62 protein-coding genes and 2 pseudogenes are annotated in these 52,420 nt (G+C 32.4%); 53 read left to right on the top strand and 11 right to left on the bottom strand.

Features of this window, described 5'->3' with window-relative positions; translation table 11 throughout:
* Both H033_RS21910 and H033_RS20800 read left to right on the top strand, forming a co-directional pair.
* Positions 1-333: pseudogene (locus H033_RS21910) on the top strand (hypothetical protein); the annotation flags it as partial.
* 892 nt (positions 334-1,225) lie between these two features.
* Positions 1,226-2,377 carry a leucine-rich repeat domain-containing protein gene (locus H033_RS20800; RefSeq protein ID WP_051227749.1) on the top strand — a complete coding sequence of 384 codons (1,152 nt, stop codon included), beginning with the start codon at positions 1,226-1,228 and terminating at the stop codon, positions 2,375-2,377.
* Between the two features lie 128 nt (positions 2,378-2,505).
* Here the strand turns inward: H033_RS20800 and H033_RS0102680 are convergent, their stop codons facing one another.
* Both H033_RS0102680 and H033_RS0102685 read right to left on the bottom strand, forming a co-directional pair.
* Positions 2,506-3,513 carry a type II toxin-antitoxin system antitoxin SocA domain-containing protein gene (locus H033_RS0102680; protein ID WP_026836964.1) on the bottom strand — a complete coding sequence of 336 codons (1,008 nt, stop codon included), beginning with the start codon at positions 3,511-3,513 and terminating at the stop codon, positions 2,506-2,508.
* A gap of 5 nt (positions 3,514-3,518) precedes the next feature.
* Positions 3,519-3,872 carry a type II toxin-antitoxin system MqsR family toxin gene (locus tag H033_RS0102685; RefSeq protein WP_026836965.1) on the bottom strand — a complete coding sequence of 118 codons (354 nt, stop codon included), beginning with the start codon at positions 3,870-3,872 and terminating at the stop codon, positions 3,519-3,521.
* A 927-nt stretch (positions 3,873-4,799) separates the two neighbouring features.
* On the opposite strand from H033_RS0102685, the gene H033_RS0102695 reads away from it, so the two are divergent.
* The 24 genes from H033_RS0102695 (at position 4,800) to H033_RS0102810 (ending at position 25,543) form a co-directional block, all read left to right on the top strand.
* On the top strand, positions 4,800-5,357 hold the full coding sequence (locus tag H033_RS0102695; RefSeq protein ID WP_026836967.1) for a hypothetical protein: 558 nt from the start codon (positions 4,800-4,802) through the stop codon (positions 5,355-5,357).
* Positions 5,358-6,061: 704 nt separating this feature from the next.
* Positions 6,062-6,991, top strand: coding sequence for a M64 family metallopeptidase (locus H033_RS0102700; RefSeq protein WP_026836968.1), 930 nt, complete (start codon positions 6,062-6,064; stop codon positions 6,989-6,991).
* 252 nt (positions 6,992-7,243) lie between these two features.
* Positions 7,244-9,097 carry a MutS-related protein gene (locus H033_RS0102705; protein WP_026836969.1) on the top strand — a complete coding sequence of 618 codons (1,854 nt, stop codon included), beginning with the start codon at positions 7,244-7,246 and terminating at the stop codon, positions 9,095-9,097.
* 647 nt (positions 9,098-9,744) lie between these two features.
* Positions 9,745-9,927 (top strand): hypothetical protein, encoded by a 183-nt coding sequence (locus H033_RS0102710; RefSeq protein WP_026836970.1) that lies wholly within the window; start codon positions 9,745-9,747, stop codon positions 9,925-9,927.
* A gap of 170 nt (positions 9,928-10,097) precedes the next feature.
* Positions 10,098-11,009, top strand: coding sequence for a hypothetical protein (locus tag H033_RS0102715; protein WP_026836971.1), 912 nt, complete (start codon positions 10,098-10,100; stop codon positions 11,007-11,009).
* Between the two features lie 871 nt (positions 11,010-11,880).
* On the top strand, positions 11,881-12,117 hold the full coding sequence (locus H033_RS0102720; protein ID WP_026836972.1) for a hypothetical protein: 237 nt from the start codon (positions 11,881-11,883) through the stop codon (positions 12,115-12,117).
* A gap of 3 nt (positions 12,118-12,120) precedes the next feature.
* Positions 12,121-12,885, top strand: a complete 765-nt coding sequence (locus H033_RS0102725) for a hypothetical protein (protein WP_026836973.1) — start codon at positions 12,121-12,123, stop codon at positions 12,883-12,885.
* A 461-nt stretch (positions 12,886-13,346) separates the two neighbouring features.
* Positions 13,347-13,682 carry a hypothetical protein gene (locus H033_RS0102730; protein ID WP_026836974.1) on the top strand — a complete coding sequence of 112 codons (336 nt, stop codon included), beginning with the start codon at positions 13,347-13,349 and terminating at the stop codon, positions 13,680-13,682.
* Positions 13,669-13,986, top strand: a complete 318-nt coding sequence (locus H033_RS0102735) for a hypothetical protein (protein ID WP_026836975.1) — start codon at positions 13,669-13,671, stop codon at positions 13,984-13,986. The genes H033_RS0102730 and H033_RS0102735 overlap by 14 nt, the downstream gene beginning before the upstream one ends.
* Positions 13,987-14,029: 43 nt before the next feature.
* Complete coding sequence (locus H033_RS0102740) at positions 14,030-14,980, top strand: tetratricopeptide repeat protein (protein WP_231367532.1); 951 nt, start codon at positions 14,030-14,032, stop codon at positions 14,978-14,980.
* A 188-nt stretch (positions 14,981-15,168) separates the two neighbouring features.
* On the top strand, positions 15,169-15,570 hold the full coding sequence (locus tag H033_RS0102745) for a DUF4345 domain-containing protein (protein WP_034886060.1): 402 nt from the start codon (positions 15,169-15,171) through the stop codon (positions 15,568-15,570).
* 98 nt (positions 15,571-15,668) lie between these two features.
* A complete protein-coding gene (locus tag H033_RS0102750; RefSeq protein ID WP_026836978.1) occupies positions 15,669-16,085 on the top strand; it encodes a hypothetical protein in 417 nt (138 codons plus the stop codon).
* A gap of 216 nt (positions 16,086-16,301) precedes the next feature.
* On the top strand, positions 16,302-16,685 hold the full coding sequence (locus H033_RS19350; RefSeq protein WP_034886061.1) for a helix-turn-helix domain-containing protein: 384 nt from the start codon (positions 16,302-16,304) through the stop codon (positions 16,683-16,685).
* A gap of 23 nt (positions 16,686-16,708) precedes the next feature.
* On the top strand, positions 16,709-17,536 hold the full coding sequence (locus H033_RS0102760; RefSeq protein ID WP_026836979.1) for an IS3 family transposase: 828 nt from the start codon (positions 16,709-16,711) through the stop codon (positions 17,534-17,536).
* Positions 17,537-17,676: 140 nt separating this feature from the next.
* Positions 17,677-19,263, top strand: coding sequence for a hypothetical protein (locus H033_RS0102765; protein WP_026836980.1), 1,587 nt, complete (start codon positions 17,677-17,679; stop codon positions 19,261-19,263).
* A 207-nt stretch (positions 19,264-19,470) separates the two neighbouring features.
* Positions 19,471-19,647, top strand: coding sequence for a hypothetical protein (locus tag H033_RS21530; RefSeq protein ID WP_155827682.1), 177 nt, complete (start codon positions 19,471-19,473; stop codon positions 19,645-19,647).
* 144 nt (positions 19,648-19,791) lie between these two features.
* Positions 19,792-20,157 (top strand): hypothetical protein, encoded by a 366-nt coding sequence (locus tag H033_RS0102775; RefSeq protein WP_026836981.1) that lies wholly within the window; start codon positions 19,792-19,794, stop codon positions 20,155-20,157.
* A gap of 161 nt (positions 20,158-20,318) precedes the next feature.
* Positions 20,319-21,218, top strand: coding sequence for a hypothetical protein (locus H033_RS19355; RefSeq protein ID WP_051227753.1), 900 nt, complete (start codon positions 20,319-20,321; stop codon positions 21,216-21,218).
* 235 nt (positions 21,219-21,453) lie between these two features.
* Entirely contained in the window at positions 21,454-21,702 is a 249-nt protein-coding gene (locus tag H033_RS0102785) for a DUF6364 family protein (protein WP_026836982.1), read from the top strand.
* Positions 21,703-22,125, top strand: coding sequence for a type II toxin-antitoxin system VapC family toxin (locus H033_RS0102790; protein ID WP_026836983.1), 423 nt, complete (start codon positions 21,703-21,705; stop codon positions 22,123-22,125).
* Between the two features lie 216 nt (positions 22,126-22,341).
* Entirely contained in the window at positions 22,342-22,590 is a 249-nt protein-coding gene (locus H033_RS0102795) for a DUF6364 family protein (RefSeq protein ID WP_026836984.1), read from the top strand.
* Positions 22,591-23,013 (top strand): type II toxin-antitoxin system VapC family toxin, encoded by a 423-nt coding sequence (locus H033_RS0102800; protein ID WP_026836985.1) that lies wholly within the window; start codon positions 22,591-22,593, stop codon positions 23,011-23,013.
* A 152-nt stretch (positions 23,014-23,165) separates the two neighbouring features.
* Positions 23,166-24,686 (top strand): hypothetical protein, encoded by a 1,521-nt coding sequence (locus H033_RS0102805; protein ID WP_026836986.1) that lies wholly within the window; start codon positions 23,166-23,168, stop codon positions 24,684-24,686.
* Positions 24,687-24,859: 173 nt separating this feature from the next.
* The gene (locus tag H033_RS0102810; protein WP_026836987.1) at positions 24,860-25,543 is read left to right on the top strand and encodes a glycohydrolase toxin TNT-related protein; all 684 of its coding nucleotides are present in this window, start codon (positions 24,860-24,862) and stop codon (positions 25,541-25,543) included.
* 227 nt (positions 25,544-25,770) lie between these two features.
* On the opposite strand, the gene H033_RS0102815 is transcribed toward H033_RS0102810, so the two are convergent.
* Positions 25,771-26,658, bottom strand: coding sequence for an IS3 family transposase (locus H033_RS0102815; RefSeq protein WP_155827685.1), 888 nt, complete (start codon positions 26,656-26,658; stop codon positions 25,771-25,773).
* Between the two features lie 8 nt (positions 26,659-26,666).
* Positions 26,667-26,978: a transposase gene (locus H033_RS0102820; protein WP_026836989.1), complete on the bottom strand. Its 312-nt coding sequence runs from the start codon at positions 26,976-26,978 to the stop codon at positions 26,667-26,669.
* A 102-nt stretch (positions 26,979-27,080) separates the two neighbouring features.
* Between H033_RS0102820 and H033_RS0102825 the strand changes: the two genes are divergently transcribed.
* The 13 genes from H033_RS0102825 (at position 27,081) to H033_RS0102885 (ending at position 36,788) form a co-directional block, all read left to right on the top strand.
* Entirely contained in the window at positions 27,081-27,320 is a 240-nt protein-coding gene (locus H033_RS0102825; RefSeq protein WP_196809410.1) for a hypothetical protein, read from the top strand.
* Positions 27,321-27,546: 226 nt separating this feature from the next.
* Positions 27,547-27,930 carry a helix-turn-helix domain-containing protein gene (locus H033_RS19360; RefSeq protein ID WP_034886061.1) on the top strand — a complete coding sequence of 128 codons (384 nt, stop codon included), beginning with the start codon at positions 27,547-27,549 and terminating at the stop codon, positions 27,928-27,930.
* Positions 27,931-27,953: 23 nt separating this feature from the next.
* Complete coding sequence (locus H033_RS0102835) at positions 27,954-28,781, top strand: IS3 family transposase (RefSeq protein WP_026836979.1); 828 nt, start codon at positions 27,954-27,956, stop codon at positions 28,779-28,781.
* 140 nt (positions 28,782-28,921) lie between these two features.
* Entirely contained in the window at positions 28,922-30,508 is a 1,587-nt protein-coding gene (locus H033_RS0102840; RefSeq protein WP_026836980.1) for a hypothetical protein, read from the top strand.
* 207 nt (positions 30,509-30,715) lie between these two features.
* Complete coding sequence (locus H033_RS21535) at positions 30,716-30,892, top strand: hypothetical protein (RefSeq protein WP_155827682.1); 177 nt, start codon at positions 30,716-30,718, stop codon at positions 30,890-30,892.
* A gap of 144 nt (positions 30,893-31,036) precedes the next feature.
* A complete protein-coding gene (locus tag H033_RS0102850) occupies positions 31,037-31,402 on the top strand; it encodes a hypothetical protein (RefSeq protein ID WP_026836981.1) in 366 nt (121 codons plus the stop codon).
* A 161-nt stretch (positions 31,403-31,563) separates the two neighbouring features.
* The gene (locus H033_RS19365; protein WP_051227753.1) at positions 31,564-32,463 is read left to right on the top strand and encodes a hypothetical protein; all 900 of its coding nucleotides are present in this window, start codon (positions 31,564-31,566) and stop codon (positions 32,461-32,463) included.
* Positions 32,464-32,698: 235 nt separating this feature from the next.
* Positions 32,699-32,947: a DUF6364 family protein gene (locus tag H033_RS0102860; protein ID WP_026836982.1), complete on the top strand. Its 249-nt coding sequence runs from the start codon at positions 32,699-32,701 to the stop codon at positions 32,945-32,947.
* Positions 32,948-33,370 carry a type II toxin-antitoxin system VapC family toxin gene (locus H033_RS0102865; protein WP_026836983.1) on the top strand — a complete coding sequence of 141 codons (423 nt, stop codon included), beginning with the start codon at positions 32,948-32,950 and terminating at the stop codon, positions 33,368-33,370.
* A 216-nt stretch (positions 33,371-33,586) separates the two neighbouring features.
* Positions 33,587-33,835 (top strand): DUF6364 family protein, encoded by a 249-nt coding sequence (locus H033_RS0102870; RefSeq protein WP_026836984.1) that lies wholly within the window; start codon positions 33,587-33,589, stop codon positions 33,833-33,835.
* Complete coding sequence (locus tag H033_RS0102875; RefSeq protein ID WP_026836985.1) at positions 33,836-34,258, top strand: type II toxin-antitoxin system VapC family toxin; 423 nt, start codon at positions 33,836-33,838, stop codon at positions 34,256-34,258. It begins immediately after the preceding gene.
* A gap of 152 nt (positions 34,259-34,410) precedes the next feature.
* Positions 34,411-35,931 (top strand): hypothetical protein, encoded by a 1,521-nt coding sequence (locus H033_RS0102880; RefSeq protein ID WP_026836986.1) that lies wholly within the window; start codon positions 34,411-34,413, stop codon positions 35,929-35,931.
* Positions 35,932-36,104: 173 nt separating this feature from the next.
* Positions 36,105-36,788, top strand: coding sequence for a glycohydrolase toxin TNT-related protein (locus tag H033_RS0102885; RefSeq protein ID WP_026836987.1), 684 nt, complete (start codon positions 36,105-36,107; stop codon positions 36,786-36,788).
* Between the two features lie 227 nt (positions 36,789-37,015).
* Here H033_RS0102885 and H033_RS0102890 read toward each other — a convergent pair whose 3' ends face one another.
* Together H033_RS0102890 and H033_RS0102895 are read right to left on the bottom strand one after the other, a co-directional pair.
* Positions 37,016-37,903 carry an IS3 family transposase gene (locus tag H033_RS0102890; RefSeq protein WP_155827685.1) on the bottom strand — a complete coding sequence of 296 codons (888 nt, stop codon included), beginning with the start codon at positions 37,901-37,903 and terminating at the stop codon, positions 37,016-37,018.
* Between the two features lie 8 nt (positions 37,904-37,911).
* The gene (locus H033_RS0102895) at positions 37,912-38,223 is read right to left on the bottom strand and encodes a transposase (RefSeq protein WP_026836989.1); all 312 of its coding nucleotides are present in this window, start codon (positions 38,221-38,223) and stop codon (positions 37,912-37,914) included.
* Between the two features lie 102 nt (positions 38,224-38,325).
* Between H033_RS0102895 and H033_RS0102900 the strand changes: the two genes are divergently transcribed.
* The 4 genes from H033_RS0102900 (at position 38,326) to H033_RS0102915 (ending at position 40,754) form a co-directional block, all read left to right on the top strand.
* On the top strand, positions 38,326-38,565 hold the full coding sequence (locus H033_RS0102900; RefSeq protein ID WP_196809410.1) for a hypothetical protein: 240 nt from the start codon (positions 38,326-38,328) through the stop codon (positions 38,563-38,565).
* 226 nt (positions 38,566-38,791) lie between these two features.
* Positions 38,792-39,175, top strand: a complete 384-nt coding sequence (locus H033_RS19370) for a helix-turn-helix domain-containing protein (protein WP_034886061.1) — start codon at positions 38,792-38,794, stop codon at positions 39,173-39,175.
* A 23-nt stretch (positions 39,176-39,198) separates the two neighbouring features.
* Positions 39,199-40,026 carry an IS3 family transposase gene (locus H033_RS0102910; protein WP_026836979.1) on the top strand — a complete coding sequence of 276 codons (828 nt, stop codon included), beginning with the start codon at positions 39,199-39,201 and terminating at the stop codon, positions 40,024-40,026.
* Between the two features lie 203 nt (positions 40,027-40,229).
* Positions 40,230-40,754, top strand: a complete 525-nt coding sequence (locus H033_RS0102915) for a hypothetical protein (RefSeq protein WP_155827691.1) — start codon at positions 40,230-40,232, stop codon at positions 40,752-40,754.
* 304 nt (positions 40,755-41,058) lie between these two features.
* On the opposite strand, the gene H033_RS0102920 is transcribed toward H033_RS0102915, so the two are convergent.
* The 3 genes from H033_RS0102920 to H033_RS21915 are packed head-to-tail and all read right to left on the bottom strand — an operon-like array spanning position 41,059 to position 43,023.
* Positions 41,059-42,180 (bottom strand): IS91 family transposase, encoded by a 1,122-nt coding sequence (locus H033_RS0102920; protein WP_026836992.1) that lies wholly within the window; start codon positions 42,178-42,180, stop codon positions 41,059-41,061.
* Positions 42,180-42,785, bottom strand: coding sequence for a tyrosine-type recombinase/integrase (locus H033_RS19375; protein ID WP_231367533.1), 606 nt, complete (start codon positions 42,783-42,785; stop codon positions 42,180-42,182). The genes H033_RS0102920 and H033_RS19375 overlap by 1 nt, the downstream gene beginning before the upstream one ends.
* Complete coding sequence (locus H033_RS21915; RefSeq protein ID WP_231367534.1) at positions 42,739-43,023, bottom strand: phage integrase N-terminal SAM-like domain-containing protein; 285 nt, start codon at positions 43,021-43,023, stop codon at positions 42,739-42,741. The genes H033_RS19375 and H033_RS21915 overlap by 47 nt, the downstream gene beginning before the upstream one ends.
* Before the next feature lie 628 nt (positions 43,024-43,651).
* On the opposite strand from H033_RS21915, the gene H033_RS22435 reads away from it, so the two are divergent.
* The 7 genes and pseudogenes from H033_RS22435 to H033_RS19390 all read left to right on the top strand — a co-directional run bounded on the left by H033_RS22435 (position 43,652) and on the right by H033_RS19390 (position 48,337).
* Positions 43,652-43,918: a hypothetical protein gene (locus H033_RS22435; RefSeq protein WP_410503515.1), complete on the top strand. Its 267-nt coding sequence runs from the start codon at positions 43,652-43,654 to the stop codon at positions 43,916-43,918.
* 18 nt (positions 43,919-43,936) lie between these two features.
* Entirely contained in the window at positions 43,937-44,158 is a 222-nt protein-coding gene (locus H033_RS22350; protein WP_026836993.1) for a helix-turn-helix domain-containing protein, read from the top strand.
* Between the two features lie 196 nt (positions 44,159-44,354).
* The gene (gene fdhA / locus H033_RS0102940) at positions 44,355-45,545 is read left to right on the top strand and encodes a formaldehyde dehydrogenase, glutathione-independent (RefSeq protein WP_026836994.1); all 1,191 of its coding nucleotides are present in this window, start codon (positions 44,355-44,357) and stop codon (positions 45,543-45,545) included.
* 102 nt (positions 45,546-45,647) lie between these two features.
* On the top strand, positions 45,648-46,046 hold the full coding sequence (locus H033_RS0102945) for a GlcG/HbpS family heme-binding protein (RefSeq protein WP_026836995.1): 399 nt from the start codon (positions 45,648-45,650) through the stop codon (positions 46,044-46,046).
* Positions 46,047-46,248: 202 nt separating this feature from the next.
* Positions 46,249-46,756 (top strand): annotated as a pseudogene (locus H033_RS21750) (aquaporin).
* A 149-nt stretch (positions 46,757-46,905) separates the two neighbouring features.
* Entirely contained in the window at positions 46,906-47,343 is a 438-nt protein-coding gene (locus tag H033_RS0102955; RefSeq protein ID WP_155827694.1) for a DUF6624 domain-containing protein, read from the top strand.
* Positions 47,344-47,860: 517 nt separating this feature from the next.
* On the top strand, positions 47,861-48,337 hold the full coding sequence (locus H033_RS19390) for a hypothetical protein (protein ID WP_231367535.1): 477 nt from the start codon (positions 47,861-47,863) through the stop codon (positions 48,335-48,337).
* Here the strand turns inward: H033_RS19390 and H033_RS0102965 are convergent.
* Positions 48,323-49,333, bottom strand: a complete 1,011-nt coding sequence (locus tag H033_RS0102965; protein WP_026836997.1) for a DDE-type integrase/transposase/recombinase — start codon at positions 49,331-49,333, stop codon at positions 48,323-48,325. The two genes, H033_RS19390 and H033_RS0102965, sit on opposite strands and share 15 nt — an antisense overlap.
* Positions 49,334-49,527: 194 nt before the next feature.
* On the opposite strand from H033_RS0102965, the gene H033_RS21925 reads away from it, so the two are divergent.
* From H033_RS21925 to H033_RS0102980, 3 genes are all read left to right on the top strand, one after another.
* Positions 49,528-49,743, top strand: a complete 216-nt coding sequence (locus H033_RS21925) for a hypothetical protein (protein WP_231367536.1) — start codon at positions 49,528-49,530, stop codon at positions 49,741-49,743.
* A gap of 203 nt (positions 49,744-49,946) precedes the next feature.
* Entirely contained in the window at positions 49,947-50,171 is a 225-nt protein-coding gene (locus H033_RS21930; RefSeq protein WP_316928619.1) for an ATP-binding protein, read from the top strand.
* 332 nt (positions 50,172-50,503) lie between these two features.
* Positions 50,504-51,235, top strand: a complete 732-nt coding sequence (locus tag H033_RS0102980) for a carotenoid biosynthesis protein (protein WP_196809412.1) — start codon at positions 50,504-50,506, stop codon at positions 51,233-51,235.
* Positions 51,236-51,684: 449 nt separating this feature from the next.
* Here the strand turns inward: H033_RS0102980 and H033_RS0102985 are convergent.
* Positions 51,685-52,420 (bottom strand): IS4 family transposase (locus H033_RS0102985; RefSeq protein ID WP_026837001.1); only part of this gene is annotated, 736 nt, incomplete at its 5' end.

Here is a 52,420-nt window from a genome sequence, read left to right on the forward strand (position 1 = left end):
ACTTCTAAATATCAAAATCTTCTTACTCTTGCGGAATGGACAACAAATAGAATTTCTCATAATTCTGGATTTTTGATAAGAAAAAAGACCAGGACTGACTTTTTCCTATTTATGTTTTCAAAATCATTACAGAGATTAAAAGTTTCTGATCATTATATTTTGATATCTAAGACAAACAATTCCGAGCTAATCACTGAACTGATAAAAAAATTGACTCCTCTATTTAAATCTGGAGAAGTTTATAAAATTGAAAATAAAAACGATAAATTAACAATTGAACTTAGAACTGAAAAACATCATTTTGATCTATTCAATTCAATATCCGAACTATAAAAACTAAACATAACATCGGTTAAGCGCAAATAGCGGGCAATCGAGTAAAAAGTTATATTTTAGACACCAAGTAACAAACAACTAAGCCGACAAGAAAGCGTCCCTACTCCACGCTACTTGCCTTAACCAAGACCCTTACCTACTATAGCTCCACCGTCAAAAACTAAGAATATTTCAAAGAAAATAATTCCAGCTGACTCTCACTCGAACGGAATTAAATGAAAAATATCTTAAAGAACAAAAGCTATAAATGAGCAATTCAGAAATGAGAATAATTCGTTCTGATTCTTACTCGAACGGAATTAAATGAAAAATAGAAGTAAAGAACTAAAATAAAAATTTAAGAAATTAGAAAAGAAAATATCTCTCTAAAAATCTTACTCGAACGGAATTAGATGAAAATAAATCTAAAGAATAAATTCAGAAAATACTTACTCTCAATCAAATACAAAAGTTCTACTGAAAATTTTAGCAATAAAGAGAGGAATGCGGAATCGTTCGTTCTTACTCAAATCTGGTCGCTACAGTAGGTAACATCGGTTAAGCGCAAATAGCGGGTATTCGAACAAAAAGTTATATTTTAGACACCAAGAAACAATCAACAAAGCCGACAAGTTCGCGTCCTTATTCCACGCTACTTGCCTTAACCAAGACCGTTGGCAAAAATAAGTAAGAAAAATCCCGAGTGGTCGAACCGGCTCGGGATAGAATAACTAGTTATTTATTCGTGAGGATGCCGAAGCAAAAAAGTCTCCTGACCCATCTCGGTTGACTTCATCTTGAGAGCCACCCGAGTCATTAGCCTTTAGTTAATTTATTATTCCCTATACCTCCTAAGGGAATAGCAAACTTAACATTTAATTATTAAATTCGACCACTGAAAAATACACAAATGACTATTCCCAATAAAAACATTTCAAAACTAGATTTATCAAACAAAAACCTAGGAACAATTCCTAAAGAAATATTTGATCTGAAAAATCTTAGAAAATTAAATTTGAGCGGAAATAATATTAAAACGATTCCTAAGGAAATTGAAGAATTACAATTACTTGAAAATCTCGATATTTCCAATAATCGAATTTCTGATTTTTACGCGAAGCTTTGTCAGTTGTCATCTTTAAAAAAACTAAACTTAAATAATAATTCAATTCGCAGAATTCCTAAGCAAATTGGAAACCTGAAAAGTTTAAATACTTTATCAATTGCAAACAATAGAATCCATAAATTACCTAATGAATTTTCAGCTCTAGAGAAATTAACAAAACTAAATATTGCTAAAAATCCAATAGAGGCATTTCCTGAAGAAATTTTGAAAATTAAAACATTAAAACAATTATGGCTCAACAATTTAGATTTTAAGGACTTTCCTATTCAAGATATTTTAAAAAACTTAAACAGCTTAAATTCTATTTATTTCTATGGACAATTAGAAAGCAGGAATTCGATTGACAAAAATTATAAATATTTAAGCACCATTAAAGGAAATGCAATGGCATCCTTATTACGGTTAAAAAGCCAAATGGAAAGAATAGAAATTAAAAATAATGATTTTAAAAAATTAGAACCTAGAAAACAGAATAAAATTTTTATAAGCTATTCTCATCAAGATCCTCAATGGTTAAAAAAGGTGTTAACTAATTTAAAAGTTCTACAATTTGACCTGAATGAACCATTTGAAATTTGGGAGGACACACGTATCAAATCTGGAGAGAAATGGAAAGAAGAAATAAAAAATGCTTTAGATGATTGCTCGATAGCAATTTTAATAATATCTACAGATTTTTTAGCCTCAGAATTTATTCAAAATAACGAGTTACCAGTTCTCCTAGAAAATGCTCAGGAAAAAGGAACTAAAATTATACCATTGATTGTTGGACATAGTAGATTTGCAAAGAACGAAAATTTATCTCAATTTCAGGCAGCTAATGACCCTACCAAGCCTCTGAATTCATTGACAAATACTGAGATTGAAAAGATTCTTGTGAAATTAACAGATGATATTGAGAGCTATCTGGAACTTACTTTAGCCAACATCGGTTAAGCGCAAATAGCGGGTATTTCAGTAAAAAGTAATATTTTAGAGACCAAGAAACAAATAAATAAGCCGACAATAAGCCGTCCCTACTCCACGCCACTTGCCTTAACCAAGACCGTTAGGCATAATTATTTTTAAATATTTTTCAGTTCAAAACTATAATTATAATCTATTAAATTTTTAGAATCTTTATTTTCTAACCAAGCTTCCTCTTCGTGACTCATTTCCATTATTTGAGTAGCTTTCAAAGATTTAAATTTATTAAACACATGCTTTATAGATTCTAACTCAATTTCTGTAAACAAATCGAAATCAAAAGACTTCTTAGTTGGATAGAATGTTTCTCCTACGTATCCATAACCGTATTCCTCGGAAACAATTTTCACGAAATCCTTATGTGTTAAATAATCAAAAATACCATAATACCGATCTGGAACTGGGCCGTATTGTATAGCTACATATCTAGTGCCAGATATTGAAAAACCACACTTTTTAAAATTCAAGAAATCTGAATAAAACAACAATTTATTCATCATTGTTTTAGATGGTTTCAGTTTTTCAGTAAAATAAACTATCATTTCTGAGAGCTTATTCATATTAGGTTTTATATAGCCAGAAAAATTATCAGGTAAAAGATTGTGATTAAATAAGTTTTTTACAAATTCAGCATCACTATATGATCTTTTTTCCTCTTCTAAAAGATTATCAATTTTTAAAAAAATCTTTTCCTTTTCATCTAATGAGATTTCATCATTTGATTTAACTAAATTTTTGAACTGATTAACATCATTAATAACAAGTTTAATTAAATTTCCATTTGCCAAACTTGGAACTTCACCTTTCTCGTAATTACGAAAACTGTTAGCCCCAAAACCTAATATTTGAGACATTTTAGATGCTGGAATATCTAATTTCTCTCTAAAATATTTGATCTCGTCTAGGAATGGCAAATTATGCTTATCGCGATACTGATTATAAACTTGATTAATATTTAATTCATCTAATTCCGTAGTGGAAAAGTTCTCCCCACTATCCTCACATAAATAATTAAAATGTAAGTAATTAAACTCTTCTTTTCTGAATGTGATTATTTCTTCCTTTTTCTGTAAAGACATTTCCTTGCCTGTAATTGGACTTTTCATGATAATCAATTTTTAAATGGAAAATTCATTGGATGCTCTGCTTTATGAAATGAAATACAAATAGCTTTATTTGTATCTTCGATTATAGTAAGCTTTATGTATATTTCAACACCTTTTACTATTTTACCAAAAACCCACATATTCTCTCCATTGAACTGAGTTTCCGATAATGGTCCTTTGCAATAATCGATTAATTCGAGTTCAAGAATTACTTCTTTCCTACGATTTGCAGTGATTCCTAAACTAACTAAATCTTTTATACTGTTTTTTGGTCTAGAATCTAGAATAAATACATCCCAAATTTTTATTATCTGTTTTAACCTTTTAAGGAATAAATCTACCTCTCTTTTTTCTATCATTAACAGAAATAATTTGTACAAATATATAAAATTTCAACTTTAAAGTGTTATTTTTGACGAAATAAGTACTTAATTTTAACTTTAAAATAACTAAGCCTAACATCGGTTAAGCGCAAATAGCGGGTATTGTGGTGAAAAGTGTTATTTTAGAGACCAATTAAAAATCAACTAAGCCGACAAGTTCGTGTCCCTACTCCACGCCACTTGCCTTAACCAAGACCGTTGCCATTCATTGCAGAGCACACTAGAAATCAAAATTTAGAAAAATAATATGGGATCATTTTATAACAAAGACACTAAGAAAATAACTGGAATAGCCTTAGCTATCATACTTTTCGTATTATTGATATTAAAGTTTGTAATTGGATAAAATCAATATAACTGAATTCAAGAAAGACTTTAAAATTGATTGGAAAGTTGAAATAATTCGGTTGCGGAAATTCTAACTCAAACGAAATTTAAAAAGATGATTGAAAAAAATTTACCGATAATAATTCTTGTTGCTAGTTTTATACTGATAATTATTGATATGCTGACAACTGAAAATATTAGTGATGGATTTTGGATTCGCAGTTCGTCCAACATCTTATTGATTTTAGCTATGACCTTAACTATAAAAGATAGAAGGAAGAGTAAAGAACAATGAACCTGAATATCAATAGTTGAACTTATCTATTGATTTAATTACTCTAACGGACTTTATCAAGTTTATGAAATTGATTCAAAATAAAATTCTATAAAATTTAAAATTAGCTGAGAACAAAAGCAACGAAAAGGCAACATCGGTTAAGTGCAAATAGCGGGTATTCGAGTGAAAATAGTTATTTTAGAAACCAAGAAACATACAACTAAGCCGACAAAGACGCGTCCTAACTCCACGCTACTTGCCTTAATCAAGACCGTTATGTTTAATTTTTCAAAGAAAAAATGATTATTAAGCCAAATGCATCTGAGAATGAAAAAACGTCTCCATTTTATATTGCGAATGAGAAATTTTGTCGAGAATTTGAAAATTTTATTTCTGAGAAAAACGGAAAAGTAAATGGAAATTATAACGCTTGGTCGTATACAATATTCGGCAAAATAAATAATCCAAAAAATTGGATCTTGAAATATAAGAAAGCAACTTATTCCGGTGGAAATTTACTTTTTACTTCTAAATATCAAAATCTTCTTACTCTTGCGGAATGGACAACAAATAGAATTTCTCATAATTCTGGATTTTTGATAAGAAAAAAGACCAGGACTGACTTTTTCCTATTTATGTTTTCAAAATCATTACAGAGATTAAAAGTTTCTGATCATTATATTTTGATATCTAAGACAAACAATTCCGAGCTAATCACTGAACTGATAAAAAAATTGACTCCTCTATTTAAATCTGGAGAAGTTTATAAAATTGAAAATAAAAACGATAAATTAACAATTGAACTTAGAACTGAAAAACATCATTTTGATCTATTCAATTCAATATCCGAACTATAAAAACTAAACATAACATCGGTTAAGCGCAAATAGCGGGCAATCGAGTAAAAAGTTATATTTTAGACACCAAGTAACAAACAACTAAGCCGACAAGAAAGCGTCCCTACTCCACGCTACTTGCCTTAACCAAGACCCTTACCTACTATAGCTCCACCGTCAAAAACTAAGAATATTTCAAAGAAAATAATTCCAGCTGACTCTCACTCGAACGGAATTAAATGAAAAATATCTTAAAGAACAAAAGCTATAAATGAGCAATTCAGAAATGAGAATAATTCGTTCTGATTCTTACTCGAACGGAATTAAATGAAAAATAGAAGTAAAGAACTAAAATAAAAATTTAAGAAATTAGAAAAGAAAATATCTCTCTAAAAATCTTACTCGAACGGAATTAGATGAAAATAAATCTAAAGAATAAATTCAGAAAATACTTACTCTCAATCAAATACAAAAGTTCTACTGAAAATTTTAGCAATAAAGAGAGGAATGCGGAATCGTTCGTTCTTACTCAAATCTGGTCGCTACAGTAGGTAACATCGGTTAAGCGCAAATAGCGGGTATTCGAACAAAAAGTTATATTTTAGACACCAAGAAACAATCAACAAAGCCGACAAGTTCGCGTCCTTATTCCACGCTACTTGCCTTAACCAAGACCGTTATGCCCAAGCTAATCGGAAAATTCATGATTTAATTATAAATATAATATGCAAAAAACTATTTTTTTAATCCTTGTGTGTGTTGCCTTTTTTAGTTGTAATAATGATGACTTACCAGAAAAAGATATTGTACAATCGTGTGTAGATTCTATAATCCCTTGTCCAGTAATAATTGGAGAAGAAAAAACAGGTTGTGTTGCTAATATCATATTCTTAGCGGAGGGCTTTACAGAGGAAGAAATTCCAGAATTTAAAATTTTAAGTGATATAGCAAAACAAGCAATTCTTGATATGGAACCTTTTACATCATCAAGTAATAGCTTGAACTTTTACAGAGTAGACTCACCATCTTTAACGTCAGGTATTAAGACAATAGAATTTACGAGTGATTGTAATGGAACAACTGGAACAAATACTGCCTCACAAACTCCTTGGAGTGTGTTTAGCAACAAAATTGGACTTGAACGTTTATTAGGCTTAGAATCTTCAAAAAGAGATACTCTTGAAACCTTATATGGTCATTATGCAACAGGAGATTATGCGTATACTATAATTATAGCAAATTCTACAGGATATTTCGCTAGTGCAGAATTTCCAGGTGTAACAGAATATAATACGATTTCAAATCCCAAGGTTTCTAATGTGATTGTATCAAAATATGACAGTGATAAAATATTTAAATTTTTGATCAGACACGAATTCGGTCATTCATTTGGAAATATGGATGATGAATATGTAGATTCCGAGGCAAATTGTGCTTTGGGTCTACAACCTTGGTTTCTACCAATAACACCTAAATTAAACATTCTAACATACAATCCAGATAATTGGTTTGAAGGATCAAGGTATTCCCAAACAGGTTATTGGAGAGAATGGAATAATTCTATAATGAGAAATGACTTTTATTCCACTGAATTTTCTCCGATACAAAAAAGTATAGTTGAACAAAGGTTAGCTGACGCAATAGGATGTAAATGATTATACAAAGAGGAGATTTCTAAATTTCAATTATAGATGAGTGATTTTATATATTATAATAACCGCCAGGGCATAACATCGGTTAAGCCCAAATAGCGGGCAATTGAGTGAAAAGTGTTATTTTAGAGACCAATTAAAAACGAACTAAGCCGACAAGTTTGCGTCCTAACTCCACGCTACTTGCCTTAACCAAGACCGTTATATGCCATATTTAAGATTGCTATCAAATATTAGATAATTGAAAAATAATTAATGAAGATCTATCAAGAAAATATAAAAAAGTATAATTCCAAAATATTAAGGTTAAAGAAGGTATTAAATAGAATATCCCTACTTAGGCTACTTATTTTTGTAATTGCAGGTATCATTCTTATAACCTTGTTCAGTATAAAATCAATTACTCCCGTTTATATTGTTTTTCCTGTTTCAGTAATAGGTTTTGCTTTAGTTTTAAAGCATCATACCAAAATAGCTTACTTAAAAAAACATACATCATTCCTGAAAAGAATAAATGAATCCGAGATTCTGAGAGAAAAATGTGACCTGGAAGAATTTGATACCGGACATAAGTTTATTGATCAAAATCATCCCTACACATCTGATCTGGATATTTTCGGACAACATTCTATTTTTCAATTGGTTAACAGAACAACTACAGAGTCAGGTATGATACTCTTATCAAAATGGTTATCTGAACCTGCATCTAATAACGAAATACGCCACAGACAAAAAGCCATAAAAGAATTATCTCAAAAATTGGATTGGAGGCAAGATTTTGAGGCGGCAGGCATGCACTTTCAAAATAAAAAAAGTGATTATTATAAACTGTTAGACTGGGTAGAAAAACCTGTTGTTTTATTAAAATATCGACTTCTATATTTAGCCGTTGCAATAATTCTTCCAGTTCTGTTTTTGCTTGGCTCATACTTTTTTTATGCTAACCTTGATTCACAAAAGGGGTTTATTTATTTGTCTCTTATGATTGTAGTCTTACTTATCAACAATGTGATTTTAAGAAAGGTAAATCCCTTAGCGGAGGATATTGTTGAAACCTCAACAAAGAATCTTAACACTTTAAGAGGTTATTTGGCACTTATCAAAAAAATTGAAACTGAAAGTTTCAAGTCAAAAAAATTATCCGAGTTACAATCACTATTAACACATGGCAATTATTCAGCATCCAAGGAAATTCACAGGATATGCAGTTCATTGGATTTCTCACATCAAAGACCTATAAAAAAGGTGCCAATTGGCGGAAATGGCTTTTATACGCTATTAAACAGTTTCCTGCTATTGGATATTTACCTGATCATTGAAACAGAAAAATGGAAATCAAAGAATAGAACATTTTTAAGAGCATGGGCAGAAGTAGTAAGTGAGTTTGAAGTATTAAGTAGTTTTGCAGGTTTTTCTTATTCAAATCAATCCTATACATTTCCTGAAATTACAGAAAAGAACAACCATGTACTTTTTGAGTCATTAGGACATCCCCTTATAAATTCAGATAATCGTGTTTGTAATAATTTTCATTCTGAAGGACAAGGTGATGTTGTTATGATTACCGGTTCTAATATGGGAGGGAAAAGTACCTTTTTAAGGACTGTAGGTGTCAACATCGTTTTATCATTAGCCGGAGCACCTTGTTGTGCAAAAAATGGTCAGGTATCCAGCCTAAAGCTATATTCAAGTATGCGAACAGAAGATAATTTAAAGAAAGGAATCTCTTCTTTTTATGCAGAATTAAATAGAATTGAAAAGATGCTGAAACTGATAGAAAGTAGTCACAATGTATTTTTTCTTTTGGATGAGATGTTCAAAGGTACAAACTCAGAAGATAGACATAGAGGAGGTTATTCATTGATTAATCAAATAAGTAAGCTCAAAACGTCAGGAATTATTGCAACACACGATATTGAACTTGCAAAACTATCGGGGAATAAAATGTTAGTTACAAATTATAGTTTTAATAGTGAGATTAAAGATAATTCAATGATTTTCAGCTATGAACTTGAACCAGGTATATGTAACGATTTTAATGCAAGCGAACTTATGAAAAAGAGCGGAATTAAAATTTTATCAAATATTTCAAAATGTGAAATCGAATAAAAATACGGCATATAACATCGGTTAACAGCAAATAGCGGGCATTCCATTGAAAAGTATTATTTTAGAGACCAAGTAACAAACAACTAAGCCGACAAAAACACGTCCTTACTCCCGCTACTTGCGTTAACCAAGACCGTTGTGCAACATATTAAAAAAAAATGATAACTTGGACAAAATAATTTGAATACAATAGATTGATAAAGTATTTAAAATATCTACTTTCTTTACTTCTGATTTTCGGTCTGACGGTTAACGAGTGTTCTACATATTCGGGAATAAGTTCTTCAAAATATATTCAAGTCTCATACATTGATAGTAGAAAAGAATTTAGACAAAAGCACTCGGAATTGTTTGTGTATACTGGAAAAGTTCTTTCTGAAAGTATATTTTCAATTCTATTAATTACATATCACAATTTAAGAAAGGCTTATAGTACTAAAACTCTAATTATTTTAAAATTACGTATTGGGCTTTACCAAAAAATAACTTCTATAATTGCCCATCGCGTATTTTTAAAAAAAATAAATACATCTAACATCCAATATTCAAGTTTATACATAGCATAGAAAAGCTCTCTTTTCTATGAGAATATGCACGTTGCTGCATAAAATGATATAATAAATGTCTAATCATTTATCATTACTAAAATGTATAAACAAAAGAATAAAATTTATTTAGAAAAATCTAAGCATTTTGCTCATTGGATAAAAAGAAAATTCATTTTAATCATTACAGCTGTTATGCTTGGAATGTCCAATGCAATGTATGACGAAGATAAAATGATTAATGGAAACCAAACACATACTGAACAAGAACATAAAAAAGATTAATGTAAATACTAAAAAAAAATACGTTGCACAACATCGGTTAAGCGCAAATAGCGGGTATTCCAATGAAAAGTGATATTTTAGACATCAAGTAACAAACAACAAAGCCGACAGGTTCGCGTCCCTACTCCACGCCACTTGCCTTAACCAAGACCGTTGTAAACAATATTTATATGAAAAAAATGCTTAAAAATTTTAGTCTTATTGCAATTTTATTTTCCACCACTTTTATTTTTGGTCAAGGAAAAGAAGTTCAAAAAAACCTGATTTCACACGAATCTTATAATTTATATAAACCAGATAATACACAAGCTGTTTTACTGCTCTTAGGTGGATTTCCAGAAGATGCTGCAGGTATTGAAAATGAATTTCCTATAAGTGATTTAGCAAATGAGAAGAACGTTGCAGTTGCCTATTTAAATTTCAATCGAAAATTATGGCTCGAAGAGAATGAAAAAGCAGAATTAGCAGTTACCATTCAAGAATTATTTACATCAAATAATTTACCGATAGATAAAATTTATATTGGCGGACTATCTAGCGGAGGAAGTATTGCGTTACTAATAGGTAATTATCTTTCCCAAAATCTTGAATACAACTTAAATCCCGCGGGAGTCTTCGTGGTAGATTCACCGATTGATCTGGCTGCATTGTTTCGTATTGCAGAAGGAAACATTAAAAGAAATTTTTCAGAGGCTTCAGTAGGAGAAAGTTCATTCATATTTAATTATTTTAATGAACAACTTGGAAATCCCAATAATGAAATTGCACCTTATGAAAAATATTCTGCATTCACCTATGAAACTCAAAATTTTGAAAATTTAAAGAATCTAAAAAATACAAAAATTCGATTTTATACAGAGCCTGATAAAGTGTGGTGGAAAGAAAATATGGGTGTCGAATACGAACAAATGAATGCTTTTCATTTAAAAAGATTATCTGAATTTTTAACTTCTAATAGTTTTAATGAAGTGGAATATATTGCAACTCAGAATAAAGGTTATAGAGCAAATGGCCATCGTGATCCTCACAGTTGGTCTATAGTTGACAAAGAAGAATTACTCCAATGGATGTTAGAGGAATAAATACAGTTTACAACATCGGTTAAGCGCAAATAGCGGGCAATAGAGTGAAAAGTATTATTTTAGAGACCAAGTAAGAGAACAACAAAGCCGACAAGTTCGCGTCCTTACTCCACGCTACTTGCCTTAACCAAGACCGTTGCAAATCAGTTTTCAGAAAGAAAAAACTCAAAAAAATCTGAATATAAAAAACTCATCTCTCGCAACTGTTGCGCTGACTTTTTTAAGATTTTAGTAAAAAACATAAACTGCTCAACTCTGAGGTTTATTTGAAAAATTTACAAAGATGAAAAATGTGAAAATTAGATGATCTTAAAATCAGTACGTGGATTCTAAATAAAATTTGAATTTAAAAGAAAAAGTAATAATTGATGATTTTTAAAATCACTAAGCTGACTTTTACTCGGACCTGTAAAAGCTAAAAATAGATGCATTCTGCTTATTATCCTGACTTTTACTCAAGCACGAAAATGAATAAATTGGATGCCTTTCGATTTATAACTCTGACTTTCACTCTAAAATGAAAATTGACAAAAACAATTAAAAACCAAAAAATCAAAAAACTGATTCTTACTCCTACGTGAAAAATAAAATTATAATTCAGGAAAGAAGAAAAATAAAAAAAAGGCAGACAACAAAACAACATAATTGTAGTAAAAACCGCTATGCAACATCGGTTAAGCGCAAATAGCGGGTAATTAAACTAAAAGTTCTATTTTAGAGACCAAGAAACAAACAACTAAGCCGACAAGTTTGCGTCCTTACTCCACGCCACTTGCCTTAACCAAGACCGTTGGGCATAATTTAACAGTATTCATTACTGAAATATAAATTGTAATTTTAAACTCACACTTAAAAAACAAAATCGATTAATATGGCTGAAGAATTATTTAAAGTGTTTATTGGAAGAGGCACACTCGATGATGATTATACTTTCTACGATGATGGCTCAGTTTTGAGAGAATACGACCAAAGTGCATACAAACTTAATCAAGAGGATGAATTAAATGCATATGAAATAAGTGAACATAGAAAAGAAAAATTATTAGAAAAGTGTTCTGATAAACATAAGGAAAAGCTAAAGCAATTACTATATCCTTCTAATAAGTAATTTATGATTACTGATCTACGAACTTCAATTAACTCTATATTATACCAAAGAGTTACAAGTCCATTATTTGGAACTTTTGTGATTTCTTGGTTAGTTTGGAACTGGAAAATATTCTATGCTAGTTTTATTATTGATAGTGATAAAATTACAAATAACAGAATCGATTATATAGTTGAGAATTTTAATGATATAAATTATTTAATTTGGTTTCCATTAATTTCAACATTAATCCTAATTACAATAGTTCCATTTATTTCGAATGGAGCATATTTCCTAAGTTTGAAATTTGAACAATGGCGTATTGATAACAAAAACAAAATTGAACGAAAACAATTACTGACTTTGGAGCAGTCTATACAACTAAGACAACAATTGCTAGATTATGAAAAAAAGTTTGAATCTCTCCTAAGTAAAAAAGACAAAGAAATTAAAGAACTAAATCTTTTAATAGAAAAAACTTCTAATGACGAAAAACCTAATTCAAAATTAATTGAGGTTGGCTCAAATGAAGAAATAGAAGAAAAAAGTGCAATAGAATTATACAACAGAATAATAAATAATGAAAAGTTGCATAATGCATTTCATTTAGTTTCTGAGTATCTTCAAAAAGGACTTACTGATTTAACTTTGAACCAGAATTTATCATCAAAAAGTATTTCCTTCTTTGAATCCAATGACATTGTTGAACACAATGGAAAAGGAACATATAAATTGACGAAAAAAGGAAAAAGAATAAAACAATTACTTTTTGATTTAGATTTTGCATAAAACTATGCCCAACATCGGTTAAGCGCAAATAGCGGGCATTCTGATGTAAAGTGATATTTTAGAGACCAAGTAACAAACTACATATCCGACAAGAACGCGTCCCTACTCCACGCTACTTGCCTTAACCAAGACCGTTGCAAACCATTGTTCAGAATGAAAAACGCAAAAAATAACGGCAAATCTGAATGAAGAAAAACCAATCTCTCGCAACTGTTGCGCTGACTTTTTCAAGATTCTAGTAAAAAACAAAAACCAATCAACTCTGACTTTATTGACAATGATTTTTAAAAGATAAAAATGTGATAAATGAATTCCCTACCGACCAGTAAGCTGACCTTTACTCGGACGTGAAAAAGGGATAATTTGAATGCCTTAAGATTTATAATTCTGACTTTCACTCAAACGTGAAAAATAAAAAAAATAATTAAGAACCAATAAATTCTAAACTGATTCTTACTCGAATGTGGAAAGTTAATTTGAGATTCAGAAAAGAACAAAAAGAACAAAAAAAGATTGTCAAGAAAACAACAACATTTGAACATCACAACGGTATGCAACATCGTTTAACAGCAAATAGCGGGCATTCTAGTGAAAAGTGTTATTTTAGAGACCAAGTAACAATCAACAAAACCGACAAATTAACGTCCTTACACCACGCCACTTGCGTTAAACAAGACCGTTGTGTGCAATTAAAAAAAAATCGATTTGAAAAAACAATCAATTTATCTATTATTTCTAATATCAATAGTGCTGAATTCATGTTCAAAATCAGTGCCCATAAACTTGAAATTTATTAACAGTTCAGATTATGATATCCAGGAATTAATATTTACGAGTGGAAATTCTAAACATGATACCATCGCCATATTAGCGAATAATTCATCTCCTATCTATGAGTTGAATTTTAAAAAAGTTTGGCAAGAATATGTGTCAGAACCTTTTATTATTTTTCAAGTTAAAGCGCAATTAGACAACCAGAAAAATCTAAATTTTAATACTGCTGGAATAAGTCGATCTGATTTAAAACAAGAGAACTTAAACGAAATATTAATTTCATTTGATTCAATAAATAAAAGATTTAACTTTAAATTAAAGAACTAAAACTGCACACAACATCGGTTAAGAGCAAATAGCGGGCATTCTGATGAAAAGTGTTATTTTAGAGACCAAGAAGCAAACAACAAAGCCGACAAGTTCGCGTCCTTACTCCACGCCACTTGCCTTAACCAAGACCGTTGTGCAAAATTTAATACAAAATTTGAGAAATTTAAAATTATACTTTCTGACTTTCCTTTTTATTTCTACTTTGAACAGTTGTAAACAAGAAGAAAATTTAAAATTGTCAAGTGAAAATGCAATTCCAAAATTCACCGAAAAACAACAAGATTCTTTAAAAGATATATATCTGAATAACGGAGCTTGGCTGACTGATGTTTATTCGCAAGATTGGCAAAACGAAATTGACAAAGGATTGAAAGTGGATTCCACAATAGCTTATTTCTGGCAACAGAAAGCTATGCCATTATTCAAACAAGGTAAATACGAGGTTGGAATGACATTCATTGATAAAGCAGTAAAGTATAATCCTGAAAGATGGCAACGATACAGAGCATTTATAAAGTGTATATTTTCTAAGCAATATAAAGACGCAATTATTGATTTTACGGATTATCAAGAAACATATGGATACGGATTTGAAATGGATCACTCATATAATTTTTACATCGCGTTAAGTTACTTGCAACTAAGCGAATTTGAAAAAGCAGAAAATTTGTTTGAGAAAGATTATGAGAGAACTATTGATAAAAAAGGTGAAGACTGGTTACACCATCTAGACCTCTTTTATTACGGAATTAGTAAGTACGAACTGAAGAAATATGAAGAGGCTTTAGTACTATTTGATCAAGCCTTAGAGCGATATCCTCAATTTTCTGACGTTCAATATTATAAAACTAAAGTTCTTTATAAATTAGGTGAAATAGAAGAAGCAGAGAGCGTATATAAAAGTGCAAAGGAAAATGCTAGAAAAGGGTTTTCAATAAATGAGGATAATGTCGTTTATGAAAGATATCCTTATCAGGTTAGATGGAATTAAACTTAGCACAACATCGGTTATCGCAAATAGCGGGCAATCGAGTAAAAAGTAATATTTTAGACACCAAGAAATTAACAACAAAGCCGACAAGATTGCGTCCCTACTCCCGCTTCTTGCGTTAACCAAGACCGTTACCTGCAAGCAAAAAAAAAAAAACGAAACATAGATATGATATCGGAATTGAAATTATGACAGATAAAATAAATTGGATTTTTAAGAACTTACATCTGATCATCTCTTTATTAATCGTAATGCCTACTGCCATAATTTATGGTTCACCATCTATTCTGCCGGAACATTTAAACATTCAGGTAAATACAATTGACCTTTCAAATATGTTGAGAGCCATTATGTGCTTATATTTGGGAATTTCGCTAGTATGGATTTTAGGTATATGGAAAATTGAATATTGGAAAAATGCTACACAGCTAAATATATTATTTATGTTGACACTTGCAATAGGACGATTATTAAGTATGATATTGGACGGATTGCCAACTGGAGGTTATATTTTTGGATTAGTAGCGGAGTTTGTTATCGGACTTTACTCTATTTACCAACTAAAAAAGTATAAAACGGAATTGAATTAAATCTGAGTAGAAAATCTATTAGATAAAATCGGTTATGAAAAATGAAAAAATGATTGACAAAAGGAGTTAAAATCTAAAAAGAAAAACACATTGAATTTATGACTGAAATTACATTTGAATACTGGAATAAACTTGCTGACCAAATAATAATGATAAGTTCGTTACTTGGCGGATTTACAATTGCAGTAATTGCAAATCTTTTAGTATCAGAAGTGAATACTAGATTGTTCAAAAATATTATGATTGTATCAACATTAACAGCTAGTTTCTTTTTAATTTCAGTTTTTGCATGGACTAACATTCTAATGATGACAACTATTGGATATCCTTCGAAAGTAATCGAAAGTGATTTATTGCTTCCACGAATTGTAGGAGCAATTTCGTTTTTTTTGGGAATTATATCCCTAATAACCATCATTTCTTTAGCAGGTTGGACAAAATCAAAGAAAATGGGTAAATACACAACAGCAGTTGGAATTTTTACATTAATACTGATATTGATTATGTTAACCTAATGACTAAAAAAAGCCTGCAGGTAACATCGGTTAAGCGCAAATAGCGGGTATTCTAATGAAAAGTATTATTTTAGAGACCAATTAAAAAACAACAAAGCCGACAATAACGTGCCCCTACCCCACGCAACTTGCCTTAACCAAGACCGTTAGGGACAATTATCACAGATGCCTCGTCCTAAAATAGGTTGACCAAAAATTAAACACTTTTAGTCACCTATGGAAACACCAAAGAATGGCACCTGCCGAAAAAAGAAGTATCAAAAAGTTAGTTTCGACATGAAACTTTCGATAATTGATGAAATAGCTAACGGACAGATCTCCGTAAATCATGCTTCAAACAAGTATAACATTTCTCGAAGTTCCATTGAATACTGGATTAAGAAATTGAGTAACTTCGAGAATAAATCCATGAGTATGAGCAAGAACGATCAGATCAAAAAATTGAAGCAACGTATTGAAGAACTGGAGTTTGTAAAAGAATTTCAACAAGATGTCATTGCCGATTTTGAAAATATTACCGGGGAGCACCTTTCAAAAAAGTACTTGCCCGAAGCATTAGCAAAAGAGATAGAGAAAAAGAAACAAAGCCTTTCAAAATAAAATGGCTCTATCAATGCCTCGGGATAAGCAAACAGGCTTATTACAAAAGAATCAAAGCAAATTATACCAAAGAGAAAAGGGACGAAATAGTCCTGGAACTTGTACGTAAAGAAAGAAAAACACACGCAAAGGCAGGCACCAGAAAACTGGTCAAGTACATCAAAAAAGGGATTATGGAGCAAAATGTAAAAATGGGCAGGGACGCGCTCTTCGACCTGCTAAGAAGTTATGGAATGCTGGTCAAGAAGACCAAACGTTACCACATTACAACAGACTCAAAACACTTATTCTATAAATCACCAAACCTAATAAAGGATATGGAAATCTCGCACAGTGAACAAGTATTCGTAAGCGATATCACCTATATAAAGACTGATGATGGACACGCCTATCTGGCTCTGGTAACAGATGCATATTCCAAAAAACTGATGGGATGGGCACTCGACGACAACATGAGGGCAACATTGGTCGTGCAGGCCTTGGACATGGCAATCAAGAACCTGAAATTCAAACATATGAGCATCATACACCATTCAGATAGGGGAATACAGTATTGCTGTCCGGAGTTCACGGAATTTGCCGACAAGAACAATTTTGTATTAAGTACAACTCAACAATACGACCCCTACGAAAATGCAGTTGCAGAAAGGATAAACGGAATACTCAAATATGAGTTCGGACTAAAGAAAACAATCAAGAACGTCATCATAGCAAGACAGATCATGAAGCAGGCAGTTCAGGTATATAACGGGCAAAGACTGCATTGGAGCCTTGGCCTGGAAACACCAGATCATATCCACAAAAAGTACAATACAATAAAATACAAATCCTATAAAAAGAAAATGGCCTAGGAATGTTGGCAACTTTTTCAAAACCGAAGGAAAAATTTTGAAGAAGTTGTCAATGTTCCGTGAAGAAAAACGATATTTATAAATGAAAACCTTTAACACAAAAAAGGTCAACCTATTTCAGGACAAGACAAGAGATCCGTATGAAAAAACACGAAGCTGAAGATCAAAATGAGTATGCAGAAAATGTTAAGGAAGAACCGCTTTATATTCTAGATGTAGAAAGTGGAAGAAAAGGATATTTCTGTATCGGATGTAAAAATGAAATGCAAGCTGTAAAAACAAAAATAAGAGGAAGAAAATCTTATTTTCGCCACGATCCAAATGATGTAAAGAAAAGTGAAAGAAAGTGCACTTTTAGTAATCAAGACTATCGCCATGACCAAGCAGTTTTAATATTAAATAGGATTAAACGTATAAGGGTTCCTACACTTTACAAATACCCGCCAGAAGGAATTGATGGCAAAGCATTTCAAATCAGTGATTCTAAATTTATTGATGCAAAATATACCAAATCTGAAATTACATTTTATGAAACAGATTCTGGAGAAGTAAAGTTTGGAAAAAATCCAGAAATAGATTCTAGAAATTTATTGATTAGGCCAGACGTTACATTCTTCAATGCACAAAACAAACCAATTCTCCTAATTGAAATAGTTGTAACTCACAAAATCGATGTAGAGAAATTGACTAAAATTAGAAGATTAGGTATTAATACTGTTCAAATTACTATTCCTAAAGATTCTCTTGAAAATATTGAAAAAAGCTTTTCAAAGACTAATTATATTAAATGGGTTTACAACTATGAAGAAGAACGCACTAAGTATATATTCTCTCCCAAAGATGATTCAGAGAGAGTTTCACAGATTGATGAATTCCAAAAAAGATTTTTCGAAGAAACTTTCGACTGCAGAAAATTTCAAATTAGAGACCTTGTACGAACAATTACAAGGTATTTGGGATCAAAACAATACAGAGAAATTGAAAAAGAGTTTAGATCTGAAATATCTAGAGTTGAAGAAAATACGGAAAGACTTAGAAATAAACTCGCAACAAGAAGAGAAGAAACTAGAAAAAGAATTTCTCGAAAATTTGAAAAGAGAACAGCACAAATTGAATCTGAAAGAGCTAGAATTGAAATTGAAGAAAGAAAGTTTCGAGACACAAAAGAAGAATATGAGGACTCAGTTGAAAAACAAAGTGGAGATCTGGAAGGAAGATATATTAACAAAAGAGAAGAACTTGAAGACAAACTCCGAGAAATTAGAAAGTCTTTCCTCGGAGCAGAAGATTTTGAGAGATCAGAACATTCAATTAGAGAGCAAGAAAGAGAAATTGAATCAGAAATTAGAGATACTGAATCAAGAATTGGAGATATTGTCAAATCTAGAGAAGGATTACCAAGAAAATATAAGCGACTTGAAAAATTTGAACAATATAGAGTTGAATCAGAAAAAGAAAAGATTAAAGAAGACAGAACAAAAGTTGCAAGAGAATATCGAGAAAATAAAAAAAACACTCAAATTGAATTTGAAGAAAATAGAGAATCTTCAATTAGAAAAATTGAAGAAAGAAATACTTCTAGAGAATCCAAATTGTCCAGTCGAATTAAAACAATACTTAATGCAGGACGCTTATTCAATGATTGGAATGAGAGAACGAACACTCTCCATCGAAACAGAGCAGCGTTGGAATGCCTTAGAAAAGGGACTTACAAAAATTGGAATTAAACCTGAAAATTTCATTCAACAAATGGAAGAAAATATTAAATAACTGTCCCTAACATCGGTTAAGCGCAAATAGCGGGCAATTGAACAAAAAGTGTTGTTTTAGAGACCAAGAAACAAACAACAAAGCCGACAAGTTCGCGTCCCTACTCCACGCTACTTGCCTTAACCAAGACCGTTAGCTTTAATTAAGTTCCAAAATGAACCAAGATGAATAAAATAAAAATTATAATTCTACTTATTTTAATGATTTCTTTGAATGCTTGCAAAGAAAAATCAATAAAATCAGATAAGGAAACTCATGTGCTTGAAATTAAAAAAGCTACAAAATTTCATCGTGGCTTTACAAATAATATTCAAGAATCACCATTAAATGTAAATGCATAAAGAATAAGCTTAAAGAAGATTTTTGGAATACTGATTGAAACTGACACTAGTAATATTATTTTCGAAAATAGAAAATTAAAAAATAAATATTATGATTTATTAATAAAACAAAAAGATGAAAGTCGATCTATAAATGAAATTGTCTTGAGTGAAATTTTGGATAATTTAAAACTGAAATTGGAAATAAAAAAATATAAATCGTATGAGATCAATATTCAGGATTCATTAAGATATTCTAATTTCATTAACAATTATGGAAATAATGCATATAAAGTATCTAGATCAAATGATTCAATTAAAATTATTAATTATGACTTAAAAGAACTGACTGAATTATTGAACTCAGAATATTCAGAAGAAATAATTTATGATGATAAATCAAAAAGGATTGACTATAGTTGGGAAAAAATGTCATTTGAAAAATTAAAAATACAGTTACAAAATGATTTAGGAATATTATTCGTGGATTTGAAAAACGATAAATCAAAATTCGTAATTAGAAGTAACTAAAGCTAACATCGGTTAAGCGCAAATAGCGGGTATTTGCTTGAAAAGTTTTATTTTAGAGACCAAGTAATAACCAACAAAGCCGACAAGAACGTGTCCCTAATCCACGCCACTTGCCTTAACCAAGACCGTTATGCTTCACTTAGAACAGGATACAAATTCAAATGGAAGATTCAGATTATCATAAAAAATTATTCAAAGGTTTCTTAGATAAAACATCAATAGATGAATTATACGATAGAATTGAAGAATTTAGAGAAATTGACTTAAAAACTATTTCAGATAAAGAGTTAAAGAAAAGAATTAAACAAGTCATTTCTTATAATCTAAAAAACAAATCTTACGGTGGCTCTATTGTTCATATTACCACCTTTAAAACCGGAACTCCATTTTATCGCATCAGAAAATTTGATACGTCCGATTTAAATGTTGTTTTGAATAAAATGAAGACCGAAAAAGATGCTTGGGAACCACCAGTAGTAGAAAATCGAGGGCGACTAAATAATATAGGAGAATCTTTACTATACACTTGTCCTTATTCCCAAGAAACTGCAATTGAGGAAATGAAAATAAAGGAGGGTGAAATATTTGCTTTAATGACTTATGAAGCTAAACAAGATATTGAAGCTTTAAAAATTGGAGAATGGAAAGAAAATAAAAGTTTATCTAAAGAACAAAATCAAAAATTGAGAATAATAAATAATTTTTTAATCACTGAATTCACAAAAGATGTTGGTATTGGAACAGAGTATTTATATCGTGTATCAGAAATAATAACAAAAGATTATTTTGACTTTCTACCTATAGAAAAACAACAAGCCTGGTGCTATCCATCAGTAAAATTAAAAAAAGCTTATAATGTATGTTTTAGACCAAACATTCATAAAAAAGCACTAGGATTAAAAGGAGTTTCACTTTGCATTATAAAGAGAGATAATTCCGAGGTTAGGATTGGAGCAATGAGAGCTGCGATTGATTTTAACGATAACGGAGAGTTAATATATAATGTACCAAATGACTATAATATGAATATACTTTTTCCTAATCCGCATTCTATAAATTAAAAATAAGTGCATTTACTAAGCGGCGCATAACATCGGTTATCGCAAATTAGCGGGTATTCAAGTAAAAGTTATATTTTAGTCATTAAGAAACCAACAACAAAGCCGACAAGAACGCGACCCTACTCCCGCCACTTGCGTTAACCAAGACCGTTGGGCGCAATTATTCAGAAAAATTCAGCTAAAATTTAATTTATACGGATATTTTAATTATTTTTGTACGTATTAGAAATTTATTATGGATACAAAACTGACTTTAAAGCTTAATCAAGAAATAATCGAAAGAGCGAAAGAATATGCATCAGACAAAAAAATGAGTTTGTCTAGAATTGTAGAATCATATTTGCAATTATTGACAACCGACAAGAAAGATGCAGATTTTGAAATTTCTCCATTTATTAAAAGTTTAGCTACCGGAACAAAAATTCCAGCTGACTTAAATTATAGGAAAGAATATTCTGATCAATTATTGGAGAAATATAAATAGATGAAAAAAAGATTATTTCTAGATACAAACGTAATTCTTGATTTACTAGGTGAGCGAGATCCGTTTTATGACTCTATTGCAAAATTAGCAACATTAGCTGACAAAGAAATATTAACGTTTGTGGTTTCACCTATCTCATTTGCAACTCTAAACTATTTCCTTTCAAAATTTGAGTCTGCACAGAACGCACAAGAAAAACTGAGAAAATTTAAAATCATTTGTGAAATCTGTAAATTAGACGAACATATAATTGAAAAGGGATTAAATTCTTCCTTTTCAGATTTCGAAGATGCACTTCAATATTTTAGCGCATTAGATTCAGATTGTGAGATTATAATAACCAGAAATGGAAAAGATTTTAAAAAGTCTTTATTGCCAGTTATGACTGCTGATGAATATATGCAGAGTATAAAAACAAAATAACTCCGCCCAACATCGGTTAAGCGCAAATAGCGGGCATTCTGATGAAAAGTATTATTTTAGATACCAATAACAAACAACTAAGCCGACAAGAACGTGTCCCTACTCCACGCTACTTGCCTTAACCAAGACCGTTGGGCGCAATTATTCAGAAAAATTCAGCTAAAATTTAATTTATACGGATATTTTAATTATTTTTGTACGTATTAAAAATTTATTATGGATACAAAACTGACTTTAAAGCTTAATCAAGAAATAATCGAAAGAGCGAAAGAATATGCATCAGACAAAAAAATGAGTTTGTCTAGAATTGTAGAATCATATTTGCAATTATTGACAACCGACAAGAAAGATTCAGATTTTGAAATTTCTCCATTTATTAAAAGTTTAGCTACTGGAACAAAAATTCCAGCTGACTTAAATTATAGGAAAGAATATTCTGATCAATTATTGGAGAAATATAAATAGATGAAAAAAAGATTATTTCTAGATACAAACGTAATTCTTGATTTACTGGGTGAGCGAGATCCGTTTTATGACTCTATTGCAAAATTAGCAACATTAGCTGACAAAGAAATATTAACGTTTGTGGTTTCACCTATCTCATTTGCAACTCTAAACTATTTCCTTTCAAAATTTGAGTCTGCACAGATCGCACAAGAAAAACTAAGAAAATTTAAAATCATTTGTGAAATCTGTAAATTAGACGAACATATAATTGAAAAGGGATTAAATTCTTCCTTTTCAGATTTCGAAGATGCACTTCAATATTTTAGCGCATTAGATTCAGATTGTGAGATTATAATAACCAGAAATGGAAAAGATTTTAAAAAGTCTTTATTGCCAGTTATGACTGCTGATGAATATATGCAGAGTTTAAAAACAAAATAACTCCGCCCAACATCGGTTAAGCGCAAATAGCGGGCATTCTGATGAAAAGTGTTATTTTAGAGACCAAGTAAAAAACCAACTAAGCCGACAAGAACGTGTCCCTACTCCACGCCACTTGCCTTAACCAAGACCGTTAGGCAAAATTGCAATCAATGATAGAGAATCTAACTAAACAAGAATTCCATAATAAATTAAACAAAGAATTACAACTCCACTCCAGTCATATTCAGAATATGTTAAAAAACTATTCTGCAATAGATTTATTTCCAAAATGGCATAGTCTTGTTCAATCATTAGAAGAATTTATCAACCTTATATTTTTTGGAAATTTTACAGATAAAGAAAAAAAGTTGGTAGAGAGTACTTCTATTACTTTTCCTCCAGATTTTGATAGGTTAATGTCAATTTCCAATATTATAGGATCAAAATACAAATCTAAAACACGTGATCGTTTTTTTCAGTTTACCATACAGACAATTGCAATTTCGCATTCGTTCAAAATAACAGATAATGGCATAGAGGAATTTAATAAAATTAAAACATTACTAGATGTTGCTAATTATTATCAGAAAAGAAGACGATACTTTGTAACCTTACTATATTTAATTCCAAAGCATTCTCAAGGTAATAATATAGCCGAAAAATCCGACTTATTAAATATCTTTTTACCAATTATAGAATTGAATTGCGTATCACTTACGACTATTAATCAACAAAGAGTTTTGTCTAAAATATTTAATGATTATCAAGCTAAATCCGATGGACAAAAATTAGAAGGGAATTATACATTTCAACCTCTAGAAAGATTTTCTAATGAACCAGAAAGGCTTTCAATATTTGACCAAGTTTTGCACAGAAACAATCAAATTGAACAATTCAATTGGATAGATTTAGATCGAGATAAAATATTTTCAAAAAAAGAGCTATTACATTCTATACAATTAATAGAAAAAGCATATGCTTTATATAAAATTGATGAAACAGATTTCAAAATATTCTCAAGATTTATAAATGAAATAGTAGAAAGTATTTCGGATGATTATTTTTTTACAATTACAAAATCAAATTTGGAAGATTTCATTAGTTTTTATTCTATTAAAAATCAAAAACTATTAAAAAATCAATTATTTCAAACAGAAGATGATTACTGGGTAAACCTAAATTCATTTCATCCATTTATAGAATTAGAAGATAAGTATTACACGAATGTCAACTTATTGATGAGATTCCTCTACTATTTCAAAAATTTCATATTAAATAAGAAGAAAAAATTTCAAATACACGCTGGCTTCGTATTTGAAGATATGATAAAAAAAATCTTGGAAAATTATAATTTTCAAATAACGGATATTACCAGAATTAATCAAAAAGAATTCGATGTAGTTACAATTAGAGATAAAACAATTTATAATTTTCAATGCAAGAATAATGCAATCGATTTAACTTTGATAGAATCAGATCAGGAAAAATTTATTCGATATAATAAATATTTGATTAGAAGTTTACAAAGAGCATTAAAAAAGGAATATGATAGAGAAAAATTATTAATTGATAAATTGAAAATCAATAAAATAGAACACTTTGTTATTACAAGATTTCCAATTCTCAATAGCGAAGAAAGAATAATTTCTTTTAATGAAATAGAAAGTTGGTTGGAAAGCAACTTTGCCTAACATCGTTTAACAGCAAATAGCGGGCATTCTGGTGAAAAGTGTTATTTTAGAGACCAATTAAAAAAGAACTAAAGTCGACAAGTTCGCGTCCTTACACCACGCCACTTGCGTTAAACAAGACCGTTGGGCATAATATTTTGAACGACAAAAAACAATCATAATAATTTTATTTGATGGGAATATTTGACAAATTATTTGGTAAAAAAGAATCTAAAGCTGAGAATGAAAGTGTTCAATTAAACAAAGGAGAAACATTTGTTGCTGTTGACAACGAATCTATATTCAGAATAATTAGATCTTTAACAGACGAACAAAAAGAAGGGATTGAAAAATCAACTATTCTTTTACGTACAAGTGATCTTTATATGCATTATTGGACAACTAATTTAATTTGTGAAGATCGGAATGATCCAGCTTGGCGGAATAAAGTGATGTTCTTTTGGAGAGCAGAAGAACCATTTCCGAAAAAATCATTACCGCCAGAATTTGAGACTTTTGAAATTAAACATTTTCTTTTTAACGATGACACCTCAAAAATTTCATTACAAGTTGCACAAGCAGCACCTTGGTTTGGAATGCCAGGTCTTGGAGAAAAACACTTTTGCGAAATGAACTCTCAAAAAGTGACAATACCTGAATTGAATGAACTTGGAATTGTTGATTACTTTGATCAAATAGAACTTACAAATGAAAATCTAAATATATTAACCAGTCGAGAAGAATATTTTTTCTTAGTTGACGAACGAATTACACCATTTCAAAACGGAAATTTTTATTTAAAAGATAAAATTATACCAATTAGTGTTGCTTATGAAATTGGTGGAATACATATCGTAAAAAAAACGAAATTGGAGTAAAAATACTATGCCCAACATCGGTTAAGCGCAAATAGCGGGCATTTGATTAAAAAGTGTTATTTTAGAGACCAAGAAACAAACAACTAAGCCGACAAAAACGTGTCCCTACTCCACGCCACTTGCCTTAACCAAGACCGTTATGCAGCAGTTAAAAAATCCGAACAAATAATCATATTGTTTTGACCCCTATAAAACAAGAGTATTCTTTTAAATTTCGTTAGTTAAAATTATGCGGTTAATTTTTTTATTAAAATAAGGTGTTTATCTGCGTTCCATTTTTCCATAGGTGTTATTCTACCAAGTAGTCCGTGTAGCCTTTCGTTGTTGTAGAATAGCACGTATTCTTTAAGGATTTTTTCTATTTCCCCGAAAGTCCTATACTCAAACCTCTTAAAGACTTCTTTCCTCAAAATTCCATGATACGCTTCTATATGGGCATTTTCTTCGGGAGTTGCTATGTGTGTGAATTCTTGACTTACTCCTATCAATCCTAGGTATTCCCTTACATTTTTCGCTATAAATTGACTTCCATTATCACTTCTGATTACAACACTATCAGGATATTGATAAGCCATAAACAATTCTGAGAGCAACTTTATCACTTGATCTTGTTTAATAGAAAAAGCAAAAAGGTCTTTTAGTATTCTACGAGTATGCACGTCTATTAAAGATAGCAAATAGGCATTTTTACCAGCACTGGGGATCCAAACCACCTTGATGTCCATTTCTAGGCAATCAAAGGGTTTTGTAGTGATAACTTTTCTGAACTTAACAAATTTTCGGCCAGAACCACTCCTATCTATTCGGTCGTCCAACTTCAATAGATTGGCTTCTTTCATTATTCTATAGAGCTTTTTATGATTTATTGTATATCCATCCCGATTCAAATATGAAGTCATAAGCCTGTAACCGCAATCTATAAATGGATGACTTAATATTGATTTAACGGACTCAATAACAGCAAATTGACTAACCAAACCTTTATTGTCGTGATAGGTGAATTCGCTTGGCCTATTTCCCTTTTTAGCAGCACTGGGTTTTCTATAATAACTACTGTGGACCATACCTACCATATCAATAAGTTTGGTTTTACCAATGTTGTGTTTTAAGAACATAGCATCCACTAAATTTTTCTTGGATCGGACGTCCCAAACTTTTTTTTTAAAAGCTCTCGTTGAACTTCTAATTCGATCTCCTTGTTACTTAACAACTTCCGGAGTATCCTATTTTCTTCTTCTGCCTGCTTTAACTCTTTACTACGAATGTCATAGGTCATTTTTAAGCCTACTTCTCCCTGGGTGTCATATTTCTTCTTCCAACTATAAAAAGTACCAGTACTAACACTGTATTTGCGGCAGGCTTCAACAATGCCCAGTTCTTCTGAAGAAGATAGGATTTCTAACTTTTCTTCTAGACTCCATTTCTTGTATTTCATATCTCAAAGGTATTATTTGAAATTTAAAATATCACTCCGAACTTATTGGGGGCTAAACTATACGGATCAATTGGATTAGGTTTCGGATTAAGTTTCACATGTTTGGGGATACTTTTTTCCATAATGAGATGGCCAATGAATGCGTTTAATGAAATTGGACTTCCAATCCTAATTATTGTAGGAATTATTGGTTTTATGAAATACAGCACAGATTTCAATAAATCACTGTTGAGGATATTGATAATTGGAGGAATCGGAGGAATTATATGGCTGACTCCAAATGACACGATAAATGATATTTTGAATGTAGAAAACCTAAACGAAATTAGTGTTGAGAGTTAATGAATATCAATTCAGAACTTATAACGCTCCACAACATCGGTTAAGCGCAAATAGCGGGTATTTGAACAAAAAGTTATATTTTAGAGACCAAGAAACAAACAACAAAACCGACAAGAACGTGTCCCTACTCCACGCCACTTGCCTTAACCAAGACCGTTGTAAGCAATTGTGAGAAATGCCTCGTCCTAAAATAGGTTGACCAAAAATTAAACACTTTTAGTCACCTATGGAAACACCAAAGAATGGCACCTGCCGAAAAAAGAAGTATCAAAAAGTTAGTTTCGACATGAAACTTTCGATAATTGATGAAATAGCTAACGGACAGATCTCCGTAAATCATGCTTCAAACAAGTATAACATTTCTCGAAGTTCCATTGAATACTGGATTAAGAAATTGAGTAACTTCGAGAATAAATCCATGAGTATGAGCAAGAACGATCAGATCAAAAAATTGAAGCAACGTATTGAAGAACTGGAGTTTGTAAAAGAATTTCAACAAGATGTCATTGCCGATTTTGAAAATATTACCGGGGAGCACCTTTCAAAAAAGTACTTGCCCGAAGCATTAGCAAAAGAGATAGAGAAAAAGAAACAAAGCCTTTCAAAATAAAATGGCTCTATCAATGCCTCGGGATAAGCAAACAGGCTTATTACAAAAGAATCAAAGCAAATTATACCAAAGAGAAAAGGGACGAAATAGTCCTGGAACTTGTACGTAAAGAAAGAAAAACACACGCAAAGGCAGGCACCAGAAAACTGGTCAAGTACATCAAAAAAGGGATTATGGAGCAAAATGTAAAAATGGGCAGGGACGCGCTCTTCGACCTGCTAAGAAGTTATGGAATGCTGGTCAAGAAGACCAAACGTTACCACATTACAACAGACTCAAAACACTTATTCTATAAATCACCAAACCTAATAAAGGATATGGAAATCTCGCACAGTGAACAAGTATTCGTAAGCGATATCACCTATATAAAGACTGATGATGGACACGCCTATCTGGCTCTGGTAACAGATGCATATTCCAAAAAACTGATGGGATGGGCACTCGACGACAACATGAGGGCAACATTGGTCGTGCAGGCCTTGGACATGGCAATCAAGAACCTGAAATTCAAACATATGAGCATCATACACCATTCAGATAGGGGAATACAGTATTGCTGTCCGGAGTTCACGGAATTTGCCGACAAGAACAATTTTGTATTAAGTACAACTCAACAATACGACCCCTACGAAAATGCAGTTGCAGAAAGGATAAACGGAATACTCAAATATGAGTTCGGACTAAAGAAAACAATCAAGAACGTCATCATAGCAAGACAGATCATGAAGCAGGCAGTTCAGGTATATAACGGGCAAAGACTGCATTGGAGCCTTGGCCTGGAAACACCAGATCATATCCACAAAAAGTACAATACAATAAAATACAAATCCTATAAAAAGAAAATGGCCTAGGAATGTTGGCAACTTTTTCAAAACCGAAGGAAAAATTTTGAAGAAGTTGTCAATGTTCCGTGAAGAAAAACGATATTTATAAATGAAAACCTTTAACACAAAAAAGGTCAACCTATTTCAGGACAAGACAAGAGATCCGTATGAAAAAACACGAAGCTGAAGATCAAAATGAGTATGCAGAAAATGTTAAGGAAGAACCGCTTTATATTCTAGATGTAGAAAGTGGAAGAAAAGGATATTTCTGTATCGGATGTAAAAATGAAATGCAAGCTGTAAAAACAAAAATAAGAGGAAGAAAATCTTATTTTCGCCACGATCCAAATGATGTAAAGAAAAGTGAAAGAAAGTGCACTTTTAGTAATCAAGACTATCGCCATGACCAAGCAGTTTTAATATTAAATAGGATTAAACGTATAAGGGTTCCTACACTTTACAAATACCCGCCAGAAGGAATTGATGGCAAAGCATTTCAAATCAGTGATTCTAAATTTATTGATGCAAAATATACCAAATCTGAAATTACATTTTATGAAACAGATTCTGGAGAAGTAAAGTTTGGAAAAAATCCAGAAATAGATTCTAGAAATTTATTGATTAGGCCAGACGTTACATTCTTCAATGCACAAAACAAACCAATTCTCCTAATTGAAATAGTTGTAACTCACAAAATCGATGTAGAGAAATTGACTAAAATTAGAAGATTAGGTATTAATACTGTTCAAATTACTATTCCTAAAGATTCTCTTGAAAATATTGAAAAAAGCTTTTCAAAGACTAATTATATTAAATGGGTTTACAACTATGAAGAAGAACGCACTAAGTATATATTCTCTCCCAAAGATGATTCAGAGAGAGTTTCACAGATTGATGAATTCCAAAAAAGATTTTTCGAAGAAACTTTCGACTGCAGAAAATTTCAAATTAGAGACCTTGTACGAACAATTACAAGGTATTTGGGATCAAAACAATACAGAGAAATTGAAAAAGAGTTTAGATCTGAAATATCTAGAGTTGAAGAAAATACGGAAAGACTTAGAAATAAACTCGCAACAAGAAGAGAAGAAACTAGAAAAAGAATTTCTCGAAAATTTGAAAAGAGAACAGCACAAATTGAATCTGAAAGAGCTAGAATTGAAATTGAAGAAAGAAAGTTTCGAGACACAAAAGAAGAATATGAGGACTCAGTTGAAAAACAAAGTGGAGATCTGGAAGGAAGATATATTAACAAAAGAGAAGAACTTGAAGACAAACTCCGAGAAATTAGAAAGTCTTTCCTCGGAGCAGAAGATTTTGAGAGATCAGAACATTCAATTAGAGAGCAAGAAAGAGAAATTGAATCAGAAATTAGAGATACTGAATCAAGAATTGGAGATATTGTCAAATCTAGAGAAGGATTACCAAGAAAATATAAGCGACTTGAAAAATTTGAACAATATAGAGTTGAATCAGAAAAAGAAAAGATTAAAGAAGACAGAACAAAAGTTGCAAGAGAATATCGAGAAAATAAAAAAAACACTCAAATTGAATTTGAAGAAAATAGAGAATCTTCAATTAGAAAAATTGAAGAAAGAAATACTTCTAGAGAATCCAAATTGTCCAGTCGAATTAAAACAATACTTAATGCAGGACGCTTATTCAATGATTGGAATGAGAGAACGAACACTCTCCATCGAAACAGAGCAGCGTTGGAATGCCTTAGAAAAGGGACTTACAAAAATTGGAATTAAACCTGAAAATTTCATTCAACAAATGGAAGAAAATATTAAATAACTGTCCCTAACATCGGTTAAGCGCAAATAGCGGGCAATTGAACAAAAAGTGTTGTTTTAGAGACCAAGAAACAAACAACAAAGCCGACAAGTTCGCGTCCCTACTCCACGCTACTTGCCTTAACCAAGACCGTTAGCTTTAATTAAGTTCCAAAATGAACCAAGATGAATAAAATAAAAATTATAATTCTACTTATTTTAATGATTTCTTTGAATGCTTGCAAAGAAAAATCAATAAAATCAGATAAGGAAACTCATGTGCTTGAAATTAAAAAAGCTACAAAATTTCATCGTGGCTTTACAAATAATATTCAAGAATCACCATTAAATGTAAATGCATAAAGAATAAGCTTAAAGAAGATTTTTGGAATACTGATTGAAACTGACACTAGTAATATTATTTTCGAAAATAGAAAATTAAAAAATAAATATTATGATTTATTAATAAAACAAAAAGATGAAAGTCGATCTATAAATGAAATTGTCTTGAGTGAAATTTTGGATAATTTAAAACTGAAATTGGAAATAAAAAAATATAAATCGTATGAGATCAATATTCAGGATTCATTAAGATATTCTAATTTCATTAACAATTATGGAAATAATGCATATAAAGTATCTAGATCAAATGATTCAATTAAAATTATTAATTATGACTTAAAAGAACTGACTGAATTATTGAACTCAGAATATTCAGAAGAAATAATTTATGATGATAAATCAAAAAGGATTGACTATAGTTGGGAAAAAATGTCATTTGAAAAATTAAAAATACAGTTACAAAATGATTTAGGAATATTATTCGTGGATTTGAAAAACGATAAATCAAAATTCGTAATTAGAAGTAACTAAAGCTAACATCGGTTAAGCGCAAATAGCGGGTATTTGCTTGAAAAGTTTTATTTTAGAGACCAAGTAATAACCAACAAAGCCGACAAGAACGTGTCCCTAATCCACGCCACTTGCCTTAACCAAGACCGTTATGCTTCACTTAGAACAGGATACAAATTCAAATGGAAGATTCAGATTATCATAAAAAATTATTCAAAGGTTTCTTAGATAAAACATCAATAGATGAATTATACGATAGAATTGAAGAATTTAGAGAAATTGACTTAAAAACTATTTCAGATAAAGAGTTAAAGAAAAGAATTAAACAAGTCATTTCTTATAATCTAAAAAACAAATCTTACGGTGGCTCTATTGTTCATATTACCACCTTTAAAACCGGAACTCCATTTTATCGCATCAGAAAATTTGATACGTCCGATTTAAATGTTGTTTTGAATAAAATGAAGACCGAAAAAGATGCTTGGGAACCACCAGTAGTAGAAAATCGAGGGCGACTAAATAATATAGGAGAATCTTTACTATACACTTGTCCTTATTCCCAAGAAACTGCAATTGAGGAAATGAAAATAAAGGAGGGTGAAATATTTGCTTTAATGACTTATGAAGCTAAACAAGATATTGAAGCTTTAAAAATTGGAGAATGGAAAGAAAATAAAAGTTTATCTAAAGAACAAAATCAAAAATTGAGAATAATAAATAATTTTTTAATCACTGAATTCACAAAAGATGTTGGTATTGGAACAGAGTATTTATATCGTGTATCAGAAATAATAACAAAAGATTATTTTGACTTTCTACCTATAGAAAAACAACAAGCCTGGTGCTATCCATCAGTAAAATTAAAAAAAGCTTATAATGTATGTTTTAGACCAAACATTCATAAAAAAGCACTAGGATTAAAAGGAGTTTCACTTTGCATTATAAAGAGAGATAATTCCGAGGTTAGGATTGGAGCAATGAGAGCTGCGATTGATTTTAACGATAACGGAGAGTTAATATATAATGTACCAAATGACTATAATATGAATATACTTTTTCCTAATCCGCATTCTATAAATTAAAAATAAGTGCATTTACTAAGCGGCGCATAACATCGGTTATCGCAAATTAGCGGGTATTCAAGTAAAAGTTATATTTTAGTCATTAAGAAACCAACAACAAAGCCGACAAGAACGCGACCCTACTCCCGCCACTTGCGTTAACCAAGACCGTTGGGCGCAATTATTCAGAAAAATTCAGCTAAAATTTAATTTATACGGATATTTTAATTATTTTTGTACGTATTAGAAATTTATTATGGATACAAAACTGACTTTAAAGCTTAATCAAGAAATAATCGAAAGAGCGAAAGAATATGCATCAGACAAAAAAATGAGTTTGTCTAGAATTGTAGAATCATATTTGCAATTATTGACAACCGACAAGAAAGATGCAGATTTTGAAATTTCTCCATTTATTAAAAGTTTAGCTACCGGAACAAAAATTCCAGCTGACTTAAATTATAGGAAAGAATATTCTGATCAATTATTGGAGAAATATAAATAGATGAAAAAAAGATTATTTCTAGATACAAACGTAATTCTTGATTTACTAGGTGAGCGAGATCCGTTTTATGACTCTATTGCAAAATTAGCAACATTAGCTGACAAAGAAATATTAACGTTTGTGGTTTCACCTATCTCATTTGCAACTCTAAACTATTTCCTTTCAAAATTTGAGTCTGCACAGAACGCACAAGAAAAACTGAGAAAATTTAAAATCATTTGTGAAATCTGTAAATTAGACGAACATATAATTGAAAAGGGATTAAATTCTTCCTTTTCAGATTTCGAAGATGCACTTCAATATTTTAGCGCATTAGATTCAGATTGTGAGATTATAATAACCAGAAATGGAAAAGATTTTAAAAAGTCTTTATTGCCAGTTATGACTGCTGATGAATATATGCAGAGTATAAAAACAAAATAACTCCGCCCAACATCGGTTAAGCGCAAATAGCGGGCATTCTGATGAAAAGTATTATTTTAGATACCAATAACAAACAACTAAGCCGACAAGAACGTGTCCCTACTCCACGCTACTTGCCTTAACCAAGACCGTTGGGCGCAATTATTCAGAAAAATTCAGCTAAAATTTAATTTATACGGATATTTTAATTATTTTTGTACGTATTAAAAATTTATTATGGATACAAAACTGACTTTAAAGCTTAATCAAGAAATAATCGAAAGAGCGAAAGAATATGCATCAGACAAAAAAATGAGTTTGTCTAGAATTGTAGAATCATATTTGCAATTATTGACAACCGACAAGAAAGATTCAGATTTTGAAATTTCTCCATTTATTAAAAGTTTAGCTACTGGAACAAAAATTCCAGCTGACTTAAATTATAGGAAAGAATATTCTGATCAATTATTGGAGAAATATAAATAGATGAAAAAAAGATTATTTCTAGATACAAACGTAATTCTTGATTTACTGGGTGAGCGAGATCCGTTTTATGACTCTATTGCAAAATTAGCAACATTAGCTGACAAAGAAATATTAACGTTTGTGGTTTCACCTATCTCATTTGCAACTCTAAACTATTTCCTTTCAAAATTTGAGTCTGCACAGATCGCACAAGAAAAACTAAGAAAATTTAAAATCATTTGTGAAATCTGTAAATTAGACGAACATATAATTGAAAAGGGATTAAATTCTTCCTTTTCAGATTTCGAAGATGCACTTCAATATTTTAGCGCATTAGATTCAGATTGTGAGATTATAATAACCAGAAATGGAAAAGATTTTAAAAAGTCTTTATTGCCAGTTATGACTGCTGATGAATATATGCAGAGTTTAAAAACAAAATAACTCCGCCCAACATCGGTTAAGCGCAAATAGCGGGCATTCTGATGAAAAGTGTTATTTTAGAGACCAAGTAAAAAACCAACTAAGCCGACAAGAACGTGTCCCTACTCCACGCCACTTGCCTTAACCAAGACCGTTAGGCAAAATTGCAATCAATGATAGAGAATCTAACTAAACAAGAATTCCATAATAAATTAAACAAAGAATTACAACTCCACTCCAGTCATATTCAGAATATGTTAAAAAACTATTCTGCAATAGATTTATTTCCAAAATGGCATAGTCTTGTTCAATCATTAGAAGAATTTATCAACCTTATATTTTTTGGAAATTTTACAGATAAAGAAAAAAAGTTGGTAGAGAGTACTTCTATTACTTTTCCTCCAGATTTTGATAGGTTAATGTCAATTTCCAATATTATAGGATCAAAATACAAATCTAAAACACGTGATCGTTTTTTTCAGTTTACCATACAGACAATTGCAATTTCGCATTCGTTCAAAATAACAGATAATGGCATAGAGGAATTTAATAAAATTAAAACATTACTAGATGTTGCTAATTATTATCAGAAAAGAAGACGATACTTTGTAACCTTACTATATTTAATTCCAAAGCATTCTCAAGGTAATAATATAGCCGAAAAATCCGACTTATTAAATATCTTTTTACCAATTATAGAATTGAATTGCGTATCACTTACGACTATTAATCAACAAAGAGTTTTGTCTAAAATATTTAATGATTATCAAGCTAAATCCGATGGACAAAAATTAGAAGGGAATTATACATTTCAACCTCTAGAAAGATTTTCTAATGAACCAGAAAGGCTTTCAATATTTGACCAAGTTTTGCACAGAAACAATCAAATTGAACAATTCAATTGGATAGATTTAGATCGAGATAAAATATTTTCAAAAAAAGAGCTATTACATTCTATACAATTAATAGAAAAAGCATATGCTTTATATAAAATTGATGAAACAGATTTCAAAATATTCTCAAGATTTATAAATGAAATAGTAGAAAGTATTTCGGATGATTATTTTTTTACAATTACAAAATCAAATTTGGAAGATTTCATTAGTTTTTATTCTATTAAAAATCAAAAACTATTAAAAAATCAATTATTTCAAACAGAAGATGATTACTGGGTAAACCTAAATTCATTTCATCCATTTATAGAATTAGAAGATAAGTATTACACGAATGTCAACTTATTGATGAGATTCCTCTACTATTTCAAAAATTTCATATTAAATAAGAAGAAAAAATTTCAAATACACGCTGGCTTCGTATTTGAAGATATGATAAAAAAAATCTTGGAAAATTATAATTTTCAAATAACGGATATTACCAGAATTAATCAAAAAGAATTCGATGTAGTTACAATTAGAGATAAAACAATTTATAATTTTCAATGCAAGAATAATGCAATCGATTTAACTTTGATAGAATCAGATCAGGAAAAATTTATTCGATATAATAAATATTTGATTAGAAGTTTACAAAGAGCATTAAAAAAGGAATATGATAGAGAAAAATTATTAATTGATAAATTGAAAATCAATAAAATAGAACACTTTGTTATTACAAGATTTCCAATTCTCAATAGCGAAGAAAGAATAATTTCTTTTAATGAAATAGAAAGTTGGTTGGAAAGCAACTTTGCCTAACATCGTTTAACAGCAAATAGCGGGCATTCTGGTGAAAAGTGTTATTTTAGAGACCAATTAAAAAAGAACTAAAGTCGACAAGTTCGCGTCCTTACACCACGCCACTTGCGTTAAACAAGACCGTTGGGCATAATATTTTGAACGACAAAAAACAATCATAATAATTTTATTTGATGGGAATATTTGACAAATTATTTGGTAAAAAAGAATCTAAAGCTGAGAATGAAAGTGTTCAATTAAACAAAGGAGAAACATTTGTTGCTGTTGACAACGAATCTATATTCAGAATAATTAGATCTTTAACAGACGAACAAAAAGAAGGGATTGAAAAATCAACTATTCTTTTACGTACAAGTGATCTTTATATGCATTATTGGACAACTAATTTAATTTGTGAAGATCGGAATGATCCAGCTTGGCGGAATAAAGTGATGTTCTTTTGGAGAGCAGAAGAACCATTTCCGAAAAAATCATTACCGCCAGAATTTGAGACTTTTGAAATTAAACATTTTCTTTTTAACGATGACACCTCAAAAATTTCATTACAAGTTGCACAAGCAGCACCTTGGTTTGGAATGCCAGGTCTTGGAGAAAAACACTTTTGCGAAATGAACTCTCAAAAAGTGACAATACCTGAATTGAATGAACTTGGAATTGTTGATTACTTTGATCAAATAGAACTTACAAATGAAAATCTAAATATATTAACCAGTCGAGAAGAATATTTTTTCTTAGTTGACGAACGAATTACACCATTTCAAAACGGAAATTTTTATTTAAAAGATAAAATTATACCAATTAGTGTTGCTTATGAAATTGGTGGAATACATATCGTAAAAAAAACGAAATTGGAGTAAAAATACTATGCCCAACATCGGTTAAGCGCAAATAGCGGGCATTTGATTAAAAAGTGTTATTTTAGAGACCAAGAAACAAACAACTAAGCCGACAAAAACGTGTCCCTACTCCACGCCACTTGCCTTAACCAAGACCGTTATGCAGCAGTTAAAAAATCCGAACAAATAATCATATTGTTTTGACCCCTATAAAACAAGAGTATTCTTTTAAATTTCGTTAGTTAAAATTATGCGGTTAATTTTTTTATTAAAATAAGGTGTTTATCTGCGTTCCATTTTTCCATAGGTGTTATTCTACCAAGTAGTCCGTGTAGCCTTTCGTTGTTGTAGAATAGCACGTATTCTTTAAGGATTTTTTCTATTTCCCCGAAAGTCCTATACTCAAACCTCTTAAAGACTTCTTTCCTCAAAATTCCATGATACGCTTCTATATGGGCATTTTCTTCGGGAGTTGCTATGTGTGTGAATTCTTGACTTACTCCTATCAATCCTAGGTATTCCCTTACATTTTTCGCTATAAATTGACTTCCATTATCACTTCTGATTACAACACTATCAGGATATTGATAAGCCATAAACAATTCTGAGAGCAACTTTATCACTTGATCTTGTTTAATAGAAAAAGCAAAAAGGTCTTTTAGTATTCTACGAGTATGCACGTCTATTAAAGATAGCAAATAGGCATTTTTACCAGCACTGGGGATCCAAACCACCTTGATGTCCATTTCTAGGCAATCAAAGGGTTTTGTAGTGATAACTTTTCTGAACTTAACAAATTTTCGGCCAGAACCACTCCTATCTATTCGGTCGTCCAACTTCAATAGATTGGCTTCTTTCATTATTCTATAGAGCTTTTTATGATTTATTGTATATCCATCCCGATTCAAATATGAAGTCATAAGCCTGTAACCGCAATCTATAAATGGATGACTTAATATTGATTTAACGGACTCAATAACAGCAAATTGACTAACCAAACCTTTATTGTCGTGATAGGTGAATTCGCTTGGCCTATTTCCCTTTTTAGCAGCACTGGGTTTTCTATAATAACTACTGTGGACCATACCTACCATATCAATAAGTTTGGTTTTACCAATGTTGTGTTTTAAGAACATAGCATCCACTAAATTTTTCTTGGATCGGACGTCCCAAACTTTTTTTTTAAAAGCTCTCGTTGAACTTCTAATTCGATCTCCTTGTTACTTAACAACTTCCGGAGTATCCTATTTTCTTCTTCTGCCTGCTTTAACTCTTTACTACGAATGTCATAGGTCATTTTTAAGCCTACTTCTCCCTGGGTGTCATATTTCTTCTTCCAACTATAAAAAGTACCAGTACTAACACTGTATTTGCGGCAGGCTTCAACAATGCCCAGTTCTTCTGAAGAAGATAGGATTTCTAACTTTTCTTCTAGACTCCATTTCTTGTATTTCATATCTCAAAGGTATTATTTGAAATTTAAAATATCACTCCGAACTTATTGGGGGCTAAACTATACGGATCAATTGGATTAGGTTTCGGATTAAGTTTCACATGTTTGGGGATACTTTTTTCCATAATGAGATGGCCAATGAATGCGTTTAATGAAATTGGACTTCCAATCCTAATTATTGTAGGAATTATTGGTTTTATGAAATACAGCACAGATTTCAATAAATCACTGTTGAGGATATTGATAATTGGAGGAATCGGAGGAATTATATGGCTGACTCCAAATGACACGATAAATGATATTTTGAATGTAGAAAACCTAAACGAAATTAGTGTTGAGAGTTAATGAATATCAATTCAGAACTTATAACGCTCCACAACATCGGTTAAGCGCAAATAGCGGGTATTTGAACAAAAAGTTATATTTTAGAGACCAAGAAACAAACAACAAAACCGACAAGAACGTGTCCCTACTCCACGCCACTTGCCTTAACCAAGACCGTTGTAAGCAATTGTGAGAAATGCCTCGTCCTAAAATAGGTTGACCAAAAATTAAACACTTTTAGTCACCTATGGAAACACCAAAGAATGGCACCTGCCGAAAAAAGAAGTATCAAAAAGTTAGTTTCGACATGAAACTTTCGATAATTGATGAAATAGCTAACGGACAGATCTCCGTAAATCATGCTTCAAACAAGTATAACATTTCTCGAAGTTCCATTGAATACTGGATTAAGAAATTGAGTAACTTCGAGAATAAATCCATGAGTATGAGCAAGAACGATCAGATCAAAAAATTGAAGCAACGTATTGAAGAACTGGAGTTTGTAAAAGAATTTCAACAAGATGTCATTGCCGATTTTGAAAATATTACCGGGGAGCACCTTTCAAAAAAGTACTTGCCCGAAGCATTAGCAAAAGAGATAGAGAAAAAGAAACAAAGCCTTTCAAAATAAAATGGCTCTATCAATGCCTCGGGATAAGCAAACAGGCTTATTACAAAAGAATCAAAGCAAATTATACCAAAGAGAAAAGGGACGAAATAGTCCTGGAACTTGTACGTAAAGAAAGAAAAACACACGCAAAGGCAGGCACCAGAAAACTGGTCAAGTACATCAAAAAAGGGATTATGGAGCAAAATGTAAAAATGGGCAGGGACGCGCTCTTCGACCTGCTAAGAAGTTATGGAATGCTGGTCAAGAAGACCAAACGTTACCACATTACAACAGACTCAAAACACTTATTCTATAAATCACCAAACCTAATAAAGGATATGGAAATCTCGCACAGTGAACAAGTATTCGTAAGCGATATCACCTATATAAAGACTGATGATGGACACGCCTATCTGGCTCTGGTAACAGATGCATATTCCAAAAAACTGATGGGATGGGCACTCGACGACAACATGAGGGCAACATTGGTCGTGCAGGCCTTGGACATGGCAATCAAGAACCTGAAATTCAAACATATGAGCATCATACACCATTCAGATAGGGGAATACAGTATTGCTGTCCGGAGTTCACGGAATTTGCCGACAAGAACAATTTTGTATTAAGTACAACTCAACAATACGACCCCTACGAAAATGCAGTTGCAGAAAGGATAAACGGAATACTCAAATATGAGTTCGGACTAAAGAAAACAATCAAGAACGTCATCATAGCAAGACAGATCATGAAGCAGGCAGTTCAGGTATATAACGGGCAAAGACTGCATTGGAGCCTTGGCCTGGAAACACCAGATCATATCCACAAAAAGTACAATACAATAAAATACAAATCCTATAAAAAGAAAATGGCCTAGGAATGTTGGCAACTTTTTCAAAACCGAAGGAAAAATTTTGAAGAAGTTGTCAATGTTCCGTGAAGAAAAACGATATTTATAAATGAAAACCTTTAACACAAAAAAGGTCAACCTATTTCAGGACAAGACAAAAAATTCAACTAAGAATATTGACTTTAAGTTTTCTGACTCTGATCGGATGTTCCACGAACAAAATCTCGGTTTTGAATCGAGAGATTAATACTGCACACTTAGAAAGTGTTAAAAATTCACCATTTGAATCTTCAAATACTGTAAATCCAGAATTAAAAGTTCAATTGAAGTTTAGAGATTCATATCTACAAAAACTAACTGAATTGAAAACCAAATACCCAAATAAACCCATTTTGTTAACTGAAAGCTATTCATATATCTGCTTCGGATGTGTAGCTTCTTATGTGAATATTTTTGTAGATGGAGTTTTAGTAAACTATAAATTTGATTCAAAAAATAAAAAATATATCGAGAAAATTGAATATAAAAATTTATCTGATTTGGAAAATTCAAACGGAAGTTATGATGACATTAAAGAACTTTATGAAAAATTAGAAATTAAAAAAGATTGGAATAAAAATCCAAAACTATATGGAAATGAGGACTGTTCTGATGGCGATCAAACTTTCTATTCTGTTTATTATCCAAACGGAAAAATTGAAAGTATGTATATGAGATGTTGGACTCCAATTGAATATCGAGAGAAGAATAAATGAAACAAAACAACTGCTTACAATAACTAAGCTTTCGTGTGGCCGGTACGGCCTAACATGAAAGCAATGTTGACTGAACCGGTTTTTTGCCGATTGTCTACTATGGGTATTAGTCTAATTTGGAGAGTTGCTATTCGGTAATTTGGAAGTTGATTATCTTTTCTGCTTAATAGTTTCTTCCTTTTCTACTGCTTTTACTTTATTCTTTAGTGTTCCTCAAGTAATCCAGTCGTTGATTTGCATATGTTTTTTCGTTTTTGAGCATTACTGATCTGTTACACCATGTATATAGTGTTTCGAAGGGGACTTATTTCTGTTTTTCTAATTTATTCTTCCAGCCTTCCGGTGGTCCACGCACTCCAAAAAGCACAATGATTTCTAACTTTCCCTTTTTACAATAAGGACATACGTTATGCTGAAGAGGTGGTCTCTCTGGAAGATCGATTTTACCAAGACTTTCCTGTAGCTCAGGAATGCTGATTCTTTTATGATAGCTGCTCAGGATCCCGTAATGGCGTATACGCACGAAGCCTTTGGGTAGTATATGAAGCGAAAAACGCCTAATGAATTCGACATCGGTCAATTTGAGTATTGATTTTTTTCCACCGTGTCGATAGTCCTTTACCGAAAAAGTTACGGTATTATCCTGTGCCTCTTTTATGCGATGGTTGCTGATGGCGATCTTGTGCGTGTAACGTCCCAGATATTCCACGACCTGCGAAGGGCATAAAAAAGGACGTTTGCAAAATACTACCCACTCGTTTTTGAATAAGTTCTCATAAAATGCAGTGGCTTGTTGTGTTCCCAGCTCCTTACGCAGTTCCGCCACAAATTGTGCCCTAAACACTTTGCTCATGGCTTTTACCGGGAACAGGTACTTTCCTTTGCTTTTGGCTAACTTCCATTTGCCAGATTTGGCAATGCCACCACCTGGAACAATACAATGCAGGTGCGGGTGAAGCGAGAGGTTTTGTCCCCAAGTATGCAGGATAGCAATCATACCGGAATTGGCTCCCAAGAACTTTGGATTTGCAGAAAAACCTTTTATTACTTGCCAGGCTGTTTTAAACAGCAAGTTATATACAAGTTTTGGTTCATACAGGCATATCCGGTTAAGCTCACAGGGAAGGGTAAAGACCACGTGGAAGTAAGGAACCTTTAGGAGTTCTTCTTCCCTGGCCCTTATCCAGGTTTCCTTTTTGTGTCCCTGGCACTTGGGACAATGTCGGTTACGGCAGCTATTGTAGCTAAGGTGCAAACGCCGGCAAGAAGGATTATTACAGCAGTCAATATGACCTCCCAAAGCAGCAGTCCGGCATTTGCGAACTGCGTGCAGGGTTCTTAGCTGCCAGCTGTTGGCACAATAATCAGCTAAAACTTCCTTATTACGTTCTAACACCTGTGCTACTTCATGAGTAGCGGATGCCATTACTTTTGATTATACAGCCGCTCCAGCGGACTGAATGGCTTTTGTCTACCTAGTTGTGCCACGTGAAGGTAAGTTAAGGTGGTTTGGATATCTGCGTGCCCTAAAAGATCCTTCACAGTAATGATATCCAGTCCCATTTCCAAAAGGTGTGTTGCATAGCTGTGCCGAAGGCTGTGGCTAGTGACTTCCTTTTTGATCCCGCTGTGTTTACGTGCCTCTCGTACGATCCACTGGACTCCTCTTGTGGACAAGGCAGTGGGATTATTTTTCCTGTCATAGTCATTAAACCACCAGGTCGAAGGGTTTTCTGCTGCGATGTACTTTTTCAGACCCCGAATCTGCATTCCGGATAAAGGAACATAGCGGTCTTTGCGGCCTTTACCTTGGCGGATGTGGAGCATCCTGCGGTCAAAATCCAGATCTTTGAGCTGAAGGTTGCCAAGTTCGAAACAGCGAAGACCACAGCCATAGAGCATTGCAAGGACCAACAGATGTTTGAGTAGTCTCGGGGTTTTAAGGAGTTGCCTCACCTCGCTTCTGCTCAATACCACCGGAAGTTTATTTGGTCGTGCAATAGATGGAAGCGCCACCCGCATCTCTTTCATGCCGCGGACACGGTAGGCTATACCTAAGGCCGTAAACCGTATGCTTAAAGAAACTGTCTGATGGTGTTTTGTGCTGTGATTTTAAAACATGCAGGTAATCCAGAATTTGTTCCTCGTCAAGGTCCAGAGGACTACATTTAAAATGGAGAGAAAGGTGCGCGAGGCAGCGGGCATAATTGGTAAGGGTACTTTGGCTTTTGCCGGAGAGTTCAATAGACCGTTTTAATTTGCGATACAATACCTCAAATTCTGGTAAAGAAATACAGGCCCTCTCAATAAGGGTACTACTTTTTTTTCATAACTTTAAATATTAATATTAATACCTACTTAAAGGTAGTGAATAGTAGTCGACCGATTGCTTGAAGCTACCTTTAGGTTTAGTTCAACATTGTGTATAAGCCATTGCTGGGTCTGTGCTTATCTGGAAAATTCCCAAGAATTTTCCAGCGGAGTTTCGTGCTTTTAATGGTTCGTGTGTGAGACACGCAACGGCTCATACAAATCATCGTTACCTGCAAGCTGAAAAAAAATCCAGATGCCAATAGAAAACATACCTGAAGTCTATATTAAGTAAAAAAAGAAAGTCCTGATTTATTCGTTTATGATTTTAAAATTTCCAATGATGTTGTTAAAAGCAAGGTCAATTAAGGTATGAATATGTTTAGCTTTTTACAAGTTGGAAAAAAACAAGTCCATTTTACTGGAATAGCAGTTGCAGTAAATAAAGACTAATCGCTATGGCTTAAAAAAGGAAATTGGCTTTGGACCGAACTGTTGGATACAAATGCGACTTATTATTGTAAACTCTTCTTTTTTTAGATAAAAAGCTTAAGAATTTTTTAGATAAAAATATTGAATATCAATACATTGCAAAAGATGGATCACCTTATTTCATCATCAGAAATGACGCATATATCATTTCATATTTAAATTCTTTATCCACAATTAGTGAGGGACCAACAGTTTTTATGGAGAATTTACTTGCTGTAAAATTTGAAGAATTGATGCTTTATCTTCTACAGAAATATGGAAGAAAGTTTGAAATCTATTTACATTCTTTAATAGTTAAGGAAAAGTCACAATTTAAAAAGATTGTTGAAAGTCAAATAGATTCAAACTTAAAGCTAGAGTAAATTGCATTCTTATGCTAAATGAGCCTATCAACCTTTAATCGACATTTCATTAAAGAATATAATGTGTCTCCAAGAAAATGGCTGCAGGATAAACGGCTTCAAAAATCAAAGGAAATTTTGGAACAAGGAGATTCAAAACCGTCAGACATTTATTTAGATTTTGAGTATAATAACCTTTCAAATTTTAGTACTGCCTTTAAAAATAAATTTGGTTTTAGCCCAAAAGAGGCTTCATTATAGCTTTTATTTTCTGTATTTTATTCATTATCAGTTAAATAAGATTAACTTCACTTATAAAGCTTCCTAAACATGGGTTGCTTGACCTTTTTTCACAAATTATTGACCTTTTTTCATAAACGTTAACCAAAAAAATAGCATAAATTGTAAACTCAATTCAGTTGAAAATATTTATTAATTTCATTAAAATCAGAATATTATGTGCAAAAATCATGGAATCGCCTATAAAGGTACAGGAGAAGTAGAATTAATGGAAATAGACTATCCCAAACTGGCTTTGGGAGATCGAAAATGTGAACACGGTGTTATCTTAAAAATAGTGGCCAGTAATATTTGTGGTTCAGATCAACACATGGTAAGGGGAAGAACCACTGCCGAAAAGGGCTTAATTCTAGGGCATGAAATCACAGGAGAGGTCATAGAATGCGGACGGGACGTTGAATTTATCAAAAAAGGAGACTTGGTTTCCGTTCCCTTTAATGTTGCTTGTGGTCGTTGTGTAAATTGTAAAAAGGGACTAACGAATATTTGTTTAAATGTTAACGGAGATCGACCAGGAGGCGCTTATGGATATGTCGATATGGGTGGCTGGATTGGAGGCCAAGCCGAATATGTAATGATACCTTATGCTGATTTTAACTTATTAAAATTTCCCGATAAGGATCAAGCAATGGAAAAGATATTGGATCTGACCATGCTTACTGATATTTTTCCGACAGGATTTCATGGAGCGGTCATGGCAGGTGTAACTGCTGGTTCAGTTGTTTATATTGCAGGTGCAGGACCAGTAGGTCTCGCTTGTGCCTCAAGCTGCCAATTATTAGGTGCAGCCGTGGTGATAGTAGGCGATATGAATAAAGAACGTCTTGCCCATGCCAGAAGTTTTGGTTGTGAAACCATTGACTTAACCAACGGGATTCCTGTAGAAGAGCAAATAGCTATGATTGTCGGGATCCCCGAAGTCGATTGCTTCGTTGACTGTGTAGGTTTCGAAGCCAATGGTCACGGCGCCACCGCAGGGAAAGAAATGCCTGCCATTGTATTAAACCAAGCTATGGCGATTACTAAAGCTGGTGGATCTATCGGAATTCCAGGTCTATATGTGACCGAAGATCCAGGAGCCAAAGAAGAGGCCGCAAAACAAGGAAGTCTGAAAATTCGATTTGGATTGGGATGGGCCAAATCCCATTCTTTCCATACAGGACAAACTCCTACAATGAAATATAACAGACAATTAATGAATGCCATATTGCACGATAAAGTAGATATCGCCAAAGCCGTAAATGCGGAAGTGATAAGTCTACAAGATGCACCTAGGGGGTATGAACAATTTGACACGGGAGTCGCCAAAAAGTTCGTTATCGACCCACACGGTATGATAGCTAAATAGTTTGACCCTTTATCATAAGTTACTGGACTATTATAGTAATTGAATTAATAAATTCTCATTTTACATTTGTATTAAAATAAAAACAATATTAAAACATAAATTATGAACATTACATTAGCACAAGCAGAAAAAGTAATCGCAGCAGCAAAACAAAAATCTACCGAAATAGATACTAAAATGAATATCGTTGTTGTAGATGGTGGAGCAAACGTAGTTGCACTCGTACGAATGGATGGCGCATGGTTAGGCTCCCTTGACATTGCAACTAAAAAAGCAAAAACTGCTCGTTATTTTGATATGAATACTGGCCTTCTGGGAGAATTATCGCAACCTGGAGGTTCTTTATTTAATATAGAACATTCTAACAACGGATTAATTACATTTCCTGGCGGAATTCCAATTAAAAACGCACAAGACGAAATAATCGGAGCCATAGGAGTAAGCGGAAGTGCGGTTGAAAATGACCACGCAGTTGCAGAAGCTGGAGCATCAGCAATCTAATAATATACTAATTAATAAAAAGAGGATAATTAAAACTAATTATCCTCTTTTTATTTTAAATTTTTATGAAAAAACATTCAGCTGAATTTATTGGCACATTTACATTGGTTTTTTTGTGGCACATGAGCTATTATCTTAATTGAGCAAAGAAACTTTAAGATAAATAGGAATTTCATTAGCTTTTGGAATAATAGTAAGTGTAATGATTTATGTTTTCGAAAATATTTCTGGCTCATACATTAGACCATCCTTCACCATTGCACCGTTAAAGGAAAGATTACAACAAAAAAGAAGCTCTATTCTATATTTCTGAACAAATCATTGGAGCTTTTGCGGCAAGTAGATTGCTGAAATTCATGTTTCCTGAAAACCTAACCTTAGGTGCTACAATTCCCTCAGGCGAATTATTACAATCCTTCATAATAGAATTTATATTGACGTTCTATTTAATGCTTACCATTTTGGGTGTAGCATCTAAAAAAAAATCCAATATTGCAGGACTCATAATCGGATTAGTCTTTAAAGGGCTTATTCTATTTGCAGGTCCCATTTTTAAAGGTTCATTTAATCCTGTAAGAAGAATTGCAACTGCAATTGTATCCGGAAACATTACAGCACTTTGGATTTATATTTCTCCACCAATATTAAGTGCGATTTTAGCAATGATAATATGGAAATCATTAGCAAAACGGAATAAAGTCAGCAGGTAACACCGTATATAAAAAATTGTTGCAAGGTGTGTAATTCAATGGCTTTTTCATATATTCAAAGTCCTTTCTAATCCGAAAGGTTCGTGCTTATTTACTCGCAACCACACATAAACATTAACGTTGCCTGCAAGCTTTCAAAAAAATTCTGTATGAAAAATATTTATTATATTCTCTTATTTATAATTCTGACAATGAGTTGTAAAGAAGAAAAAACAAATTCCTTGGTGGTTGAGGAAGAAAACAAGTTCAACCAAAATTTAGCTAATGAATTAGAAGAAATACGCGAGACTGACCAATTCGCCGCAGACATAGCTCGTGGTGATTATGAAAAATTATCTGAACAAGAATGGAAAACAAATAAGGATAGCCTTCACAAAAAAAATCAGAAACGTATAACAGAGATTTTCGACCAATACGGTTATGTAGGATATGATTTGGTCGGAGAACGTGGTTCTCAAAGTTTTTGGTTAGTTGTTCAACATGCTGACAATAACCCAGAATTTCAAAAAAAGATTTTAAAAAAAATGAAATTTGAAGTTTTAAATGATAATGCAGATCCAGCGAGCTTCGGACTATTAATTGATTGAGTAAAATTAAATACCGGACAAAAACAAGTCTATGGAACTCAAGTAGCTTACAATTGGGAAATTTGTCAGGCATTTCCAAGGGAATTAATAGACAGCATAAATGTCAATAAAAGAAGGAATGAAATTGGGTTAGATCCTATTGAAAAATATTTAAATAGAATGTCTGAAATGCATTACAGAGTGAATAAAACGATTTTTCAAGAAAAAGGTTTGAACGCACCTACGCTTTATAAAACTGATTAACAATATAATTGAAGTATAGCGCCAGCAGGTAACATCGGTTAAGCCTAAATAGTGGGCATTTGAGTGAAAAGTATTATTTAGAGACCAATTAACAACCACCAAAGCCGACAAGTTCGCGTCCCTACCCGCGCTACTTGCTTTAACCAAGACCGTTGCACAAGCTTCAAAGAAACATTCGTCATTGTATTATACATTAGATTTAGAATTTAAATCGAATAATTGTTTAGAACTTTATCCGCATTAAAATGTTAAATTTGAAAAAGACTTTGCTATAATGTTTGAAACAGCGAGAATTCTTCGAGAAAACAATGCAGAAATTATGAAAATTTGGAAGAACCAAGTTGTGCAAGAAGTCATAGCAAGTAAAAAATCTGACTCAATTGCTTTATACAACCATCTTCCTATTCTCATATACGATATCGCTAAACTAATGATTCGATTTGATAAATTGAAGGATGTTAGTAAGGATAAAAAATACAAAGAAATCTTTAAAAGCATTGAAGACCACGGCAAGCAACGGTCAATTACAGCCTATTATACTGTTGAACAGGTTGTACACGAATATATAATTTTTCACCGTACACTGAGTGAATTCCTCATATCCCACAATGGTTATAATGAAAATGTTTCGGATTTGCTCAAATATGTCATCGAAACCTCGATACTAAAATCCGTAGGCTCATTTTCACGTTCCATACAGGATATGCAGGAAAAATTAATTGGTACTTGTCGAGTTTCACAAGGTTGTTGATGGAAGTTGATTAAGATCAGATTGTAAACTTAGGATTTTATTTTTAAATTCATTGGGTGTTGTTTTAAATAATTCAGGTTCTATTTTGTACCATTTTTCAACTGCTTGAAAAGGAGTTTTCACATTAAGTTCTTTTCTCAAAGAACCATGCCTCCTGTACAAATTATAGTAGCACAGGAACTCCATCATATCCTTCCCCATCTGCTGTTTGTTTTGATATTTTATTTTTAGGATGGTATTGTTTTTAATCGTTCCGTTGGCTCTTTCCACCATACCGTTCGTTTTTGGTGTTGCTGGTTTTGTAAGCCTATGTTCAATGTTGTTCTTCATGCATTTCACATCCATTTTAGAAGGCTTGTCACAAAGTTTTCCTTTTTTGGACATAATAAGCCTGTTGGTGAATTCAAGTCCATTATCGGTTAAGATATGACTGATATGGACCGGAAAGAAATCCAGGCATTTGTCCATGAAATCTTCTGTGCTCTCAGCCTTTTTGTTTTCATAGACCTCATAGAACATAGTCCTGGTGGCCCTATCTATTGCCACAAATAAATAATATGACTGCCCTTCGAATTTGGGCAAATAGGTTACATCTATATGTAGGTACCCTGGTTTGTAGGCTTTGAATTTTTTGGCAATATCCCTCTTTTCCTGAGGTACTTTATTGATGTTTTCCTTCACAAAACAACGGTAGACAGAACTTCTTGAAATTGCCGGGTTACCCTCCAACAAAGATTCCCAGACCTCATCAATGGGTAGCCACGTGGAACTCCTCAAACTTATGGCAAGCGCTTTTTCCAAATCGGTCAAAGCATATATAATGTTATGGGGCGCACAGGAAACATCTTGGACGAAATCCCTGTTTTTCCATTTTGAAATAGTTTGTTTGGAAACGTTGAACCTTGATGCCAATTCGGAATTTGTAGCAGAATTGGTTTGAATTTGGGTACGAATATTTATATTCGTAGTGGCATTGAAATGATAGATTTGTTGCATAATTATTTTTATTTGTGGTAAAACAAAAATAATCAACTTTTTTATCTGACCCTTTCGGGGTTTTCTTTTTCGGCTACGCCTTCAAAGAAAACCCCGAAAGGGATGAAATGCCATCAACATTGTAGTGAAACTTTACAGGTACTCTTTCACACGACATTCGCAATCCACTTTCGGCTGCCCAATTATCTTTAGAAATGATGGAACAGGACAAGACTGGAAAGTGGGCTGAAAAAACAAGAATAGCAGCTCAACGTGGTGTAAAGAAAGCTTTATGCTTAATTGAAGGACTTATGGATGGAATAACCATTAAAGCTGGCGAAGGGATGATGTTAAATTTTGAGAATACGGATTTACTAAAAGATATTAAATGGGTTCACGCCGAAAGTAGGAGGTTTATACTAATGATATAAAATCAGATTGTAAGGTTGAGAAAATAGAAGGGATTTTTGACAGTACTGCGATTAAAAGATTACTTAAAAACCTCATTGGTAACGCTGTTAAATATGGAGATAAGAAAAAACCAATCACTATTTCCATAATTGATGAAAAAGAAGCTGTCTAAATAAAAGTTAATAATTATGGAAAACCAATTCCTGAAGCAAAGCAGGAACAGATTTTTAAATTTATGGGTACAGATAAAAAAGATAAAAATTCGGTTTTGGGAAGTTGGGGAATGGGCTTGACGTTAACACAAATTGTTGCTGAGGCTCACGGTGGAGATATTAATCTTATTAGTGATGAAAAAACTGGTACAACTTTTACAGTTAAGTTAATTAAACAGTTCAACGAACCTGAAAAAAGACGTGCAAAATTAACTTTTGTAATAGAAAATATTTAGTTCATAAAAATACATGGGATAAAAGCCAGTTTACAACATTGGTTACCAGCAAATAGCTGGCAATCGAGTAAAAAGTGATATTTTAGATACCATTTAACAAACCAACTACGCCGACAAAGGTAAATCCCTACGCCGCCCTACTTGCCTTGATCAAGACCGTTCCTACGCATTTGAAGAAATGTAATGGGAGGATTTACAAATCTGATTTATTTAAAAGAATATCTATCTAAAGAGTCAAGGGTAAAGAAATTGAAAAACTAAATGGTCAAGCATTCTAGAAAACATTTATTAAAAATATGGATATTAAGAAAATAATTCTAATCGCTTTATCGATGCTCTTTTTCATCATTGGTTTTATGATGAGTTCTGTTCCATCAGAACAGTTTGTAGAAACTGGATCCATTATTGCCGTTTGTATAATTTCTATGCCGGCATTTTACGGCATTTGGAAAATATATAGTATACGAGGAATTGCAGCAATTATGGCCTTGGGGGTATTTGCCTTAATTATAGAATCAATTGGGATTCATACAGGATTCCCTTATTCACCTTTTGAATATACGATGCCGTTTGGTTATCAGTTACTGGGAACAACCCCCTGGACCGTATTTATTGCTTGGAGTCCGCTAGTTTTTGGTGCCTGGTTACTAGCACAAAAATGGTTTAAGCATCACTGGACACGATTTCTGGCGTACCTTGGAATTCTTATTGGCACAGATGTTATCTTGGACCCTGGAGCCGTTGCACGCGGACTATGGGAATACACCAATGGTGGATTATGGTTCGACGTACCTCTACAAAATTTTATTGGCTGGATTATTTCAGGAACAATTGCATATTTTATTTTGAAATTGGTTTTGAAACCTGTCATTGTGAACGGTAACGTGGCGATTTCGAAGTACCTCTGGATTGGCTCTCTTTCCCTTCTCCTCTCAATCTTCCTATGGACCGGAGTTAACGCAGGCTATGAATTATGGTTACCTACGATTATCGGAATAATCTTGGGGAATATTATTATACAAGCATTATTTAAAATTAACGCTACAACTTCACAAAACGACTAAAACTCTCATTTGTAACTACTTCTATGAGAGTTCTATAAGCTTTCACAAAAGTTTTGGGATTTTTTCAATTACAAAAGTAATTGCGAAATTCTATTAGTTAGTGAGAAAATTATATAAACAGTTGCTAAAAAAATACTGGTCACTCAGAACATTTATTTGGTAGATTATTTAATTGAATACAAAGGTTCACAATTGATTAAGTGAATTATATGTAAGTTTACGTGTATACAATTGTTATCACACAATAGCGCAACAGAACTATGATATTCTAAGTTCAACACCTAAATGTAGCTCAAATTAAAATCATTGGGAAGTCTGAAATAGAAATAAAAAATGAAGTTTATCCAAAAGTTGAATTTGAACCTCAAAAAAGTGAAAGAAATCAAGAAGCTCGGGGCAAGCCCGCCCGAACGGTATGGGCGGGCCCACGAGGTATGTCCCGATGGTTCCTATCGTGTGGACATATCTTTATGAATGGTCCACCCTTCCATTGCGGCTTTAAAATATTTCAATCCTATCCATAGGGTTGTTATACCTGGATGTCTTTTGCTTTCATACCCTTTCCAACCACCAAGTCTAGCTATCGCCCAAACATATCTTTTTAGCTCTTTTTTCTTATAGTGGTTTTTTTGTTTCTCTGTTTTACCTTCCAGACTTTTTATTTGGTGCTCTAAAAACTCTTGCTCTTCTTCTGTAAAACAGCTATCGGCGCTCATCTCTCTTTCTGGTTCTGCATACGCTAGCCGCATTAGGAACAGTTTGATGACGACCTCCATTATCAATAAGCTTAGTTTTCTTACCGATGACCCATACTCCAGCTCTGACGCCTCAACATTGTATCCCTCTTTTTTTAATATTTTGAACACCTCTTCTATCGTCCATCTCCACTTATACCATTCCACGCACATTTCTGCCATTTCTATTGTCTGTATAGGCAAGGTTGTCAATAGCCTCCAGCATATTTTATCGGGGCCAGTATAGTCCGCCTCTTTAGCCTCTATCAGATATAGTTTTATGCTGGATGCCACTCCTTTGCTCGTTGCGCTGGTTCTTTTGAGTTCCACCTCTTTATATCTGATTTCAATTTTTGCCGTCCTTTTTTTTCTTTTGGTCTTTGCACAGGCATCCACCTGTACCTCATAAAACCCTTGGCAGGGTTGATCTTCCAGGCAACTGAATAATTTT

Source organism: Gillisia sp. JM1 (assembly GCF_000424645.1).
Taxonomy (GTDB): Bacteria; Bacteroidota; Bacteroidia; order Flavobacteriales; family Flavobacteriaceae; genus Gillisia.

Coding starts and splice junctions, on each gene's coding strand:
- H033_RS21530 (WP_155827682.1), top strand. CDS start 19,471: ATGAATAAAATAAAAATTATAATTCTACTTATTTTAATGATTTCTTTG.
- H033_RS0102705 (WP_026836969.1), top strand. CDS start 7,244: ATGAAGATCTATCAAGAAAATATAAAAAAGTATAATTCCAAAATATTA.
- H033_RS0102895 (WP_026836989.1), bottom strand. CDS start 38,223: ATGAAATACAAGAAATGGAGTCTAGAAGAAAAGTTAGAAATCCTATCT.
- H033_RS21925 (WP_231367536.1), top strand. CDS start 49,528: ATGATGGAACAGGACAAGACTGGAAAGTGGGCTGAAAAAACAAGAATA.
- H033_RS0102720 (WP_026836972.1), top strand. CDS start 11,881: ATGGCTGAAGAATTATTTAAAGTGTTTATTGGAAGAGGCACACTCGAT.
- H033_RS0102695 (WP_026836967.1), top strand. CDS start 4,800: ATGATTATTAAGCCAAATGCATCTGAGAATGAAAAAACGTCTCCATTT.
- H033_RS0102685 (WP_026836965.1), bottom strand. CDS start 3,872: ATGATAGAAAAAAGAGAGGTAGATTTATTCCTTAAAAGGTTAAAACAG.
- H033_RS0102865 (WP_026836983.1), top strand. CDS start 32,948: ATGAAAAAAAGATTATTTCTAGATACAAACGTAATTCTTGATTTACTA.
- H033_RS0102920 (WP_026836992.1), bottom strand. CDS start 42,180: ATGGCATCCGCTACTCATGAAGTAGCACAGGTGTTAGAACGTAATAAG.
- H033_RS19370 (WP_034886061.1), top strand. CDS start 38,792: ATGGAAACACCAAAGAATGGCACCTGCCGAAAAAAGAAGTATCAAAAA.
- H033_RS0102810 (WP_026836987.1), top strand. CDS start 24,860: ATGGGAATATTTGACAAATTATTTGGTAAAAAAGAATCTAAAGCTGAG.
- H033_RS0102860 (WP_026836982.1), top strand. CDS start 32,699: ATGGATACAAAACTGACTTTAAAGCTTAATCAAGAAATAATCGAAAGA.
- H033_RS0102885 (WP_026836987.1), top strand. CDS start 36,105: ATGGGAATATTTGACAAATTATTTGGTAAAAAAGAATCTAAAGCTGAG.
- H033_RS0102820 (WP_026836989.1), bottom strand. CDS start 26,978: ATGAAATACAAGAAATGGAGTCTAGAAGAAAAGTTAGAAATCCTATCT.
- H033_RS0102965 (WP_026836997.1), bottom strand. CDS start 49,333: ATGCAACAAATCTATCATTTCAATGCCACTACGAATATAAATATTCGT.
- H033_RS0102815 (WP_155827685.1), bottom strand. CDS start 26,658: ATGTTCTTAAAACACAACATTGGTAAAACCAAACTTATTGATATGGTA.
- H033_RS0102710 (WP_026836970.1), top strand. CDS start 9,745: ATGTATAAACAAAAGAATAAAATTTATTTAGAAAAATCTAAGCATTTT.
- H033_RS19375 (WP_231367533.1), bottom strand. CDS start 42,785: ATGAAAGAGATGCGGGTGGCGCTTCCATCTATTGCACGACCAAATAAA.
- H033_RS0102745 (WP_034886060.1), top strand. CDS start 15,169: ATGACAGATAAAATAAATTGGATTTTTAAGAACTTACATCTGATCATC.
- H033_RS19365 (WP_051227753.1), top strand. CDS start 31,564: ATGGAAGATTCAGATTATCATAAAAAATTATTCAAAGGTTTCTTAGAT.
- H033_RS0102715 (WP_026836971.1), top strand. CDS start 10,098: ATGAAAAAAATGCTTAAAAATTTTAGTCTTATTGCAATTTTATTTTCC.
- H033_RS0102785 (WP_026836982.1), top strand. CDS start 21,454: ATGGATACAAAACTGACTTTAAAGCTTAATCAAGAAATAATCGAAAGA.
- H033_RS0102800 (WP_026836985.1), top strand. CDS start 22,591: ATGAAAAAAAGATTATTTCTAGATACAAACGTAATTCTTGATTTACTG.
- H033_RS0102765 (WP_026836980.1), top strand. CDS start 17,677: ATGAAAAAACACGAAGCTGAAGATCAAAATGAGTATGCAGAAAATGTT.
- H033_RS0102980 (WP_196809412.1), top strand. CDS start 50,504: ATGCTCTTTTTCATCATTGGTTTTATGATGAGTTCTGTTCCATCAGAA.
- H033_RS0102740 (WP_231367532.1), top strand. CDS start 14,030: ATGAAAAGTGTTATTTTAGAGACCAAGAAGCAAACAACAAAGCCGACA.
- H033_RS19350 (WP_034886061.1), top strand. CDS start 16,302: ATGGAAACACCAAAGAATGGCACCTGCCGAAAAAAGAAGTATCAAAAA.
- H033_RS21535 (WP_155827682.1), top strand. CDS start 30,716: ATGAATAAAATAAAAATTATAATTCTACTTATTTTAATGATTTCTTTG.
- H033_RS0102730 (WP_026836974.1), top strand. CDS start 13,347: ATGTGGAAAGTTAATTTGAGATTCAGAAAAGAACAAAAAGAACAAAAA.
- H033_RS19355 (WP_051227753.1), top strand. CDS start 20,319: ATGGAAGATTCAGATTATCATAAAAAATTATTCAAAGGTTTCTTAGAT.
- H033_RS0102750 (WP_026836978.1), top strand. CDS start 15,669: ATGACTGAAATTACATTTGAATACTGGAATAAACTTGCTGACCAAATA.
- H033_RS0102725 (WP_026836973.1), top strand. CDS start 12,121: ATGATTACTGATCTACGAACTTCAATTAACTCTATATTATACCAAAGA.
- H033_RS22350 (WP_026836993.1), top strand. CDS start 43,937: ATGAGCCTATCAACCTTTAATCGACATTTCATTAAAGAATATAATGTG.
- H033_RS0102700 (WP_026836968.1), top strand. CDS start 6,062: ATGCAAAAAACTATTTTTTTAATCCTTGTGTGTGTTGCCTTTTTTAGT.
- H033_RS19360 (WP_034886061.1), top strand. CDS start 27,547: ATGGAAACACCAAAGAATGGCACCTGCCGAAAAAAGAAGTATCAAAAA.
- H033_RS0102805 (WP_026836986.1), top strand. CDS start 23,166: ATGATAGAGAATCTAACTAAACAAGAATTCCATAATAAATTAAACAAA.
- H033_RS0102880 (WP_026836986.1), top strand. CDS start 34,411: ATGATAGAGAATCTAACTAAACAAGAATTCCATAATAAATTAAACAAA.
- H033_RS0102875 (WP_026836985.1), top strand. CDS start 33,836: ATGAAAAAAAGATTATTTCTAGATACAAACGTAATTCTTGATTTACTG.
- H033_RS19390 (WP_231367535.1), top strand. CDS start 47,861: ATGTTTGAAACAGCGAGAATTCTTCGAGAAAACAATGCAGAAATTATG.
- H033_RS0102840 (WP_026836980.1), top strand. CDS start 28,922: ATGAAAAAACACGAAGCTGAAGATCAAAATGAGTATGCAGAAAATGTT.
- H033_RS0102945 (WP_026836995.1), top strand. CDS start 45,648: ATGAACATTACATTAGCACAAGCAGAAAAAGTAATCGCAGCAGCAAAA.
- H033_RS0102790 (WP_026836983.1), top strand. CDS start 21,703: ATGAAAAAAAGATTATTTCTAGATACAAACGTAATTCTTGATTTACTA.
- H033_RS20800 (WP_051227749.1), top strand. CDS start 1,226: ATGACTATTCCCAATAAAAACATTTCAAAACTAGATTTATCAAACAAA.
- H033_RS0102890 (WP_155827685.1), bottom strand. CDS start 37,903: ATGTTCTTAAAACACAACATTGGTAAAACCAAACTTATTGATATGGTA.
- H033_RS0102955 (WP_155827694.1), top strand. CDS start 46,906: ATGAAAAATATTTATTATATTCTCTTATTTATAATTCTGACAATGAGT.
- fdhA (WP_026836994.1), top strand. CDS start 44,355: ATGTGCAAAAATCATGGAATCGCCTATAAAGGTACAGGAGAAGTAGAA.
- H033_RS0102795 (WP_026836984.1), top strand. CDS start 22,342: ATGGATACAAAACTGACTTTAAAGCTTAATCAAGAAATAATCGAAAGA.
- H033_RS0102870 (WP_026836984.1), top strand. CDS start 33,587: ATGGATACAAAACTGACTTTAAAGCTTAATCAAGAAATAATCGAAAGA.
- H033_RS0102680 (WP_026836964.1), bottom strand. CDS start 3,513: ATGAAAAGTCCAATTACAGGCAAGGAAATGTCTTTACAGAAAAAGGAA.